The organism is Rhodococcus sp. AD45-ID (genome assembly GCF_003023755.1).
Classification (GTDB): Bacteria; Actinomycetota; Actinomycetes; order Mycobacteriales; family Mycobacteriaceae; genus Rhodococcus_F; species Rhodococcus_F globerula.
The window spans coordinates 911,817-969,487 of the sequence record NZ_PYHL01000003.1; the positions used below are offsets into that span (position 1 = coordinate 911,817).

49 protein-coding genes and 2 tRNA genes (2 of these 51 cut by a window edge) are annotated in these 57,671 nt (G+C 61.5%); 27 read left to right on the forward strand and 24 right to left on the reverse strand.

Going from position 1 to position 57,671, the window contains the following annotated elements; all coding sequences use genetic code 11:
• A protein-coding gene (pnuC, locus tag C7T36_RS28445; protein ID WP_045069291.1) for a nicotinamide riboside transporter PnuC crosses the window boundary here: on the reverse strand, window positions 1-450 show its 5' portion. Its footprint begins 201 nt before the window's first position; only the first 450 of its 651 coding nucleotides appear in the window; it begins with the start codon at window positions 448-450; the stop codon falls past the left edge of the window.
• Window positions 450-2,144, reverse strand: a complete 1,695-nt coding sequence (locus C7T36_RS28450) for a peptide chain release factor 3 (RefSeq protein WP_033234282.1) — start codon at window positions 2,142-2,144, stop codon at window positions 450-452. The genes pnuC and C7T36_RS28450 overlap by 1 nt, the downstream gene beginning before the upstream one ends.
• 191 nt (window positions 2,145-2,335) lie before the next feature.
• Between C7T36_RS28450 and C7T36_RS28455 the strand changes: the two genes are divergently transcribed.
• A complete protein-coding gene (locus tag C7T36_RS28455; protein ID WP_033234283.1) occupies window positions 2,336-3,970 on the forward strand; it encodes a fatty acyl-AMP ligase in 1,635 nt (544 codons plus the stop codon).
• A gap of 3 nt (window positions 3,971-3,973) precedes the next feature.
• Here C7T36_RS28455 and pth read toward each other — a convergent pair whose 3' ends face one another.
• From pth to C7T36_RS28480, 4 genes are all read right to left on the reverse strand, one after another.
• Window positions 3,974-4,546, reverse strand: a complete 573-nt coding sequence (gene pth / locus C7T36_RS28460) for an aminoacyl-tRNA hydrolase (protein WP_033234284.1) — start codon at window positions 4,544-4,546, stop codon at window positions 3,974-3,976.
• A gap of 108 nt (window positions 4,547-4,654) precedes the next feature.
• Window positions 4,655-5,251, reverse strand: a complete 597-nt coding sequence (locus C7T36_RS28465) for a 50S ribosomal protein L25/general stress protein Ctc (protein WP_033234285.1) — start codon at window positions 5,249-5,251, stop codon at window positions 4,655-4,657.
• A gap of 286 nt (window positions 5,252-5,537) precedes the next feature.
• Window positions 5,538-7,001 (reverse strand): FAD-dependent oxidoreductase, encoded by a 1,464-nt coding sequence (locus C7T36_RS28475; protein WP_033234286.1) that lies wholly within the window; start codon window positions 6,999-7,001, stop codon window positions 5,538-5,540.
• A gap of 87 nt (window positions 7,002-7,088) precedes the next feature.
• On the reverse strand, window positions 7,089-8,270 hold the full coding sequence (locus tag C7T36_RS28480; RefSeq protein WP_045069294.1) for an aminotransferase class V-fold PLP-dependent enzyme: 1,182 nt from the start codon (window positions 8,268-8,270) through the stop codon (window positions 7,089-7,091).
• 56 nt (window positions 8,271-8,326) lie between these two features.
• On the opposite strand from C7T36_RS28480, the gene C7T36_RS28485 reads away from it, so the two are divergent.
• From C7T36_RS28485 to C7T36_RS28510, 6 genes are all read left to right on the forward strand, one after another.
• The gene (locus tag C7T36_RS28485; RefSeq protein WP_045069297.1) at window positions 8,327-9,559 is read left to right on the forward strand and encodes an APC family permease; all 1,233 of its coding nucleotides are present in this window, start codon (window positions 8,327-8,329) and stop codon (window positions 9,557-9,559) included.
• Between the two features lie 94 nt (window positions 9,560-9,653).
• Entirely contained in the window at window positions 9,654-10,859 is a 1,206-nt protein-coding gene (egtA, locus tag C7T36_RS28490) for an ergothioneine biosynthesis glutamate--cysteine ligase EgtA (RefSeq protein ID WP_033234288.1), read from the forward strand.
• Window positions 10,859-12,166, forward strand: a complete 1,308-nt coding sequence (gene egtB / locus C7T36_RS28495; RefSeq protein WP_045069299.1) for an ergothioneine biosynthesis protein EgtB — start codon at window positions 10,859-10,861, stop codon at window positions 12,164-12,166. The genes egtA and egtB overlap by 1 nt, the downstream gene beginning before the upstream one ends.
• Before the next feature lies 1 nt (window position 12,167).
• A complete protein-coding gene (gene egtC / locus C7T36_RS28500) occupies window positions 12,168-12,932 on the forward strand; it encodes an ergothioneine biosynthesis protein EgtC (RefSeq protein WP_033234290.1) in 765 nt (254 codons plus the stop codon).
• The gene (gene egtD, locus C7T36_RS28505) at window positions 12,929-13,894 is read left to right on the forward strand and encodes an L-histidine N(alpha)-methyltransferase (protein WP_033234291.1); all 966 of its coding nucleotides are present in this window, start codon (window positions 12,929-12,931) and stop codon (window positions 13,892-13,894) included. Before egtC ends, egtD begins: the two co-directional genes overlap by 4 nt.
• A gap of 52 nt (window positions 13,895-13,946) precedes the next feature.
• Window positions 13,947-15,086, forward strand: coding sequence for a sorbosone dehydrogenase family protein (locus C7T36_RS28510; RefSeq protein ID WP_045069831.1), 1,140 nt, complete (start codon window positions 13,947-13,949; stop codon window positions 15,084-15,086).
• A gap of 24 nt (window positions 15,087-15,110) precedes the next feature.
• On the opposite strand, the gene C7T36_RS28515 is transcribed toward C7T36_RS28510, so the two are convergent.
• The 5 genes from C7T36_RS28515 to C7T36_RS28535 all read right to left on the reverse strand — a co-directional run bounded on the left by C7T36_RS28515 (window position 15,111) and on the right by C7T36_RS28535 (window position 20,268).
• Window positions 15,111-16,691 (reverse strand): SLC13 family permease, encoded by a 1,581-nt coding sequence (locus C7T36_RS28515; protein ID WP_045069302.1) that lies wholly within the window; start codon window positions 16,689-16,691, stop codon window positions 15,111-15,113.
• Between the two features lie 101 nt (window positions 16,692-16,792).
• Complete coding sequence (locus C7T36_RS28520; protein ID WP_072782650.1) at window positions 16,793-17,461, reverse strand: hypothetical protein; 669 nt, start codon at window positions 17,459-17,461, stop codon at window positions 16,793-16,795.
• A 249-nt stretch (window positions 17,462-17,710) separates the two neighbouring features.
• A complete protein-coding gene (locus tag C7T36_RS28525) occupies window positions 17,711-18,691 on the reverse strand; it encodes a ribose-phosphate diphosphokinase (protein WP_033234295.1) in 981 nt (326 codons plus the stop codon).
• Window positions 18,688-20,187, reverse strand: a complete 1,500-nt coding sequence (gene glmU, locus C7T36_RS28530; protein WP_045069304.1) for a bifunctional UDP-N-acetylglucosamine diphosphorylase/glucosamine-1-phosphate N-acetyltransferase GlmU — start codon at window positions 20,185-20,187, stop codon at window positions 18,688-18,690. Before glmU ends, C7T36_RS28525 begins: the two co-directional genes overlap by 4 nt.
• 10 nt (window positions 20,188-20,197) lie before the next feature.
• Window positions 20,198-20,268 (reverse strand) — tRNA-Gln (locus C7T36_RS28535).
• A gap of 184 nt (window positions 20,269-20,452) precedes the next feature.
• Here C7T36_RS28535 and C7T36_RS28540 point away from each other — a divergent pair.
• The 11 genes from C7T36_RS28540 (at window position 20,453) to C7T36_RS28590 (ending at window position 35,028) form a co-directional block, all read left to right on the forward strand.
• Window positions 20,453-21,085, forward strand: a complete 633-nt coding sequence (locus C7T36_RS28540) for a TetR/AcrR family transcriptional regulator (RefSeq protein ID WP_033234408.1) — start codon at window positions 20,453-20,455, stop codon at window positions 21,083-21,085.
• A 188-nt stretch (window positions 21,086-21,273) separates the two neighbouring features.
• Entirely contained in the window at window positions 21,274-21,915 is a 642-nt protein-coding gene (locus C7T36_RS28545) for a ScbR family autoregulator-binding transcription factor (RefSeq protein ID WP_033234297.1), read from the forward strand.
• Between the two features lie 335 nt (window positions 21,916-22,250).
• Window positions 22,251-22,724: a holo-ACP synthase gene (locus C7T36_RS28550; RefSeq protein WP_084702941.1), complete on the forward strand. Its 474-nt coding sequence runs from the start codon at window positions 22,251-22,253 to the stop codon at window positions 22,722-22,724.
• Window positions 22,721-22,963, forward strand: a complete 243-nt coding sequence (locus tag C7T36_RS28555) for an acyl carrier protein (RefSeq protein ID WP_033234563.1) — start codon at window positions 22,721-22,723, stop codon at window positions 22,961-22,963. The genes C7T36_RS28550 and C7T36_RS28555 overlap by 4 nt, the downstream gene beginning before the upstream one ends.
• Window positions 22,960-24,150, forward strand: a complete 1,191-nt coding sequence (locus C7T36_RS28560; protein WP_045069307.1) for an acyl-CoA dehydrogenase family protein — start codon at window positions 22,960-22,962, stop codon at window positions 24,148-24,150. Before C7T36_RS28555 ends, C7T36_RS28560 begins: the two co-directional genes overlap by 4 nt.
• Window positions 24,147-25,103: an amino acid--[acyl-carrier-protein] ligase gene (locus C7T36_RS28565; RefSeq protein ID WP_045069309.1), complete on the forward strand. Its 957-nt coding sequence runs from the start codon at window positions 24,147-24,149 to the stop codon at window positions 25,101-25,103. Before C7T36_RS28560 ends, C7T36_RS28565 begins: the two co-directional genes overlap by 4 nt.
• Window positions 25,103-26,089 (forward strand): DUF1839 family protein, encoded by a 987-nt coding sequence (locus C7T36_RS28570; protein ID WP_033234562.1) that lies wholly within the window; start codon window positions 25,103-25,105, stop codon window positions 26,087-26,089. Before C7T36_RS28565 ends, C7T36_RS28570 begins: the two co-directional genes overlap by 1 nt.
• Window positions 26,089-28,632, forward strand: a complete 2,544-nt coding sequence (locus C7T36_RS28575; protein ID WP_045069311.1) for a glycosyl hydrolase — start codon at window positions 26,089-26,091, stop codon at window positions 28,630-28,632. The genes C7T36_RS28570 and C7T36_RS28575 overlap by 1 nt, the downstream gene beginning before the upstream one ends.
• A 103-nt stretch (window positions 28,633-28,735) precedes the next feature.
• Window positions 28,736-32,362: a transcription-repair coupling factor gene (mfd, locus tag C7T36_RS28580; protein WP_045069314.1), complete on the forward strand. Its 3,627-nt coding sequence runs from the start codon at window positions 28,736-28,738 to the stop codon at window positions 32,360-32,362.
• Between the two features lie 7 nt (window positions 32,363-32,369).
• Window positions 32,370-33,194: a MazG family protein gene (locus C7T36_RS28585; protein ID WP_052683594.1), complete on the forward strand. Its 825-nt coding sequence runs from the start codon at window positions 32,370-32,372 to the stop codon at window positions 33,192-33,194.
• Window positions 33,195-33,546: 352 nt separating this feature from the next.
• Window positions 33,547-35,028 (forward strand): sugar transferase, encoded by a 1,482-nt coding sequence (locus C7T36_RS28590; RefSeq protein WP_045069845.1) that lies wholly within the window; start codon window positions 33,547-33,549, stop codon window positions 35,026-35,028.
• Window positions 35,029-35,035: 7 nt separating this feature from the next.
• On the opposite strand, the gene C7T36_RS28595 is transcribed toward C7T36_RS28590, so the two are convergent.
• Entirely contained in the window at window positions 35,036-35,596 is a 561-nt protein-coding gene (locus tag C7T36_RS28595; RefSeq protein WP_033234561.1) for a YdcF family protein, read from the reverse strand.
• A gap of 308 nt (window positions 35,597-35,904) precedes the next feature.
• Here C7T36_RS28595 and C7T36_RS28600 point away from each other — a divergent pair, with 308 nt between their 5' ends.
• A complete protein-coding gene (locus C7T36_RS28600) occupies window positions 35,905-37,650 on the forward strand; it encodes a hypothetical protein (protein ID WP_146153471.1) in 1,746 nt (581 codons plus the stop codon).
• An 18-nt stretch (window positions 37,651-37,668) separates the two neighbouring features.
• Here the strand turns inward: C7T36_RS28600 and C7T36_RS28605 are convergent, their stop codons facing one another.
• The 7 genes from C7T36_RS28605 to C7T36_RS28635 all read right to left on the reverse strand — a co-directional run bounded on the left by C7T36_RS28605 (window position 37,669) and on the right by C7T36_RS28635 (window position 46,887).
• Window positions 37,669-38,772, reverse strand: coding sequence for a cellulase family glycosylhydrolase (locus tag C7T36_RS28605; RefSeq protein WP_033234559.1), 1,104 nt, complete (start codon window positions 38,770-38,772; stop codon window positions 37,669-37,671).
• 220 nt (window positions 38,773-38,992) lie between these two features.
• On the reverse strand, window positions 38,993-40,078 hold the full coding sequence (locus tag C7T36_RS28610) for a cellulase family glycosylhydrolase (protein ID WP_045069316.1): 1,086 nt from the start codon (window positions 40,076-40,078) through the stop codon (window positions 38,993-38,995).
• On the reverse strand, window positions 40,071-41,153 hold the full coding sequence (locus C7T36_RS28615; RefSeq protein WP_045069317.1) for a glycosyltransferase family 4 protein: 1,083 nt from the start codon (window positions 41,151-41,153) through the stop codon (window positions 40,071-40,073). The genes C7T36_RS28610 and C7T36_RS28615 overlap by 8 nt, the downstream gene beginning before the upstream one ends.
• Entirely contained in the window at window positions 41,150-42,739 is a 1,590-nt protein-coding gene (locus C7T36_RS28620; RefSeq protein WP_084702981.1) for a flippase, read from the reverse strand. Before C7T36_RS28620 ends, C7T36_RS28615 begins: the two co-directional genes overlap by 4 nt.
• A gap of 10 nt (window positions 42,740-42,749) precedes the next feature.
• On the reverse strand, window positions 42,750-43,772 hold the full coding sequence (locus C7T36_RS28625) for a glycosyltransferase family 1 protein (RefSeq protein ID WP_239654781.1): 1,023 nt from the start codon (window positions 43,770-43,772) through the stop codon (window positions 42,750-42,752).
• Window positions 43,718-45,106, reverse strand: coding sequence for an O-antigen ligase (locus C7T36_RS30690; protein ID WP_045069855.1), 1,389 nt, complete (start codon window positions 45,104-45,106; stop codon window positions 43,718-43,720). Before C7T36_RS30690 ends, C7T36_RS28625 begins: the two co-directional genes overlap by 55 nt.
• A gap of 11 nt (window positions 45,107-45,117) precedes the next feature.
• The gene (locus tag C7T36_RS28635) at window positions 45,118-46,887 is read right to left on the reverse strand and encodes an alpha/beta hydrolase family protein (RefSeq protein WP_162487761.1); all 1,770 of its coding nucleotides are present in this window, start codon (window positions 46,885-46,887) and stop codon (window positions 45,118-45,120) included.
• Window positions 46,888-47,068: 181 nt separating this feature from the next.
• On the opposite strand from C7T36_RS28635, the gene C7T36_RS28640 reads away from it, so the two are divergent.
• Window positions 47,069-48,205: a glycosyltransferase gene (locus tag C7T36_RS28640; RefSeq protein WP_033234555.1), complete on the forward strand. Its 1,137-nt coding sequence runs from the start codon at window positions 47,069-47,071 to the stop codon at window positions 48,203-48,205.
• Here the strand turns inward: C7T36_RS28640 and efeB are convergent.
• From efeB to efeU, 3 genes are read right to left on the reverse strand one after another with little or no spacing between them, the layout of a single operon-like run.
• Window positions 48,178-49,458 (reverse strand): iron uptake transporter deferrochelatase/peroxidase subunit, encoded by a 1,281-nt coding sequence (gene efeB, locus C7T36_RS28645; RefSeq protein WP_045069318.1) that lies wholly within the window; start codon window positions 49,456-49,458, stop codon window positions 48,178-48,180. The genes C7T36_RS28640 and efeB overlap by 28 nt on opposite strands.
• Entirely contained in the window at window positions 49,458-50,588 is a 1,131-nt protein-coding gene (gene efeO / locus C7T36_RS28650) for an iron uptake system protein EfeO (protein WP_045069320.1), read from the reverse strand. Before efeO ends, efeB begins: the two co-directional genes overlap by 1 nt.
• 15 nt (window positions 50,589-50,603) lie before the next feature.
• A complete protein-coding gene (gene efeU / locus C7T36_RS28655; RefSeq protein ID WP_045069322.1) occupies window positions 50,604-51,503 on the reverse strand; it encodes an iron uptake transporter permease EfeU in 900 nt (299 codons plus the stop codon).
• Between the two features lie 244 nt (window positions 51,504-51,747).
• On the opposite strand from efeU, the gene C7T36_RS28660 reads away from it, so the two are divergent.
• The 7 genes from C7T36_RS28660 (at window position 51,748) to C7T36_RS28690 (ending at window position 56,791) form a co-directional block, all read left to right on the forward strand.
• Window positions 51,748-52,458, forward strand: a complete 711-nt coding sequence (locus C7T36_RS28660) for a lytic transglycosylase domain-containing protein (RefSeq protein ID WP_371851326.1) — start codon at window positions 51,748-51,750, stop codon at window positions 52,456-52,458.
• Window positions 52,459-52,654: 196 nt separating this feature from the next.
• Window positions 52,655-53,941, forward strand: coding sequence for a phosphopyruvate hydratase (gene eno, locus C7T36_RS28665; protein WP_033234550.1), 1,287 nt, complete (start codon window positions 52,655-52,657; stop codon window positions 53,939-53,941).
• A 22-nt stretch (window positions 53,942-53,963) separates the two neighbouring features.
• The gene (locus C7T36_RS28670) at window positions 53,964-54,632 is read left to right on the forward strand and encodes a septum formation initiator family protein (RefSeq protein ID WP_033234549.1); all 669 of its coding nucleotides are present in this window, start codon (window positions 53,964-53,966) and stop codon (window positions 54,630-54,632) included.
• Entirely contained in the window at window positions 54,629-55,174 is a 546-nt protein-coding gene (locus C7T36_RS28675) for a DUF501 domain-containing protein (RefSeq protein ID WP_045069327.1), read from the forward strand. Before C7T36_RS28670 ends, C7T36_RS28675 begins: the two co-directional genes overlap by 4 nt.
• Window positions 55,171-56,133, forward strand: a complete 963-nt coding sequence (locus C7T36_RS28680; RefSeq protein WP_045069330.1) for a Ppx/GppA phosphatase family protein — start codon at window positions 55,171-55,173, stop codon at window positions 56,131-56,133. Before C7T36_RS28675 ends, C7T36_RS28680 begins: the two co-directional genes overlap by 4 nt.
• Window positions 56,134-56,233: 100 nt before the next feature.
• Window positions 56,234-56,310 (forward strand) — tRNA-Leu (locus C7T36_RS28685).
• A gap of 136 nt (window positions 56,311-56,446) precedes the next feature.
• Window positions 56,447-56,791, forward strand: a complete 345-nt coding sequence (locus C7T36_RS28690) for a TraR/DksA C4-type zinc finger protein (protein WP_092807355.1) — start codon at window positions 56,447-56,449, stop codon at window positions 56,789-56,791.
• A gap of 141 nt (window positions 56,792-56,932) precedes the next feature.
• On the opposite strand, the gene C7T36_RS28695 is transcribed toward C7T36_RS28690, so the two are convergent.
• Both C7T36_RS28695 and C7T36_RS28700 read right to left on the reverse strand, forming a co-directional pair.
• The gene (locus C7T36_RS28695; protein WP_045069332.1) at window positions 56,933-57,280 is read right to left on the reverse strand and encodes a DUF3703 domain-containing protein; all 348 of its coding nucleotides are present in this window, start codon (window positions 57,278-57,280) and stop codon (window positions 56,933-56,935) included.
• 62 nt (window positions 57,281-57,342) lie between these two features.
• Window positions 57,343-57,671, reverse strand: the 3' portion of a protein-coding gene (locus tag C7T36_RS28700; RefSeq protein WP_033234545.1) for a hypothetical protein. 190 nt of this gene lie beyond the right edge of the window; the window shows 329 of its 519 coding nt (coding positions 191-519); its start codon lies off the right edge, out of view; the stop codon is at window positions 57,343-57,345.

The following is a 57,671-nucleotide window of genomic DNA, read 5'->3' on the forward strand; positions in this document are numbered from 1 at the left end:
CGACCCGGTGAAGATCCAGGCTTCTGCCCACGCGCCGTACGAGCCGAGGACCGTGAAGACCCAGGCGAAAATCACTGTGCCACTTGCCATGACAGCGACCATGGCCAGACGTTGGCGCGCGCTCGCCCAGTGTGGCAACACTGCGTCGCCGGAACTGCGTGCACCGCGCCGCCACTGCATCCACCCATAGATGCTGACGGTGATGAACAGCAACTGGCGGCCGGCTTGGCCGTAGAGATTGAGTTCCTGCGGCGTATGGAACAGCGCACCCATGAACACGGTGAACAGCAAGGCATTTCCGGCGATACCGACAGGCCATGCCCACACTGAACGCCGGGCCCCGGCAATTGCCGAGCCGATGCCGAAGGTGTTCCCGATGATCTCCCGCCACAAGATCGTGGCGCTGCCGATGTGAAGTTCGGCGTCGAACAGCGCCTCGATCAGGCTCATCAGTCTGCAGCGGCGACGAGTGGTTCGAGCGTCAGATCGGGGAGTTCCTTCTGGATGTACTGCAGGCGCCACTTGTCGCTGACCAAGGCGAGCAGGACACCGTCCGAGCGCGTGAAGACCTCTACGCCGCGCTGACGGTTCAGCTCGACCTCGGATGCGGCGTCGGTGCGTCGTGCCAGTGCGTAGCCGAGCGGTTCCATCTTGGCTTCGACGTTGAATTCCGCCTTCATCCGAGCAGCGACGACCTCGAACTGCATGGGGCCGACAGCCGCCATGACGGGCGACGCGTCGCCACGGATGTCGTTGCGGAGAATCTGCACGACGCCCTCGGAATCGAGTTGGTCGACGGCACGGCGGAACTGCTTGTACTTTCCGGCGCTCTCGGCGCGCAGGATCGAGAAGTGTTCCGGCGCGAAGGACGGGATCGGCGGGAACTCGGTCTTCTTTTCGGTGTACAGCGTGTGGCCGGGTGCGAGTGCGGTGGCGTTGACCAGGCCGACGACGTCGCCGGGGAACGCGGACTCGACGGTGGAACGTTCACGGCCGAATACCGTCTGCGCGTACTTGGTCGTGAAGGGCTTGCCGGTTTGGGCGTGCGTGACAACCATTCCGCGCTCGAAGACGCCCGAGACGATGCGCATGAACGCCAAGCGGTCACGGTGCGCGGTGTCCATGCCGGCCTGAACCTTGAAGATCACTGCACTGAACGGATCGGTGACCTCGCGCGGCTTGCCGTTGATGTCGTCGCGGGCACGCGGCGGCGGCGCCAACTCGACCAGGGTGTCGAGGATCTGGCGGACACCGAAGTTGAGCATGGCGGACGCGAAGATCACCGGGGACGTCTGCCCGGCAAGGAACATTTCCTGATCGTGGTCCTGGCCGGTAGCCGAGAGCAGTTCACTCTCCTCGGCCGCGGTTTCCCACTCGGAGCCTTCCTTGGCGAGGGCGGCGTCGGCGTCCATGATTTCTTCGGGAGCGATTTTTGCGCCACCGGCGGTGCGGGTGAACCGGACGTATTCGCGAGCTTCGCCGTCCTCGCCGCGTCGCAGCAGGCCGCGGAAGTCTCCGGCGATGCCGACGGGCCAGTACAGGGGAGTAGGTGTGAGGCCGATGCGCTCACTGATCTCGTCCAGCAATTCGAGCGGGGTCTGGCCGGGACGGTCCCACTTGTTGATGACCGTGATGACGGGGATGCCGCGGTGACGACACACCTGGAACAGCTTGAGCGTCTGCGGTTCGAGGCCCTTGGCGGCGTCGATGAGCATGACAGCCGCGTCGACGGCAGTCAGGACGCGGTACGTGTCCTCGGAGAAGTCGGAGTGGCCGGGGGTGTCGACGAGATTGATGACGTTGATCTGATCGTCGGGGGTCTCGGACGAGTGGTAGTTGAACTGCAGCGCGGTGGAACTGACGGAGATGCCGCGGGCTTTCTCCATTTCCATCCAGTCCGAGACCGTCGACTTGCGTCCGGCCTTGCCGTGGACCGCGCCGGCTTCGGAGATCTTTTTTGCGTGCAGGGCCAACGCTTCGGTGAGCGTCGACTTACCGGCGTCGGGGTGTGAGATGACGGCAAAGGTGCGACGACGTGCAGCTTCGGCCGCGAGGCCCTTCGTGCTGACCGGAGCGGATGTGGCACCGGTGTCGGACTGGACAGTCGAGTCGGTGGGGACAGTCGAGTCGGACGGGGTAGTCAACGAAGAACCTCTCGCAGTGGGAGTAGTGGGCGTAGCGCGATGAAGCACGGGTGCGGACGCACAACAGAGAAAGGATACTCGCCCACGAATTTGCGGTAACACTCGGCGAACTTTGTCTGATTATCCAGATAGGTGTGCGCTGGATCACATGACGGGTTCGGCACTGTATTCAGGCGTTCTGAGGAGCAGCATTGAGCAAATTCACCGACGAGATGTACAAGAGTGCCGCTGTCAGCGATCACGGCATGGTGACGGGCGAACCGGATAGCCCGTTGCGGCAGACCTGGAGCGACATTCATCGGCAAGCGCGCCGGATGGCGGGTGGATTGGCCGACGCCGGGATCGATCACGGGGTCGCGGTCGGAATCCTGGCCGGTCAACCGGTGGACATCGCGCCGGCCTGTCAGGCGAGTTGGATGCGCGGCGCTTCCGTGACCATGCTGCACCAGCCGACACCGCGAACCGATCTGGCGGTGTGGGCGCAGGACACCCAGAAGGTGATCGACATGATCGCCGCGCGGGCGGTCATTGTCGGGAGCCCGTTCGACGCGGCAAAACCACTCCTCGAAGCCAGCGGCATCACGGTGGTCACGATCGACGAACTGCGAACGGGTCGGGCGATCGATCCGGTCGACACCGCGGAATCGGATATCGCTCTGCAGCAGTTGACGTCAGGCTCGACCGGTTCGCCGAAAGCTGTGCAGATCACGCACGAGAACTTTCACGTCAACGCGTATGCGATGGTCAATCGCATCAAGTTCTCGATCGACGAGGACGTCATGGTGAGTTGGCTCCCGCTCTTCCACGACATGGGAATGGTCGGATTCCTCAGTGTTCCCATGCAATTGGGGGCCGAGGTCGTCAGCATCACGCCGTTGGACTTTCTCCGCAGCCCGATCCTGTGGGCGGAACTGATGGGAAAGTACGGTGGAACGGTCACGGCCGCACCGAATTTCGCGTACTCGCTTCTTGCTCGACGGCTGGCGCAAGCGGAGGACGGCGCTGTGGATCTCTCCACGGTCCGCTACATGTGGAACGGGGCAGAACCCGTCGACCCCGACACCTTGGACGCCCTCACCAAGGCCGGGGCACGGTTCGGATTGAACCCGACGGCGCTCGCACCGGCCTACGGCATGGCCGAGACAACTCTGGCGGTGTCCATCCCAGACCCGGGTCAAGGGGCGATCGTCGACTACGTGGATCCCGATTTTCTCGATGCGATGTCGCGGGCGGTTCCTTCGAACCGGCCCAACGCGCGGGCTCTCGCGACTCTGGGGAGACTTGTTCCGGACTTGGAGGGCCGCGTCGTCGACGGAGATGGGGAGGTGCTGCCGGCTCGAGGCGTCGGAATCATCGAGGTTCGAGGCAAGGCCGTCACACACGGGTACATCACCACCGAAGGTCGCCGATCCGCGCATGGCGCCGACGGCTGGTTCAACACCGGCGACGTCGGCTACCTCACCGAAGAGGGCCTCGTCGTGGTGTGTGGGAGGGTCAAGGACGTCATCATCATGGGCGGCCGCAATGTCTATCCCACCGATATCGAGCGGGCAGCCGCGACGGTGGTCGGGGTGCGACCCGGAAATGCGGTGGCTGTTCGGCTCGACGCCGGACGGAAGCGAGAGAGCTTTGCAGTTGCCGTCGAGACCAACGCGTTCGAGGACCCCGAGGAAGTTTCCCGTATCGAGCACGATGTGATCCGGGCGGTGTTCTCCGAAGTGGGTCTGCGGCCACGCGCCGTCGCGGTTCTGGGGCCCGGCAGTATCCCGAAAACGTCGTCGGGAAAACTGCGACGGTCCAACTCGGCAGCCCTGATCGGAAAGTGAAGGTCAGTGCAGGCGATTCTGCGCTGCTTCGAGTCCAAGTTCGAGGAGTAACTCCACTGCGTCTGCGGCTTCTTCGCAGACCAGATCGAGTTCTTTGCGCTCGGCTGCGGAGAACGGCTTGAGTACGTAGTCGGCCGGGTCCATCCGGCCGGGCGGGCGGCCGATGCCGACGCGCGTACGCAGGTAGTCCTTGGTGGAGAGTGAACTCGAGATGGAGCGCAAGCCGTTGTGGCCGCCCTCGCCGCCGCCCAGCTTGAGGCGGATGGTTCCGAAGTCGAGATCCAGCTCGTCGTGAACGACGATGATGTTCGACGGGTCAACCGAGAAGAACCGGGCCAGGCCGGCCACGGCACCACCGGAGAGGTTCATGTACGAGCGCGGCTTGCCGAGGATCACGCGTCGGCCGGCCAAGCGGCCTTCGACGATCTCGGCCCCACTCTTCTTGTGCGCGTTGAACTTTCCGCCCATCCGGCCCGCCAGGGTGCCGGCAACCATGAACCCGATGTTGTGCCGGGTCTTTTCGTACTGCGGGCCGGGGTTACCGAGTCCGATCACCAGGGCTGTATCTGTGCTCATCGGAGATTTCCTTTACCGACAGGGGAGTGGACGCGCAAACGGCGCGTCACTCCGAAACTCGGAATGACGCGCCGCGCACAAGCTGTGTTCTCGAGGAGAACGCGAGGATCAGGCCTCTTCGGTTGCTGCCGCTGCCGCTGCTGCTTCTTCCGAAGCCTCGGTAGCTGCTGCGGTGACGTTGACGATCAGCACGTCTGCATCTGCCTGCAGGGTCGAGCCCTTGGGGAGTTCGAGCTGGCTTGCCAGGATCTGGGTGCCGGCCTCGAGGCCCTCGACGGAAACCTCGATCTGCTCGGGGATGTGCAGCGCGTCAGCCTCGAGGGAGATGGTGGCGGCATCCTGCGCGACCATGGTGCCTGCAGCTGCGTCACCGGTGACGACGACGGGAACGTCGATCGTGACCTTCTCGCCCTTCTTGATGACGAGGAGGTCAGCGTGCTCGATGTAGTTGCGGATGGGGTGCACGACGACCGACTTGGTCAGTGCAACCTGCTCCGTGCCGTCGATGTCGAGCGTCAGCACGGCGTTGGTGCCGTGTGCGCGGAGGATGGAAGCGAAGTCGCGAGCGACGACGTTGAGGTGCTTGGGGTCTTCACCGTGGCCGTACAGAACCGTGGGGACCAGGCCGTCGCGGCGTGCGCGGCGAGCTGCGCCCTTGCCGAATTCGGTGCGGACGACAGCGACGAGGTTGTTCTCTTCAGACATGATGAAACGGCTCCTACAACTCACGGGGTTCGTGCTCGGTTTACTGACGTGTGGTTCTGTCGGCGACAGATTCTGCCTTCGGAAAGTGGACAGGCGCGCACACGGCCAGGAGCGAAACGCTCGAGCTGAGCCGTAGCCGCGTCGATCACGGAAAACCTGCAGTTAGTGGAGCAGCTGCGATTCACCCTCGCCGAGACAACGTTCCATACAGTACCGGAACTCGCGCGTCGCCGCGAATCGCCGCACGAGTTCCGGTAGTTCCCGCTGTGTTCAGTTCACTGCTGCATCAGGAGCGGGCCGCGCTGATTCCGGCGCGACGCCCGAAGAAGCTGCCGTCGCCGAGGCTGGTTCCGCTGGCATAGCCGCCCGCGCAGACACCGGACGTGCAGCGGCCCGCAGCGAACAGTCCGGGGATCGGCTCGCCGGAGACGTGCAGAACTTCGGAATCGACGGTTGTCTTCAACCCGCCGAGTGTGAAGCCGCCGGTGCGACCGCGCAGGTCGATCGCGGCGAACGGGCCGACGATCGGCTTGACCCATTCGGGCTTCTTGCCAAGCACCGGGTCGGAGTTCGACTCGGCGTGGCGGTTGTAGAGATCGACAGTGGATTGCAGCGAGCCGACGGGAAGCCCCATTTCGGCTTCGAGTTCCTCGACCGTTTCCGCTACCCACGTCGGTTGCGCTCGCAACTGCGCACTGGACGATTCGGCGGCGATGCCTTCCTCGTATGCGGCTTCGTCGATGATGAGGAAAGCCTGATTGTCCTGCTGGAACAGCGTTGCCTGGCCGATACGGCCCGGGTAGGTGTCCTCGGGGATGTATCGCTGACCACGGCCGTTGACGAGAATGCCGCGCACCATCAACTGCGGGTCGCAGAAGAACGCAACCTCGGTGGCGTCCATATGCGCGGTGTCGGCGCCGAGTGCCTGGCCGATCTGGATCGCGCGACCGTCGTGCGCCTCGATGGAAGCGGCCGGATGGCCGAAGATACGCGGCGCGTTGGAGCGCACCATCTCGTTGTTGTAGGCAAAGCTGCCCATCGCCAGCACAACACCCTTGTTGGCGCGGATCGCGACATCCTTGCCGTAACGCTTGGCGACAACGCCGACAACGCGGGGACCGTCGACCACCAGCGTCTGGACGCGCAAATCGTATTCTGCTCGGACGCCGAGCTTTTCGGCCGTCTCGACGAGCGGCTTCATCAGCATGTAGCCGCCGCCCTGCTCGCCGGTCTTCTTCTCGGACATCTGCGGAACGTGTCCACGGGGCGCGGGATCGACCAGCGTGTTGAACGGCGCGGCGTTCTCACCGCCGGAGTACATGAGGCCGTCGTCGAAGGGCGGTTCCCAGCCGGGCTGACCCCAGAACGACTCCTTGAACGGAACGCCGGCGTCGACGAGCCAGTTGTAGTGATCGACGCTGCCTTCGCAGTAGGCATCGATCTTGGCGTCGTCGGTTCCCGGACCGAGTGCGGCTTTCATGAATGTCTTCATGTTGTCGACGGTGTCGTCGAATCCGCATGCCTTCTGCAGCGCAGTGCCGCCGCCCAGGTAGATGAAGCCGCCGGCCAGTGACGCGGCACCGCCCCAACCGCCGGTTCGCTCGAGCACGAGCACGTCGGCGCCCGCGCGGGCAGCCTCGATTGCCGCGGTGACTCCGGCGATTCCGTAGCCCGCGACAACCACGTCGGCTTCGAAGTCCCAGCTAGAGATGTCGGAAACGGAAATCGGGGAAATTGTGGCGTCGGCCATGGGCGGCGTCCTCTCGCAAAAAATGAACTGATCAGGTGAGAGTCAAGATTTGCAGCTCCGCTCGTCTCCTGCCCGCTGTGATCCCGGTCATCGGGAGACGCTCAAATCCCGTACCGCGCCGAGAAAACTGTCCAGATCATTCTCGTCGACAAAACAGTGCGGGGACGCTCTGACGACGGCGTCGAGCCCGCGCGCTGTCATGTCGAGGAGTGTCGATCCGCGGCTGCTCACCGTCACAGTGATGCTCTGCATCGCAAGTCGACTGCGGACTTCGGCGGCCGGAACCGCGTCCAAGGTGAACGAGACGATGCCGCTGAGGATGGGTCCACGATCCTGGACTGTGACACCGGACAGCGCGCCCAGACCCGCCCGAAGATAGTTCGCCCTCGATTCGATCTGCTGCGCAACGGTTTCCGTCCCCAGCACCAAGAGGTAGTCCGCCGCGGCGCCGAGTCCGAGGCGAGCCGCGACACTGGTTTCCCACAGTTCGAATCGTGTGGCATCCGGCGCGGGCACATAGGAATCGGGGTGGGTCCAGTCCGCTCCGTGCAGGTCCATCGCGGCAGGTTCGAGCGCGGTTGCCAGTCCGGGACGCACGTACAGAAACCCCGTTCCCCGTGGGCCCCGAAGCCATTTGCGACCCGTGGCGCTCAACGCGTCGACGCCGAGGGCAGCCACGTCGATGGGCAGTTGACCGACCGATTGGCACGCGTCGAGAAGGACCAGTGCGCCGTGTCGCGCGGCCAGTTCGACAACCTCACGGACCGGATTGACCAGGCCGCTGTTCGTGGGGGCGTGGACAATCGAGATGACGCGGACACGGTCGTCGAGCATCGCTTCGAGCGCGTCGAGGTCGATCCGGCCGTCGGAATCGCTCGGAATAACCTCGACCTTCGCGCCGGTCGACCGCGCCCGCCCCAGCGCGGCGATGGCGTTGCTGGCGTATTCGACACCGCAGATCAGGACGCGGTCGCCCGGGCTCAAGGGCACGGCTGCAAAAAAGTCGTTCCAGGCGCGGGTTGCGCTGTCGGTCAAGGCGATATCCGAAGGCTGGGCGCCGATCACCCGGGCCAGTGAGTGTGGAACCGCGGCCAAGGCCTCACTGCGGCGATCTGCGGCGACGTAGCCGCCGACGTCGGCTTCCAGACGCAGATGCTCGATCATCGCCGTCAATACAGGTTCTGGCGGTAGCGAGGATCCGGCGCTGTCGAGGAACGCCTTGTCGAGGCACCCAGGGGTGTCGCGGCGGATCGAGGTGAGGTCGAACATGGCACCATCCGTTCACTTCGGTGTGGTTCAAAGGCTCTGTGAACGAAGCTATACCGATGGACCGCACCCTGGGGACGTTCGACGCCGTGGTGATCGGCCTTGCCGCGATGATCGGTGCCGGAGTGTTCGTGGTGTTCGCGCCGGCAGCGGCAGCGGCCGGCACGGGATTGATGTTCGGTCTGGCGATCGCGGCATTCGTGGCGTACTGCAACGCCACGTCGTCGGCGCAACTGGCCGCGCGTTATCCGACCTCGGGCGGGACGTACGTCTACGGACGTGAGCAACTCGGGCCGTGGTGGGGGTTCATTGCGGGGTGGTCGTTTGTGATCGGGAAGATCGCGAGCTGCGGGGCGATGGCGTTGACCTTCGCGACTTACGTTGTACCCGAACCGTATCGGAAGCCCGTCGCCGTGGCGCTAGTGGTGCTGCTGGTCGCGGTGAACTATCGCGGTGTCACCAGGACCGCGCAGATGGCGCGAGTGATCGTCGCGATGTCCGTGACGGCAATCGGCGTGGGTTTGTGCGTATCGCTGTGGGGGCCGGGCGCTCATCGTGCGATGCCTGACGTTGTCTTCGGCTCCTGGTACGGGGTTCTGCAATCGGCGGGGTTACTGTTCTTCGCCTTTGCCGGGTACGCCCGCATCGCGACTCTGGGGGAGGAAGTCCGGGATCCTCGGCGCACAATTCCACGCGCAATCCTGATAGCACTGGGAGCTGCGGTAGTCATCTATGCACTGGTAGCGGTGGTTCTTCTGGTTACTCTGGGGCAGGAGAGACTTGCGGAGTCGACCCGTCCGCTCGCGGATGCCGTCGCGCTTTCCGGGTGGGGGTGGGCTGAACCGATTGTGGTCGTCGGCGCCGCCGTCGCATCCGCTGGTGCGCTGTTGGCGCTGATCGCGGGAGTGAGCAGAACCGCGATGGCGATGGGCCGGGAACGGGATCTGCCCCCGACTTTCGCAGCGATTCACCCCAAATTTTCTGTGCCACATCACGCTGAACTGGTTGTCGGAGCGATCGTGATCGCACTGGTCTCGATGGTCGATCTGCGTGGTGTGATCGGGTTTTCGTCGTTCGGGGTGCTGGTGTACTACCTAGTGGCAAATGTCAGTGCGTATACCCAAGACGGCGCGGATCGGATGTTCCCGCGCTGGCTTCAGGTTGTCGGAGCGCTGGGATGCGCGGTCCTGGCGTTCACGCTGCCTACTTCGGCAGTTGCGGCGGGGACAGGTGTTGTTCTTCTGGGTTGTGGGTACCGGTGGATACGACTGAAAAAATTTGGCGACACGTAACACGGCAAAGGGTGCAATCGGTGTGTGCGGGCTCTATCGTCGGTACAACCGCTAGAGCCCGCGAACCGCTAGACATACCCAAAGGGGAAGTCGAATGGCAACCGCAGTACTGGAAACGACGCTGGACTCACGTCCCGCCGCCGAGGCATACATCGGTGGGGTGTGCTTCAAACAGGGCCCGCCGCGACTCATCGGGACCGAGGTCGAATGGCTGACCAGGGATGCCGGTGGTGGTCGTCCGTCGCTCGAAGCGCTGGCCCACGCGCTGGGTAAACATACGCCCACCAGCATCGACCCGGAATCTCCTGGCGCCCCACTTCCGGGTGGAAGTTATGTGACCGTCGAACCGGGCGGTCAGATCGAACTTTCCTCGGCGCCGCGCACGTCAGCCCGCGAAGTATGCGACTACCTGGGTGAAGACCACCGCGTGTTGAGTGCGCTTCTGCACGATCAGTCCATCGAGATGTACGACGGTTCGGCGGATGAGCTGCGTGAACCACACCGCTTGCTGCGACTGCCCCGATACTGCGCCATGGAACATCAGTTTGCCTCTATCGGGCCGTACGGAACCCTTATGATGTGCAACACCGCCGCCGTGCAGGTGAGCGTCGATGCGGGTGGCAGCCAAGAAGCTATAGCGCGGCGGTGGCGACTCCTCGGCGACATCGGACCGGCTCTGATCGCCGCATTTGCGTGTTCGCCACAGCTGGAAGGGATTCCGCGAGGTGAGTGGGCGTCGCAACGGATGCGGACGTGGCTCGAACTTGATGCCAGGCGCACTATGCCCGTCGTCGATGCCGCCGATTATGCGCAGTGGGCCTTGAACGTCCCGCTGATGTGTGTCCGGAACAGTTCCGAAGACTGGACTGCGCCGCGGGGCGCCACGTTTGGCGACTGGATCGACGGGGCACTCGAATCCGACATAGGTCGTGCGCCCACGTCCGAGGATCTGGACTACCACCTGTCCACGATGTTTCCGCCGGTCCGTGCGGCAGGACATCTGGAGGTGAGGTACATCGACGCTCAACCCGGCGATCTGTGGCGCGTGCCGATAGCCGCGATCGATGCGCTGCTGTCCGGGCCTGCAGTGATGCAGGAAGCAAGCGATGCCGCGGCATCGACGGCGGGCCGCTGGCGTGATGCCGCGGAATACGGGCTGGTGGACGTCGAATTACGTTCGGCAGCAACATCTCTGATGTCGCTCGCAGCGTCGTATGCGCCTGATCCCGAGTTTGTTCGTCTCCTCGATCGTGCGGCCGAGCGGTGTTGTCGGGGCCTGGCACCGGTCGAGGGAACCTGATGTCGGCAGAGGTCACCAAGGAGGCGGTCGAGACCGTCCTGGATCGGGCACGAGCGCGTTCGCTGCTGCTCACCGATTGTGTCGACGACACCGAGTTGATCGCCCAGCACTCGCCGCTCATGAGTCCGCTGGTGTGGGATCTTGCCCATATCGGCAACCAGGAGGAACTGTGGCTGGTACGCGATGTGGGCGGGCGAGAACCGGTCAGGCGCGATGTCGACGACATGTACGACGCGTTCAAACACTCGCGGCCCACGCGGCCTGAGCTTCCACTTTTGGACCCGGCCGAATCGCGTCAATACATACGTACGGTTCGAGGCAAGGTGTTGGACGTTCTGGCTGACAGCAACTTCGACGGAAAACCACTCGAACGCAGCGGGTTTGCGTTCGGCATGATCGCCCAGCACGAACAGCAACACGCCGAAAGTATGCTCGCGACACACCAATTACGTTCCGGCCCTGCGGCACTCGTGGCCACACCAGCTCCCGCTGTGCGGCGCAAGCCCCTTCATGACGAGGTGGTCGTTCCCGCCGGGCCGTTTGTGATGGGTACCGATGACGAACCGTGGGCTCTCGACAACGAGAGAACCGCTCACCAGGTGTATCTGGGCCCCTATGCCATCGGCCGATTCCCGGTTACCAACGGTGAGTTCATCGAATTCATCGACGACGGCGGGTATTCCCGGCCCGAACTGTGGTCGCGGGTCGGGTGGCGTCATCGCATCGATGCCAAGCTCACTGCGCCCTTGTTCTGGGAACGCGACGGATCAACGTGGTGGCAGCGGTCTTTCGGCACCGACAAACCGGTAGCGACTCGCCGCCCGGTGGTGCATGTCAGCTACTTCGAAGCCGAAGCCTATGCAACCTGGGCCGGCAAGCGACTTCCCACCGAAGCCGAATGGGAGAAAGCGGCGCGGTGGGATCCCGAATCCGGGCGGTCCCGCCGATTCCCGTGGGGCGATGACGCACCGGACGAGACTCGCGCCAATCTCGGCCAACGGCATCTGTCTCCGGCTGATGCGGGGGCATATCCCGACGGTGCGTCGGCGTACGGCGTGCAGCAGTTGATCGGGGACGTGTGGGAATGGACGTCTTCCGGTTTCCATCCGTACCCGGGGTTTCACGCGTTTCCATACCGTGAGTACTCCGAGGTGTTCTTCGGCGGTGATTACAAGATGCTGCGCGGTGGTTCGTTCGGAACCGACAGCGTTGCGTGCCGTGGCACCTTCCGCAATTGGGATCATCCGATCCGGCGTCAGATATTCTCCGGATTTCGCTGCGCCAGAACACTGTCCGGGCACGTCTGACATGTGCCGACATCTCGGCTACCTCGGACCGCCGCGCTCTGTCCGAGATCTCCTGCAGGGCGGAACCCATTCGCTGGTGAAGCAGTCGTGGGCGCCCCGTGAGATGCGCAAGGGTGGAGTCATCAACGCCGATGGCTTCGGCGTAAGTTGGTGGACGGCCGGGCAGTTGGGGCGGTATCGAAGTAGCACCCCGATCTGGTCGGATCCCACTGTCGAGGAAACGCTTTCACATATCCGCAGCGGATCGGTTCTGGCCGCGGTGCGGTCCGCGACCGAGGGAATGGCCGTCGAAGTCGGCGCATGCGCACCCTTTGTCGACACTACCTACGCATTCAGCCACAACGGAGTCCTCACCGGGTGGCCGAGTTCGGTTGCCGCTCTTGCACAGGAGGTTCCGACTGCCGCGCTGCTGACCATGTCGGCGCCAACAGATTCGGCACTGCTGTGGGCCCTGTTGCGTCATCGCTTGCAGGACGCATCTTCGTTGACGGGCACGTCGGTGGAAGCCGCCTTGACCACCGTCATTCACGACGTCGAAGCAGTGGCGCCAGGTTCGCGTCTGAATTTCCTGCTCGGCGACGGGAACGAACTGTGGGCCAGCACCTGGGGCCATACGTTGTACGTTCTCGTCGACGAGTTGCAAGCACTGGTCGCGTCCGAACCCTTCGATGATTCACCCCAGTGGGAACAAGTTCCTGACAGGCACCTCGTCTGCGCCCGCCCCGGGCATTTGATCATCACCCCGATCCCGATGGGAGAACGATGAGCACCCCGATTCTCGAGATCTTTCTGACTCCGGACGACCTTGTCGAGCAACTACGGTCCGACGCTCGCTCCGGCCTGACCGCGCAGGCGAAGTGGCTTGCGCCGGTGTGGTTCTATGACGCCCGAGGCAGTGAACTCTTCGAGCAGATCACCGAGCTGCCCGAGTATTACCCCACCCGCACGGAACGCGCTTTGCTGGCCGAGTGCGCCGGCGAGATCGCATCGTTGACTACACCGAAGATGCTGATCGAGTTGGGTTCCGGTTCCTCGGAGAAGACGCGCCTCCTGCTGGAAGCGATGTCTGATTCACTGCATACCTATGTCCCGCAAGATGTTTCGGTGACTGCGTTGGAAGGTGCGGCCAAGGCGATCAGCGCGGAGTTTCCGGGTATCGACGTCATCGGAGTGGTCAGCGACTTCACCGGTTCGCTGCATCATCTTCCCAGCGGCGGCAGGCGGGCGGTCGCGTTTTTGGGCGGCACGCTGGGGAATCTGATTCCGGGCGAGCGCGCAGAGTTCCTCGCCGGTGTCGCCGAGGTCCTCGGCCAGAGTGAGAGCTTGATCCTCGGCGTGGGGTTGGTGACCGATCCGGCCGTGCTGGTTCCCGCATACGACGACAGCGCGGGAGTAACGGCGCAGTTCAACCTCAACGTGCTCAGCGTGTTGAACAAGCAACTCGGTGCGAACTTCCCGCTGGAAGCGTTCAGGCACGTCGCACTCTGGGATGCCGAGAACCAGTGGATCGAGATGCGGTTGGAAGCACTCCGCGATCTTTCGGTGCGAATCGAAGACTTGGATCTGGACATCACCTTCGCTGCGGGCGAGCAATTGCGCACGGAAATCTCCGCGAAATTCACCGTCGACGGGATCACTGCCGAGTTGGAGGCTGCGGGCTTTCGGTTACAGAAAGTGTGGACCGACGCCGATCAACGGTTCGCGTTGTTGTGTGCGGAGCGAGCCTGACTTGGGTGCACTCGGATCCGGGCGCGCTGTCCTGATTGCAGCGACAATCGTGATGCTCACGATCCCGTTGGCACAATGCTCCGCTCAGACGGCTCCGCCGCCCGGGAACCTCGAATCTGTTGGCAGCAGTTCGGAAGTCCCCACCGAGGACACGTTGCCGGAACTCGTGGTGACCACCCTCCTCGACGGACTGGACCATCCCTGGGATGTTGTGCAGGCGCCCGACGGAACGGTTCTCACCGGGCAACGGTCCGGAGGTTTTGTCGTTCGCCGCAGCGACAACACGACCGGCCCCGTCACTGCAGACCTTTCGGATCTCTACGCTCGGTCCGAGACCGGACTCATGGGAATCGCGCTTGCCCGCGACTTCGCTCAGTCCCGCACCCTGTACACCTGCCAGGGATTCAGCGCTGGGGGAGTAACGGATATTCGAGTGATCTCGTGGACGGTCGACGCCGGATGGACTGCACTCACGCGAACCGGAACCGTGGTGTCCGGCCTCCCGGTCTCGACGGGGCGACACGGAGGTTGCCGAATACTTGCATCCGAAGACGGAACGCTGTTGATCGGCACGGGTGACAGCGCGACGCCCAGTGTTCCGCAGGATCCGAACTCGCTGGGCGGCAAGGTCTTGCACGTCAACGCGGACGGCACGCCGGCGGCGGGCAACCCCAACCCGTCGAGTCCCGTGTACACACTCGGCCACCGGAACGTTCAGGGATTGGCCGTTCAACCCGGAACCGGCAGGCTCTATTCGGTGGAGCAGGGCACCAGCGTCGACGACGAGCTGAATCTACTCACCCCCGGCGGAAACTACGGCTACCGACCGGACCGGTTGCCCGGAACATACGACGAGTCGGTGCCGATGACCGATCCGTCCCGCGTGCCGGGCGCGATCGAAGCGGTCTGGAGTTCGGGTAACTCGACCCTGGCAACTGCGAGCGCGGCATTTGCCTCGGGCCCGCAATGGGGTTCGTGGGACGGCAGCGTCGTCATCGGCGGACTCAAGAGCAAGAAACTGATCTTCGTGCGACTGAGCGACGACGGCCGCAGCGTCGACGCCCAGACGTACGGGTTGGAAGATCAGTACGGACGCCTGCGTTCGGTCACGCCAACGGCCAACGGATCTCTTCTTGTCACCACGGACAACGGCGAGAACGACCGGGTGCTGCTCGTGACGCCGTCTCCGTAGCCGAATTACCAGCCGTAATAGGTGTCAGAAGTTCCAGATCAGCGGGATCAGAACCGTCGCAACCACGAGGAACCACACGAGCATCGGGAGTCCGAGCTTCCAGTAGTCGCCGAACTTGTAGCCGCCAGGGCCCATAACCATCATGTTGGCGGGGGTTGCGACGGGAGTCAGGAACGACGCGGCGGCCGCGACGGTCACGGTCATCAGGAGCGGCACCACCGAGATGTTCAGCTCGGAGGCGACGGAAATTGCGATCGGCGTGATGATCAATGCCGTCGCGGTGTTGCTGATGAGCTGGCCGAGCGTTGCGGTGACGAGGAACAGTCCGGCAACAACGACGTACGGGCTGGCGCCGCCGATGACGTCGACAAAACCGTGGGCGAGTTTCTCGGCAGCGCCGGTCTGTTGAATTGCCGTGGAAAGCGGGATCATTCCACCGACCAGGATGAGGGTGGTCCACGAGATCGAGCGGTGGGCCTGTTCGACGCTGATCACGCGCAGCAGGACCATCGCGCAGGCGGCAAGAAGACCCGCGACGGCGGACGGGACCAATCCGAACGTCAGCATGATCACCATGGCGGCGACAACGACCAGCGACATGATCGCGCGGGTTCCGAGCGGCGCGGCCTGCTTACGGATCAAGGCAGGCGGGTCGACAACAAGGACGTTCGGGTCCACGGACGTGTGAGTGTCCAGGTCGTCCCAACTGCCCTGCAGCAAGAGTGTGTCGCCGGCAGCGAGCCTGATACCGCCAGGCCCACAGGGCTCGCCGGCTCGCGCTGCGGCCAGAACCACCAGATCGCCACTGTCGGTAAGCATGCCGGGGAAAACCTTGTCGCCGATGATCTCCGAACGAGGCGGAACGATCACCTCGACAACACCGTCGTCCTTGGTGATCAGCGGCGCGTCGGATTGATCGCAACCGCCCGCGACGGCGTATTGCTGTGCGAGTGTTTTGGCGTGCCGGCTCAGGTCCGGTGACATCGACGTCCCGGCGCGGTGGGGCAACACGCGAGGACCGAGAAAGACTGCGATCGCAATGGTTCCGAGAACCAGTGGCGCGCCGATCAAGGTGAAGTCGAAGAAGCCGAATGCGCCGACACCGGCGTCGGCGGCGGCGTCGGAGACGATGATGTTGACCGGTGTGCCGGTGAGCGTGAGCATCGAACCGGCATGCGCGGCAAAGGCGAGCGGGAGCAGCAGTTGCGATGTGGACCGGCCGAGTCGGACCGCGAGGACGACCACCATCGGGATCAATGCGGCTACCGCACCGTTCACACTGATCAATGCTGTCAGTGCGGCGACCAGCAACATGATTGCGCTCACCAACCGAACGCGTGAATCGCCTACCTTCGTCAGAAGTTTCTCGCCCGCCCACGTCGTGACTCCTGTGGCGTCGAGCGCTTCGCTGACGACAAAGAGTGCGGCGATGAATATGACTGTGGGATCACCGAATCCGGCCAGTGCCTGTTCCACCGAGATCACCCCGGTTGCGGCCAGCGCCAGTGCGGTTCCGATCGCGATGATGCCGACCGGAATTCTGCCTATGACAAACAGAGCCACAACCACGGCAAGCACGACAAAGGTGATGGTGATGTCATTCACGATTCGTAAAGCTACCTCCCACCACGGCTACCGCCCTGCATCGCATACAGAACGACCCCGTCTCGGAAGGAGGCGGGGTCGAAGGGACGGACGCGGTGGAATTAGTTGGAGGCGGCGATGCGCGCCTTCTCGAGAGCAGCGAGTGTGCGGAGCACGGTTGCCTTCTGCTTGTTGAGATCGCTCAGGCGAGCACGAGCAGGCAGACCCTGGGCAAGTTCGGCGACCTTGATCTGCTCGTCGATGGAACCGAGCTGATCGAGAAGCCCCAGAACGCGCGTCTGCAGCGTGTTGATGTCGACGGTGTCCGTCTTCACCGGAGCGGCAACGCGAGTCGCAGTGCCCGTGCTGGAGGGGCGAGAAGCGCGTGCCGGTGACGTGTCGGCAACAACGGTGGCCGCGCGCGGGCGGATGGCCTTGCGGACAGCGGCAGCGTCGGGGAGAACGTCCATGCGGATTTCGTTGAGGACGCGGCGAGCTTCGCGTGCCGTGACGCGGTATTCACGCTCTTCGTCGTCGTCGGACTGCAGCGTTCCGCCGAGCGGACGCAGGCCGTACATGCCGAGGAATCGCTTGGCGTCGTCGATGATGCCTTCGTTTTCGCGGCACCGTTCGCAGCGCGGTTCGTTGCGGAACATTTCTACGGAGTTGTCGTCACCACACCAGACACAGGATCCTGGGCGCCACCGCCGGACCGTCGGAGCTGAAGAATTCGGTGAATGAGATTCGGGCCGGGATGCCGAACGAGATTCCAGGGTTTGCGCGTCGATCACGACGAGCCACATTAGGCGAAGATTGCGGGCAGGTGAACACCAGCTCGGCGTCGACCTGGGATTCTCTCCGGAGGCGTGACCAAGATCATGCCGATTGTCCGATTCTCGGGTATTTGTGTGTCGCACAAATGGTTTCGTGAAGACCTCTCGGTCTGGTTCAACAGATGAGCGTCCCCGTGAAACACGAAGGGCGCGTACCCGTGACCGTCTGGTCACAGATACGCGCCCGCCCCGCGGTAACGCGAAAGACTATGCGCTGCCGTTGAACAGTGAAGTCACAGAACCGTTCTCGAAAACTTCCTTGATGGTCCGTGCGAGCAGAGGTGCAATCGACAGAATCGTCAGCGTCGGGAACTGCTTCGACTCGGGGATCGGCAGCGTGTTGGTCGTGATGACCTCCTTGGCGCCGCAGGCAGCCAGGCGCTCGGCTGCCGGATCCGAGAAGATGCCGTGGGTGGTGGCAATGATGACGTCGACAGCACCGGCGTCCTTGAGTACCTTGACTGCGCCGGCGATGGTGCCGCCGGTGTCGATCATGTCGTCGATCAGCACGCAGGTGAGGCCGTTGACGTCACCGACGACGCGGTTGGACTTGACCTGGTTCGGGACCAGCGGATCACGCGTCTTGTGCACGAACGCCAGCGGCGCGCCGTCGAGGGCATCTGCCCACTTCTCGGCAACCTTGACGCGGCCGGCATCAGGGGAGACGACGCAGATGTTGTCGGTGCCGTAGTTGTCGCGCACGTACTCGGCGAGCTGGCCCTGAGCGTGCATGTGGTCGACCGGACCGTCGAAGAAACCCTGAATCTGATCGGTGTGGAGGTCGACCGTGATGATCCGGTCGGCGCCTGCGGTCTTGAGCAGGTCCGCGATCAAGCGAGCGGAGATCGGCTCGCGTCCGCGGTGCTTCTTGTCCTGGCGGGCGTACGGGTAGAACGGCAGCACCGCGGTGATGCGCTTTGCAGATCCACGCTTGAGGGCGTCGATCATGATGAGCTGTTCCATCACCCACGTGTTCAGCGGCGCCGGATGGCTCTGCAGCACAAACGCATCCGATCCACGCACGGACTCTTCGAAGCGAACGAAGATCTCACCGTTCGCGAAATCGCGGGCAGTCTGCGGGGTGACTCGGATGTCGAGTTCCTTCGCAACCTGCTCAGCCAACTCGGGATGCGCACGACCCGAGAACAACATCAAGTTCTTCTGGTTGTCGATCCAATTCGCAGTCACTGGTTCATGCCATCCTTTTGTACTTGCTGATCTGTGCGCTCTGATTCCGAAGCCGTTGCTGCATCGGCCGCAGGAGTACCGGGTCGATTTTTCTCGACCCAACCCTCGATGTTGCGTTGCTTACCGCCCGAGACCGCAAGAGCCCCAGCCGGAACGTCGAATCGCAAGACGGTGCCGGCGCCGGTGTACGCGCCGTCCCCGACGTGAACCGGAGCGACGAACATGGTGTCCGAGCCGGTTCGCACGTGCGACCCCACCACAGTACGGCGCTTGGTCACCCCGTCGTAATTGACGAAGACGCTCGACGCTCCGATGTTGCTGTGATGGCCGATGGTGGCGTCGCCGACGTAGGTAAGATGCGGAACCTTCGAGTGTTCGCCGATCTCGGCGTTCTTGGTCTCCACGTACGCACCGAGTTTGCCGTGAGCGCCCAGGGAAGTGGCCGGACGTAGGTACGCGAAGGGGCCGACAGTGGCGTCGTCGCCGATTGTCGACTCGCTTGCGTGCGAGCGGACGACAACGGCCCTTGCACCGACAGTGACATCGGTCAGAGTGGTATCCGGGCCGATCACAGCGTCTTCGCCCACTGACGTGGTGCCGGCCAACTGCACGCCGGGAAGCAGCGTCACATCTTGCTCGAGAGTGACGTCGCAATCGATCCACGTACTTGACGGATCGACAACGGTGACGCCCGCCCGCATCCACTTCTCGAGGATTCGACGATTCTTCTCACGTGCCAACGTCGACAGCTGCACGCGATCGTTTGCACCGGCGACCAGAACCGAATCAGCGATGTGCTGAGCGCGGACTCGCTTTCCGGCGCGACGGGCGATCATGATCACATCGGTGAGATAGAACTCGTGCTGAGCATTGTTGGAGTCGAGGGACGACAACGCATCGCGAAGCGTCTCGACATCGAATGCGTAGACGCCGGAATTGACCTCGGTGATCGAACGCTGCGAGTCCGTCGCTTCTTTTTCTTCGACGATCGCGTTGACTTCACCGTCGGTGGTGCGCAGGATCCGGCCGTACCCGGTGGGGTCGGACGCCGTGGATGTCAGGACTGTCACCGCGGCTGCCGGCGCGCTGATGTGGCGCTCGAGTAGGTCCGCGATGGTGGTGCCGTCCAGGAGCGGGACGTCGGCGGCAGTCACGAGTACCGTGCCGCGGAAATCTGCAGGCAGCCCTTCGAGTCCACAACTGACCGCGTGGCCCGTGCCCTTCTGCTCGTCCTGAACGGCGATGGTGATCGCGCGATCCAAGTCGGTGGCGACGGATGCCACAGCTTCGGATACCCGTTCGCGATCGTGGCCGACGACGGTCACCAAATGCGTCGGATTCAACGACGCGGCAGCGTGGAGGGAGTGCGCGAGCATGGTGCGGCCGGCAAGAGTGTGGAGCACCTTGGGGGTCTTGGACTTCATCCGAGTGCCTGCACCCGCTGCGAGAACGATCACGGCGGTTTGCACTTGTTTGAGCTCCCTCTTGTCGATCATCAACTACCGGCTCCGCCGCCAGGACTCGAACCTGAACTATCTGAACCAAAATCAGAGGTGCTGCCATTACACCACGGCGGATTGCCACGCTCTCCGAACCTTGCGGCGGATTACGCGCAAGAATAATCGCATGCCGACCCGGTCTAGGTCGAACCGCTCCTCCGTTTTCGGGTCGAGCAGTGCCGATAGGCTTGCTGAGAGCGGTGCGGTGACAACCGTCCGCCGTGTGGGGAGAGAGGCAATGATGGCGACGGTTCCCAATCCGATGGGCAGTGATCGCGCACCTGAACGGGCAGCTCGGGTGCGGATGACGGGAACACAGCGTCGTCAGCAGTTGATCGAGATCGCCAGGGCACTTTTTGCCGAACGTGGATACGAAGCAACTTCGGTCGAGGAAATCGCGCAGCGGGCGAATGTCTCGAAGCCTGTCGTCTACGAGCACTTCGGCGGTAAAGAGGGCTTGTACGCCGTGGTCGTGGATCGCGAGATGTCGCGACTGTTGGAGATGATCACGTCGTCGTTGTCGCAGAACCGCTCGAGAGTTCGAGTCGAGCGAGTAGCGCTGGCGTTGCTCACATACGTCGAGGAACACACAGACGGCTTCAGGATCTTGGTTCGTGATTCGTCCGTCGTGGCGCCGAGCGGCACCTATTCCAGTCTCCTCAACGACGCCATCAGTCAGGTGGGATACCTGTTGGCCGGAGACTTCTCGCGGCGCGGATTCGACCCGGGACTTGCAACGATGTACGCGCAGGCACTGGTTGGGATGGTGTCGACCACAGCCACGTGGTGGCTCGACGAGCGCACTCCGTCCAAGGAAGTTGTGGCCGCGCACCTCGTGAATCTGTGTTGGAACGGCCTCACCAATCTCGAGGCCGATCCGCAATTAGAGGGTTAACGCAGGCGTGCCTGTCGCCGAAGTATGGAGCGCAGTCTAAGCTGTGTTGGCTGTATCACGATCGTTCGATGGGCAAATGTGGTTTGTTTGCGTGGGGTGTTCTTTGTTGCAAAGCGCCTTCCATTTTGACGCTGTGAACGGGTAATGGTGAGGATTCGTTCGATGTGTGGTGACTGGAGGCCGGATCGATGGTGAGGCAGGAGCGGGCGGAAGCCACTCGTGATTCGGTACTGCGCGGTGCAGCGGGGGTTTTCCTGCGTCTGGGATATGCAAACGCCAGTCTGAGCGAGATCATCGCCGAATCGCAGGTGACCAAAGGGGCGCTGTACTTCCACTTCGGTTCCAAGGAAGAGCTCGCCCGCGCGGTAATCGACGAAGGGTCTGCTCGTTTCGACGCCAAGTCGGAATTGTGGCTGGATCGCCGGACACCGGCACTGGAATCGCTGATCGGTGTCTCGTCGGTGGCAGTCGATACTGCAGCACACGACGTACTTGTTCGTGCCACGTTCCGTTTGCTGGTCGAAATCGGTGACTACCGTGGATCGGGTCCGGCAACGTTCGACGTCTGGCTCGATATTTTCCGGGAACTCGCCACCAGAGCTGCCGATGAAGGTGACCTCAAATCCGACGTCGACTCTTCGGACATTGCGCGCTTCTTGTTGCAAATGGTGACGGGTGTCCGATTGATAGCTTCGGCTACGGGAACAATGCGCGATTTGTCTGAGTCGATGAAGACGTCCTGGAACATCATTCTTCCGGTCGTCGTTCCGGAATCGAAGGTCGAATACTTCCGCCAGTTTGCTGCTCGGCGTCTAAGTAGTGACCACTGAGTTAATCCGGTTTCGACGGTCCGAATGGCGTTCGGGTCGGTGACCTGGACAGTTGGTGGGATGTATCTCCCATTTGTGTGGATCTAATCGTGTCGCGGAAGTGGTATTGGCCTATATTGGGCTTTTGAAACAAACTCAGAGTATGTTTATCCCGTAACTAAATGTCCGATGGTCCGATCTTGCCGACCTGCTCGACGTTGCGGTATGTTCTTCCAGTAGCTGAACAATTGCTGCAACCTGTCGATCGGTCAGGGAAGCTCGATTGTTCGAGACGAAGTCGGTGTACCGGGCGGGGTAGGGGGTCGCCCGGTCCATCGATGAAAGGGGTATCGAAGATGGGTGAATCTGTACCGTCGGGGACTTCGGCAGTTTCGGCTGTTTCGTCAGCAACATTCGATGCGACCCCCCGGATCGGCTGCGACGTCGTCAATGTCGTGGATGTCAGTCGAAGTATCGAGATGTTCGGGAGCCGATACCTCGAGCGGACGTTCACCGCACGCGAGTTGGAGATCTGCAGCGGGGCTGCCAGGGATCAGCGACTCGCGGCGCGCTTTGCCGCGAAGGAAGCAGTGGTCAAGGTTCTCCGGCCCGCGGACACAGCAATTCCGTGGAATTCCATCGAGATTACGCGTGAGCTGTGGGGGGGATGTGGGGTAGAGCTTTTCGGCGAAGCAGCAAAACTTGCTGTGGCGCAGGATCTTCAGGATTTTCAAGTGTCTATTTCGCATGAGGCCGACGTCGCTATCGCCATGGTGATTGCCATGCATCGCGGCCGTTCGCAACAAACAGAAGGACTAAGTCACCGATGAGTGATCAGGCAATTCGCAAAGTGCTCATGGAGCATGGTCGGCTTGCAGTCGACGTCGGCACAATCGACATCGACGCCGATCTGTACGCGTTGGGTTTGACCTCCCATGCGAGTGTCAATGTGATGCTGGCGCTGGAAGATTCGTTCGATATCGAATTCCCGGACGAGTTGCTCCGGAAGAGCACTTTTGCCAGCGTCAGGGCGATCGAGAGTGCGTTGATCGGCCTGGGTGAAGCGTGAGCATTCCGCATCCCGACGTTATTGTCGAGCCCGCCCTCGATCGGGCACGCCGTGTCGCAGACGAAGTTGCTGCCGTGTGGGCGGCCGAGGTGGACGAAGACTCTCGATTCCCCGTCGAGGCGGTTGCTGCGATGCGCGAGCAGCGTCTGCTCTCTGTCGCCGTTCCTGCCGAGCTCGGTGGCGACGGCTTGTCCTTGCGTGAGGTTGCCACCATCGCGCGGATCATCGGATCACGCTGTGCGTCCAGCGGAATGATCTTTGCGATGCATCAGACGCAGATTTACTCCCTGGTCAAGCACGGCAACACCGAGGCGCTGCGGGCGTTCGTGGTCGAATCCGTCGAAAAGCAGTTGCTGCTCGCATCGGCAACAACGGAGTTGGGAATCGGCGGCGACGTCAGCCGAAGTTACTGCGCTGTAGAGGATCTCGGTGGCCATCTGCTGCTGATCAAGAACGCGCCGGTGATCTCGTACGGCGAGCATGCAGACGCGATTCTGGTCACCGCCCGACGTTCGCCGGAAAGTCAGCCGAACGATCAGGTTCTTGTTGTCTGTCGCAGCGGGGATCTCACACTGGAAAAGACTGCCGAATGGAACGCATTCGGGTTGCGGGGAACATGCAGCCTCGGGTACATCCTGCGGGCGACGTCCACGCCGGACATGATGATCGATACTCCGTACGCCGACATTTCCACCAACACGATGTTGCCCGTCTCGCACGTCGTGTGGAGTTCGGTGTGGCTCGGCATCGCTGACGCGGCACTCGACAAGGCGCGTAAGTACGTGCGCGCCGCGGCGCGCAAGCAGCCGGGAGTCTCGTCGCCGGCAGCGCTGCGACTGGCTGAAACAGCTTCCACTGCGCAACAATTCGCGGACCTGGTTGATGCATCCGCCAGTCGCTACGACCGCGCCGTCTGCGCTCGCGGCGAACTGGATGGGGCGACGACAACCGACAGTGTCGGGTTCTCGCTGTCGATGAACAACCTGAAGGTCGCCACATCGAGATCTGTGGTGGAGATTGTCGGTCAGACGATGTTGATCTGCGGTATCTCCGGATACCGAGAAGACAGTGAGTTCTCGCTCGGGCGGCATCTCCGTGATGCCCACGGGGCTGCCGTGATGGTGAACAACGATCGCATCATGGCTGGGTCCGCTCAAATGGCCATCGGATACCAAGGAACAATGTGACTACCGACTTCGTGAACGCCGAGACCGATTCCACCCCTTCCGAACTCGATCTTGCCAGGGCCGAGTTTCAGCGTGAATTGCTGAGTGCCGGAATTCTCATCGAGACAGATGTTCTAGGTCTTTACGGTCGTTCCGGGTTGTTCGAGGACATCATCGACGGAATCGACCGCGTGGTCGTTGCTGCGGGTCCCGGATCCGCAGCAACGCGTCTGCGCTTTCCGCCGGTGTTTCCTCGCACGAGTTTCGAGCGCACCGATTACATCGCGTCGTTCCCCAACTTGACCGGTGCCATCAACACTTTCAACGGAAGCAATCGTGATCACTCACAGTTGCTCGCAGATCGCGCCAACGGTGAATCGTGGGATCGCTATCTCGAACCGACCGAGACGATGTTGGTGTCGGCCGCGTGCCACCCCGCCTACGCTCAGTACACGGGTGAGTTGCCCGAAGGCGGAGTGCTTCTTGATATCTACGGATTCTGCTTTCGGCACGAACCGGCCATCGATCCAGCCCGTATGCAGGCGTTCCGCATGCACGAGTTCGTGACGATCGGCGACGCCGACGCCGCTGCAGCTCACCGCAAAAAGTGGATCGAACGCGGAATGGGAGTCTTGGGCGACCTCGGCCTCGATGCCACGCCGGTCATTGCCAACGATCCGTTCTTCGGAAGGGCCGGCCGGATGTTGGCGGCCAACCAACGCGATGAAAACCTGAAGACGGAGCTGACAGTTCGGTTGTACGGCGATCTCGACGAGGGTACGGCAATCGTGTCATCCAACAACCACCTCGATCACTTCGGCAAGACATTCGACATCACTACCGCCAACGGGGAGGTTGCGCACAGTTCCTGCGTCGGTTTCGGAATGGAGCGAATCGCTCTGTCTCTCTTGCGAACACACGGTCTTGACATTGCTGCCTGGCCAGGCGGCGTCCGTGGACATATGGGTTTGTGATGGCCAGACTCCTCGATATCACCCCCGATCGCTACAACTCACATGCCGTGCATCACGAGGACCGGGTGTGGGCGCAGACCAACTGTTACCTGGATCTCTGGATCGAGGTTCTGCATTCGCTCGGCCTCGACCCGGTTCCCGCCATGGCATGTGCGTTTGCGTCAAGGTTCGACGGTGCTCAGTGGACGTTCCTCAAGTTCAAAGCCGAGGATATCTTTGCGCTCTACGGGATCGACGTTGCCGAGATGAACGTCTGGCGCGCGCCACTGATACACGTCGAGGACAACCTCGAGGCAGGAATGCTGTCTACGGTGGAGGTCGACGGTTACTGGCTGCCGGACACATTGGGTACGAGTTACCATGAGACGCATACCAAGACAACAATTGTCCCCAACCGGATCGATCGAGTAGCGGGAGAACTCGAGTACTTCCACAACAGTGGATATTATGTGCTTCGGGGCGACGATTTTTCCGGGGTGTTCGATCTCGATCGTTCGAGCATCCCGCCTTTCGTTCCTTACGTCGAGCAGGTCCGTCTTTCGCCCGTTCACGAGATGAACGCGGGAAACATCGCAGAAGTAGCTCGTCGGAACGCGGCAGTTCGGCCTCCGGGAAATCCGGTACGCGAGCTGGGGCGCAGGGTCGTCGAGGATTCGGAGTGGATCCGCACAGCCGGCATGGAGGCATTCCATCTGTGGTCGTTCGGGTTGCTGAGGCAGTGCGGCGCCAGCGCTGAACTTGCCGGTGATGTCAGCGAATTTCTCGATGCGTCAGGGTTTTCCGGTACAGCGCAGGCGGCGGCGGGGTTCCGCAGTGTCGCTGCGGGCGCCAAGAGTGTGCAATTTCAGATGGCGCGTGCGGCGAGGGGGCGCGTCGTGGATCCCCGTGATCAACTCGACGAGATGGCGGTGTCCTGGACACAGTCCATGGACATCATCACCTCCATTGTCGGAGTTGATTCCCAGCGACATCTCAGGTTGGTGTGATGCCGCGGAAATACGCTACAGATCTTCTCGAGCAAGCGCAGTGGCGCTGTATCGCAACGCAACCCGGCGAAATCGTGAATCCCGCGCAGCTGTCGGGAAAGACGGGATGGCTACCGGCTACGGTGCCGGGCACGGTGGCCGGGGCGGTCCGCGAAGCCGACGGCTCCGCTGCGGCTCGCCGGGTGGCTGCCGACGCCAGTGATTGGTGGTTCGTCACGAGGGTTGCCACGGCCGGTGAGGGGTCGTGGCTGCTCCACCTCCAGGGGCTGACGGCGGGCGCGGACGTCTGGGTCGATGACACTGTCGTCTTGTCTTCTGAGTCCATGTTCGTTCCCGGTGAGGTAGTCGTAACCCGTGAGGCGGCCAAGAGTCGTGAATTCACACTCTCGATCCACTTTCATTCTCTGGCAACAGTTCTGAGTACGCGTCGGCCTCGTGGCCGATGGCGTTCGTCGTTGGTGCGTGAGCAGGGCCTGCGATGGATACGTACAACACTGCTGGGGAGTGCACCCGTATTCGCCGGTGTGCCGGTGCCGGTGGGGCCGTGGCGGGGTATTCGATTGTTGGACGTCGGCAAGGCAAGCGTCGTTTCCCGGACTCTTCACGCTACCGTCGATGGAACGTCCGGGGCCGTCGAGATCTCGGCGCGTCTCACGGGTCTGCCCCGCACTGTCACGGCAGTGCCGGTGACCGTCGGAAACGTTCGTGGTTCCCTCACAGTGACATCGCGAGACGGTGGACTTGCCGTCGTATCCGGCGTCGTCGAAATTCCTGATGTGGATCTCTGGTGGCCGCACACGCACGGTCGGCCGCATCGATACTCTGTGTCGATCGACGTTGGCAGAGATGTGCTCCACCTGGGGCACATCGGTTTTCGTAGTCTCGAGATAGATCGAACCGGCGGTGGATTTCGAGTATCGGTCAATGGGGTCGACGTGTATTGCCGGGGATCGGTGTGGGTGCCCACCGATCCCGTCTCCTTCCGCGGCGAGGCGCAAACAACGTCGGTGCTCGAGCGTTGTGCAGCGTCCGGCGTGAACATGCTGCGTATTCCCGGAACCATGGTCTACGAGAGTGATCACTTCTGGAACGAATGCTCGAGGTTGGGCATTCTCGTCTGGCAGGACGCGATGCTCGCGACGCTCGATCCGCCAGACACCGACGAGTTCTTTGCACTCTTTGCCGCCGAGGTACGTGCGTTCCTGCAACAGGTCGGTGGCAACCCGGCGCTCGCAGTTTTCTGCGGAGGAAGTGAAACCGAACAGCAACCGACCATGCTCGGTCTGGTCGATCAGCACATCTCGATCATTCATTCCCGCTTGCCTGCGATGCTCGAGGAACTCGCACCGGGACTCGAGTACGTCACTTCGTCTCCGTCCGCACCGCCCGACCGTGAAACACTGGCCACTCACGTAGGCACCGGTATCGCCCACTACTTCGGAATAGGCGGGTACCGGCGTCCACTCGACGACGTGTTGAGCGCGCGGGTGCGCTTCGCAACGGAGTGCCTGGCGTTCTCCATTCCGCCGTCGAACACTGCCGTCGAGAACGAGTTCGGCTCTGTGTCCGTAGCGGGCCACCACCCGTCGTGGAAGGCTGCTGTGCCACGGGACAACGGGTCGTCCTGGGACTTCGAGGACGTTCGTGATCACTACGTCAGAACGTTGTTCGGCGAGGATCCGAGTGAGGTTCGCTGGTCCGATCCGGAACGCTATCTCGACTTGGGGCGTGCGGCGATCTGCGAGGCCTTCGGCGCAGCACTCGGTTACTGGCGTCGAGCAGATTCCGGTTGTGACGGTGCGTTGACCTTGGCTTTGATGGATCTCGAACCTGGGCCAGGGTGGGGAGTCCTCGACTGGCATGGCACACCGAAGGCTCCGTGGTACGTGCTCCGGCGGTACTCGAAACCCGTGGCCCTTATTGTCACCGACGACGGTCTGGACGGACTCCGGCTCGACGTGATCAACGAGACCGGTGACCCGGTGGTTGCCGAAATCCGTATCCGAGCGCACAACAGGTCTGGTGTGGTCCCGGTGGATGTGGTCGCGCCCGTCAAGGTCGACGCCCACGGGAAACGGAGTCTGACGGTCGACGAGGTGGTGGGGCGATTCACCGATCTCACGCACGTCTTCAAGTTCGGGCCGCGCAACTACGACGCAGTCACCATCACTCTCGAGAACGAGGAAGGCGTGGTTATCGACGAAGTTGTGCATCTGTTGGGAAGCCCGGCCAGACCCCTGGAACGCACCGTCGGCCTCGCCGCCATTGCCCGCAGTGTCGGCGACGACTGGTTTGTCGACGTCACCTCGGAAGGTACGGCGCAATACGTGTCGCTGGACCTGCAGGGGTTCGAGCCCGAAGATTCCTGGTTTCATCTCGCACCAGGCGGTGCGCGGACGGTGAGGTTGCGTCGCACCGGTCAGGCGAAGATGGTGATCGGTCGCGTTCGAGCGCTCAATTCCCATTCCAGCGCCCCGGTCAGCCCGCCGTTGGTTGCCGATCCACCTCGGCAACCGTCGACCAAGCGGGTTCCGCGGAGGTAGGGCACGCTCGCGGATAGAATCGACTCGGCGTCACGCCACCGCTGGTGGGTGACGCTCGGGTTGTTCGTCCGCAGCTCGCCGTCACCGCCGAGGAGCGCATTCGTTGACTGCCTTGCCCGCTGCCCAGACTTCGCTTGCCGGCCTTGCCGAGGCCGCGCTCGCAGACGCGGCCTTCGCCTCGGTGACCGAGGCGATCGGTAGAGCCACCCTCGACATCGTTGCGCCGAAACCGGCGAGGCCGTTCATCGCGGCCGCGCTTGCATCGCGAACGCCAGTGCTGTTGGTGACCGCAACTGGTCGTGAAGCCGACGATCTGACGGCCGAACTCACCGAGATGATCGGCGGATCGGTTGCACAGTTCCCGTCGTGGGAAACGTTGCCTCACGAGCGGCTCTCGCCCAGCGCGGATACCGTCGGGCGGCGTATCGAGGTTCTCCGACGCCTTGCTCGTCCTGACGATTCCTCGTACGGTGCGCCGCTGCGGGTTGTGGTCACGACCGTTCGCTCTCTGGTTCAGCCGATGGCCCCCGGGCTGGGTGAGATCGAGCCGATCACACTGCGCGTCGGCACCGAGATCGACTTCGAGTCGGTTCTGGTCCGGCTGGTGGAAATGGCGTACACGCGCGTCGACATGGTCGGCAAGCGCGGCGAGTTCGCAGTGCGGGGCGGCATTCTCGACCTTTTCTCACCCACCGCGGATCACCCTGTTCGCATCGAGTTCTGGGGCGACGAAGTTTCGGAGCTGCGCTACTTCTCCGTTGCCGACCAGCGGTCGCTACCGGATATCGACGTCGACCTCGTCATCGCGCCGCCGTGCCGTGAATTGTTGTTGACCCCCGACGTTCGGGATCGGGCTGCCGCGATTGCCGTAGAGAACCAGGCCGACGCCTCGCTGGTGGAGATGCTGGACAAAATCTCGGCGGGTATTCCGGTGGAGGGCATGGAGGCGTTGCTTCCGGTGCTGAAACCTGGTGAATTGCAATTACTTTCCGATGTTCTTCCCGCCGGAACCCACATTCTGCTCTGTGACCCGGAGAAAGTGCGCACCCGCGCAACGGATTTGGTTCGCACCGGGCAGGAGTTCCTGGAAGCGTCGTGGACTGCGGCGTCTATCGGCGGCGCGGCACCCCTCGACACCTCCATCCTCGCCGGCGGCGACTCGGGGCTCGGCGCGTCTGCCTACCGGTCGCTGCGTCAGGTGCGCGAATCCGCAGAAGCGGGTGGGCGTCCGTGGTGGACCGTCAGCCCGCTGGCATCGGGGAGCGGTGAGGAACTCGAACTCCCGATTCAGCCCGCCCCGCAGGTGCGTGGGTCGGACGATCTTCTTGCCGAGCTGTTCGTCAGCCTCCGTGCGCACGTGACCACGGGTGGACGCGCGGCCGTGGTTGTTGCCGGTGCCGGCACGGCAAAACGAGTCCTCGAACGACTCGGTGAGGCCGAGGTTCCGGCCACAATGGCTGAGCCAGGTGCGGTCCCGGCACGCGGTCAGGTCTCGGTATTGCGTGGATCGTTGCACGACGGTCTGGTTCTGCACGGCGACGGCGACGTTCCGGGAATGGTTGTCGTCACCGAGGCCGACCTCACCGGCAATCGAGTTGCGGCAGTGGGCGACGGTAAGCGGTTGCCGGCCAAGCGTCGCAACCAAGTGGATCCGCTTGCACTTGCCGCAGGCGACATGGTCGTTCACGACCAGCACGGTATCGGCCGCTTTGTCGAGATGGTGGAACGCACCATCGGCGGGGCCAGGCGTGAGTACCTGGTCATCGAATACGCTGCGAGCAAGCGAGGCCATCCGGGGGACCGGTTGTTCGTGCCGATGGAATCGCTCGATCAGCTCTCCCGCTATGTCGGCGGTGAGCTGCCCGCGCTGAGCAAGCTCGGTGGATCCGATTGGGCGAACACCAAACGTAAGGCGCGCAAAGCGGTTCGTGAAATCGCGGGCGAACTCGTGCAGCTCTATGCCGCGCGTCAGGCAGCACCCGGCCATGCATTCGGCCCCGACACTCCGTGGCAGAAGGAACTCGAGGACGCCTTTGCGTTCACCGAGACGGTCGATCAGCTGACCGTGATCAGTGAAGTCAAGGGCGACATGGAGAAAGCCGTCCCGATGGACCGCGTCGTGATCGGTGACGTCGGATACGGCAAGACCGAGATCGCTGTGCGAGCCGCCTTCAAAGCGGTACAGGACGGTAAGCAGGTGGCTGTCCTGGTTCCGACAACTCTGCTGGCGCAGCAGCACCTTCAGACGTTTACCGAACGGATGGCGTCGTTCCCGGTGAAGGTACGCGGATTGTCGCGCTTCACCGATGCCAAGGACTCCAAGGAAATCATCACTTCCATGGCCGAGGGCGAGATCGACATCGTCATCGGCACACATCGCCTGCTGCAGACCGGGGTTCGGTGGAAGGACCTCGGTTTGGTGATCGTCGACGAGGAACAGAGATTCGGTGTCGAGCACAAGGAACACATCAAATCCTTGCGGACCCACGTCGATGTTCTGACTATGTCTGCAACGCCGATCCCTCGTACGCTGGAAATGAGCATGGCCGGCATCCGCGAGATGTCTACCATTCTGACCCCGCCGGAAGAGCGTCATCCGATTCTGACGTACGTCGGGGCCTATGCAGACAAGCAGGTCGCAGCCGCCATCAGGCGTGAGCTCCTGCGCGACGGTCAGGTGTTCTACGTTCACAACCGCGTCAGCTCGATCGACAAGGCTGCCAAGCGAATCCGTGAACTGGTACCAGAAGCGCGGGTTGTGGTCGCCCACGGTCAGATGAACGAGGACACTCTCGAGAAAACGGTTCAAGGATTCTGGGAGAGAGATTTCGACGTCCTGGTGTGTACCACGATCATCGAGACGGGTCTCGATATCTCCAACGCGAATACGTTGATCGTCGAGCGCGCTGATTCACTCGGCCTCTCACAGCTCCACCAGTTGCGAGGTCGCGTCGGACGCAGCCGGGAACGCGGATACGCATACTTCCTGTATCCGCCGGAGAAGCCGTTGACCGAAACGGCATACGATCGCCTTGCCACCATTTCGCAGAACTCCGATCTCGGCGCCGGTATGGCCGTTGCCATGAAGGACCTCGAAATCCGCGGCGCCGGTAACGTCCTCGGCGCCGAGCAGTCCGGACACGTTGCCGGCGTCGGGTTCGACCTGTACGTCCGCCTGGTCGGCGAGGCGGTCGAGGCCTACCGCGCCGCCGCTGACGGGCTCCCGATCACGACCGACGAGGGCCCGAAAGAGGTTCGCATCGATCTACCCGTCGACGCACATATTCCGCCGGACTATGTCACCAGCGATCGGCTTCGTCTCGAAGGATATCGAAAGATTGCTGCCGCAACAGATTCCGAGGGCATCGCTGCCGTCGTAGAAGAACTTGTTGACCGGTACGGCCCGATACCGGAAGAAGTGCGTCGACTCGTATCGGTGGCGAAGCTGCGGCTGCTGTGCCGCGAGTACCAACTCGAGGAAGTGGCGGTAACCGGTACTCAACTCAAGATCTCGCCCATGTCGCTGCCCGATTCCAAGCAGATCAGGCTCAAGCGGATCTATCCGAGCGCGCAGTACCGGGCGACGACAGGCTTGGTGCAGCTGCCACTGCCGCGAACCGGGGGAGTGGGTTCCGATCGCCTGCGCGACGTGGAATTGCTGCAATACATTGCCGATTTCATCCTGGCGATCGACGGTCGCGCCGCGAGTGCCGTGGTGATGGAGGCATGACCCGGTCGTGACCGAGATATCGACGATAGTTCTGCTCGATCCGCTGCGGCCGCACGTTTTTCCGCTCGAGGCACTCTCTTTGTTGTCCGGACCGATCCGGATCGACGACGACGTGCCGGTGTCGGTTCGGGAGGCGCTTCCGAAGTCGACACCGGGTGCCGGAGTGATCGTGATGATGGCCGGCGACGACGCAGCGGTGTCCGCACAGGCGGAAGCCGGGGTGCACGTCATCCGGGCGGCGCCTGTTCAGGGTGATCGTGTTGTAGAGGCTGCTTCCATCATGGATCGGTTATGGAGCCGTGGCGGCTGGGAAGCGACTCAGACCCACGAGAGCCTGTCGGTCTACCTTGTGGAGGAGACGTACGAAGTGCTCGACGCCATCCGCAGCGGTGACGAGATCGACCTTCGTGAGGAGCTTGGCGATCTTCTGCTGCAGGTTCTTTTCCATTCGCGGATCGCACAAGCGCACAATGTGTTCGAGCTGGACGACGTAGCCGCCGCATTGATCGAGAAGCTGATCCATCGAAGTCCACACCTGACGAGTTCGGGGGTGGTCGATATTGCCGAGCAAGAGCGCGCCTGGGACGAGTTGAAAGCTGCCGAGAAGGCTCGGGCTTCGGCGATGGACGGAATCGCCACGTCGCAACCGCCGATCCTCCTTGCCGCGAAGGTTCGGGCGCGGGCAGAGAAAGCAGGACTAAGTGACGCCGTCGACGAGGAAGAGTTGGAGCGACTCGTTGCGCAGTGCAAGCAAGCAGATGCGGCGCTTGCCGGTGCCCTTCACTTGCTGATCGGCGCGATTCGCGCGCGCGAGGCCGACCCATCCCTCTGACGCCCGAATCCGTCTGACGCCCGAATCCGTCCGATTTGAAATGATTTGCCCGGTAATTTGTTGGCAATCGTAAAAGTAGCTCGTGTCACTCAGGTGCAGAGAAAACAAACCTGAGGTATGTTTACGTACGGAACGAGCTACTTACGGTTGTTTTTTCAAGAAATAGCTGCCTGAACGGCGGTTATGTTGGGCAAATGATCGTCGGTTCGTTTCCGCACTGTGAGATGCCAGGTACGGCAGCCGGCGGGGTGTTGCCGTGCTTGGCTCCAGGGTTGGTTACCGATCAGCGACCACCAATGCGAACCATGATGTAGCCGGTGCCGCCGCATGTAGACACGAAAGACTGATGATCATGAGCGTTCATGCTGAGGTGGGGATCCAGCCGACAACACGGCGGGCGGATGCAGAACTGCGGACCGACTGGCGGCGGGAGTACGGGCGAAGGATAGCGATCACAGATACGGTCATCGTCACCCTCGTTATCGCGCTCGCGCAGGTTGGAAGCATGTGGCCCAATCCGATCGAGTGGCTGACACCCCTCAAAGTGGTTGCATCTATTGCTCTGGGCGTGCTGTGGATGACGGTGCTTGCACGCGGACGCAGTCGGCATCAAGCGATGCTGGGCGACGGACGCGACGAGTACGAGCGGGTGGTCCTTGCCACTGGCCAGGTTTTCGGGTTGGGTGCACTCGCGGGAATCCTTCTCGGGATCGAAATCGCGCGAAGCTACCTGATGATTGCATTGCCGCTCGGACTGGTGGCCCTGATTCTTGGTCGATACCTGTGGCGCCGCCGCATTCAGGGGAAGCGCTCAGCGGGTCTGTGCCGCAACTCGGTCCTGCTGGTCGGTGGTCACGCGTCCGTGGTTGCGACTACCCGATCTTTCGTTCGAGAGTCGGGAGCCGGCTACGACGTTGTGGGCGTGTGCATTCCACGACGCTCGACGGCCCTCGACGATCACATTGTCGTAGACGGCGCTCGTGTGCCGGTGCTCGGCAATGAATTCGAAGTAATCGAGGCAATGCGGGCGAGCAATGCCGACACCGTGATCGTGACGGGAACCGAGGACCTCGGTCAGGTCGGAATTCGGAAGTTGATGTGGGACTTGGAAGCTGAAGGAATCGACCTCGTTGTTTCTCCAGTCATAGCCGACGTCTCTATGGCCCGCTTGATGATCCGGCCGGTCGCGGGAATCCCGTTGATGCATGTGGCGCGTCCACGATACGAAGGCGCGAACGGTTGGGCGTCAGGGACGTTCGACAAGGCCTTCTCGGCTGTGATGCTTCTGCTTGTTGCACCGGTGATGGTTGCCGCTGCACTTGCTGTGAAGATCACGTCGAAAGGCACGGTATTCTACAAGGCCGAACGGATCGGCCTGAACGGAAAACCGTTCCCCATGTACAAGTTTCGAACGATGGTAGCGGGTGCCGATCAACAGGTTGTCGATCTGATGGGTGACAACGAGGGCGCCGGCGGAGTGTTGTTCAAGATGCGTGAGGATCCGCGAATCACACCCATCGGCAAAATTCTCCGTAGGTTGAGTATCGACGAGCTTCCGCAGTTCTTCAACGTCATACGTGGTGAGATGAGTGTGGTCGGTCCGCGTCCGCCGTTGCGACGCGAAGTCGAGATGTACGACGACGAAGTGTCGCGGCGTCTGTTCGTGAAGCCAGGCATCACCGGTCTGTGGCAGGTCAGCGGTCGGAGCGATCTGTCGTGGGAAGAATCGGTTCGACTCGATTCTTCGTACGTGGAGAACTGGTCTGTGGTGCAGGATCTTTCGATCATCGCTCGCACGGTCTCAGCGGTAGTCCGGAGTGACGGGGCTTACTAGCAACAACTTACCGAGCTGCGCTGAAACGGGAGTCTGCGCAACCGGCCCGCAGATTTCTGAGATACCCCGCTGTTTGGTAGACGTAATTGTAGGCCCACGTGCCGATGGAGAGGTCAGGACGACTCGCGACCATCAGTAGTTCCCCCGAATAGCACTGGGAAATAATGAATCGTGCGCGCGAAATATGAGGAACAAAGGTCACAGCGATGACGGTTGTCCAACCGTTCAGGCGCGCAAGCCGCTCGATTTCGAGACCTTCCCCTTCGGTTGTCGAGGGGGAAGGCACAAAGCAATCGACCGGAAAATCGAATGATCCGTTACAGATCGATTGCATCTTCTTGTCGTTGTCGCTGTAGGGATTGGAGAAGATAATTCGTGGTGCGTATCCGCGTCGCACGAGTTCGAGTCCCACTTCTTCGCGGCCGTCGTGGGCGCCACCTAGTACTACGACGGCGTCGGCAGATTGCGGTTCGTCAACCTTCGGGGACACGTAGAGTGGCCACCCTGCGATGGTTGTCAGGGCGAGCGCGGACACCGAGATGGCTACGATTTTCGAGGCTTTCGACATTTTTCTGATAGCCCGACAATACCTGCATCGATGCGCGCGATATTGATGGATGTGAACCCCTCGGGGCATATGCCGGATTTACGGCATTGTGGATTACGTAGGGGCAAAACAGGTCTCGGACCGTGTCGCTGAGCGGACCAGGCGACCTCGTCGGCGCCGGAATTGTCGAGTATTGCCGTGGTGTCGTCGAAACTTCGATGCCTGCTGGGTAACTGATTACCGCACTTCGGGTATGTTTGTGGTTATTCAGCAAACTTGCGGTTTCCTTTGTTGATCTTGAACTGTAGGGCCGAATTGGAGGTTTCGACGTGTCAGATGTGCGGGCCAGGGACGCAGCGATTCGTCGCGAGTTGGGCGTGCCACCGACATTTGATCTGGTAGCGCACGTTCGGAATCTCTCTCGGGTAATGCTGCCTGCGTTAGTAATTGCGTTGATCGCCGGTGGTGCGATGTATCTCGTTCGGGGGAGTGAGTCACCGGTCTATGAATCGGACATCGTCGCGGAAGTGCAAGCGGGTTCCCAGGTTGTCGTCAGTGATGCAAATCTTGGACAACTGGTCGCGCCATACACCGCTCTCGCCTCTGATAGCGCGGTAGTTGCCAGCATTCAGAGTCGGATGGACAACGGTTGGACGGCGTCTGACGTTTCGAGTCACATCGCGGTTACTCCCGGCACCTCGCCGGCCCTGGTGTTGGTGAAGGCGACTGGATCCAGTCAGGAGGAGGCGGACCGTCTCGCCCGCACCGTAGTCGAGATACTGAGCGATGCGCAGTCTCAACGCAACGCCGAAACTCTTGCTCTGCGCACCAAAGCATTGACTGACGACATTGCGCGGCTCAACTCGCAACTCGCGGCTGCGCGTCAAGAGAGCATCGACAACGACGAGACACCGATAGCCGATCCGACGACCTCGGCCGATCTTGATGCAAGGCTTGAACAGCTCAGGCAACTGCGTGCCTCCGACTCGACAGCGGATCGGTTGCAGCTGTTGTCGGCACCGACGGGGACCGGTCTACCGGTAGCGCCGAAACCGTTTGCAGAAGCAGCAGTTGTGTTCCTGGTTGTCTTGATACTGGTGGCAGAAATTCTTGTAGCTTGCCGTGGACGGTTCAGTTCTCGGGTTACCGATGCGTGGGCTCGGCGTGCCTCCAGAAAGTTTGGTGCATCATTGCTCGTGCAGCACACATCGGGCGCCGATATTCCGTCGAATGTCGCTCTCACACTGAGTCAGCGCGCGAGCTTGGGTGACGACGTACTCGTGCTGGTGGGGGACGGAGTCGACACCAACTCGTGGCACGTTCCGGAAAACCTGCAATCTCGGATAGCCGTCCACCCCTTGAAATCGGAATGGTGGAGCAAGATCGATTCGAGTGGGACGGAATTCGCCATTGTGCTCGTCTCGGCTCGGAAGGCGGAACAGCAAGACATCGTTGATGCTCTCAGAGCGCTGGCAGAAGTTGACGTCACACGCTCGCTGGTGCTCGTCGGTCCAGCCGCGTCTGAACCGTTCATCGAACTGATTACGTTGTCACGATTTCGGGGCAGAGGCGACACATCACCTTCAGTGAGTCCACGGCCTGTGGTCAAGGAATCGGTTGCGACGATATTGGCGGTGCCGGACACCTCGCCTTACGCGCAGACTCCGGCAAGTGGCCCGACACCAGTGGCGTCGGCGGAGGCTGTATCCCTTGCAACACCAGCGCCTGTGCGCCAAGCACATTCAGTTGATTTGATCAAATCTGCCGATCGCAGTGAGCGTGGGAAGTTGATCGATGCGCAGACCGTGACGATCGAACGAAATCGCTTACCCTCGTCTGCCGGCAAGAAAGCCCGAACCGCTCGCGCAGAAACGGCAGTTCAGCGAACCGATCAGGACGGGGTAAGTGCCTCCGACGGAGTTGATGGCGCACCCATTGGCGACGACATCAACTCCGAGGCGCCCACCGAGCGAATTGTATTGGTCACCAATAAGAACGGTGATACTCGCGCTGAGCAGTCCGTGAGGCGCGTGGGCTCAGTGCACCAGGAAGGTACGGACGGGGAGCCGGATTGACAGAGAGGATATCGGGATTCAGATCTTGGGGGCGCTGCAACCCCCGATTGCCTTCTTGACTGCGTCCAGGGCAGGTTTCGGCGTGTAGTTGATCGTCACCAGACCGAAATTCTGCTCGATGTCTCGGGAATTGGTTCCGCGATCACGCATGCTGTAGATGAATATGCGTTCGATGTAACCGAGTGCCTGTGCCTGCGCAAATCCGTCGGAGATGATGCTGGCTTGTAGTTGCGGAGTGACAGCAGTTGATCCCGATCCGGTAGGAGCGCCGAATTCTGTTGCCCAGACCTTCTTTCCCGTGTCGCCATTCTTCACCATGATGTCGCGCATCAAACGAATCCGGTAGAAAGTATTCCAACTCGAGGTGGATGCGTCGGACGGCAAGGCAGGCCAACTGTACGGGTGGATGGAGAACACATCGAAGTACGATTTAGCGCCGGCGCTGTAGAGGGCGTTCAGATAGGTGACCGGTGATATGTCGGAGCCGTTGTCGACCGCGGGCGCTAATCCTCCGTTGAGGATCTTGGCCCCGGGTTGGACCGCCCGGATACTGGTTGACGCAGCCTTCAGTATCGCTGCGTAGGTGTTGACGTTGGGCTTCGGGCGGAAGAACTGTGTGAGGTTCGGCTCGTTCCAGATCTCCCAAGTGCTGATCCTCGTTGAATAGCGTTGCGCTGCTTGTTGAGCGAACTTGGCAAATGTCGCGGTGTCAGAGGGATAACCATGAGTGTCGGTTGCTCCGGCCACACGTGCCCATGCCGGCGTGTAGGTAACGATGCCGACGAGACTCAATCCTTGTAGTCTCGCTCGATCGACAACACGATCAGTTGCTGCCCAATTCTGTTGACCCTTGGTCGGTTCGACGGCAGACCAGTCGATGTCGAAGCGCAGCCATGTCGTGCCTGCGTTCTTCATGGCACTCAACTCGGTGTCCAGATCGGCTTGTGAGAGCCAATTCAGTGGCGCTCCGCCTGCGATACCCAACCCGACAGAACTGCAGGTTGCGGGCGGGGCACTTGTCGTTGTTGTTGTTACCGGCTTGGGTGCACAGGCGCTTAACGATCCGATCGTCAGTAGCAGTGCACATACGAGTGGTAATCGAAGTCGACGCACGTCGACCACCTTCCTTCCACGGGAATGCGAAATCGGAGCATCTGGCAGAGCGAATTATCCGTATTTCACGGATTAATCCGACAAGCATCAGAATTGCATGAATTCATCCAGTGGTTGGCAGGCGGCAGGTCTTTTCTTCAGTACTTGTGCCTGCTTGTGAAGTCGATGGAAATGCGCCGGTTGGTATTGTCCGTTTTTTGCCGACTGCAGATTAGCATGGCGAAATATTTCAGATACAGCCTCCGGTTTTGTTGGCAGCTACCAGAACGTCCATTGCAGGCTTCGGATCGGAATTCACGTCCAGAAGCCCGAAATTTTGTTCGCGATCGCTTGTGTCGGAACCACGGTCCTGGAGGCTGTACACAAATACCTTCGCGATGAATCCCAGTGCGCGAGCTTCGTTCAGTCCGTCCTGGAGAATTTCGGCTTGGACGGCCTCGGTGACAGCGTCCGGGCCGTCCCCGGTCGGGGAACCGAATTCCGTTGCCCAGATCGACTTTGTCGTGTCGCCGTTCTCGATCATGGTGTCGCGCATAAGTCTCATTCGATAAAACGAATTCCAGCTTTGTGTCAGCGAATCGGAGGGGAGCGCGGGGAAACTGTACGGGTGCATCCCGACGACGTCGAACTGCGGTCCAGCCCCGGCCTCGTACAGGTCGGTGAGAAACGTCGTGGGGCTGATATCGGTGCCGTTGTCCGTCGCCGGTGACAGCCCGCCGGAGACGATTGTCGCGTTCGGTTGGGACTCTCTGATCGAGGTACTTGCCGCCGTGAGCAGTTCGGCGTACGAGGTCACATCGGGCACCGGATTGTAGAAGGCCCGCAGATTAGGTTCGTTCCAGATTTCCCACGAAGACACAGAATCCGCGTAACGTTCCGCCGCGAGGCCGGCGAAGGTGGCAAAAGTATTCGGGTCAGCGGGGCGGGTATGGCTGTCGGATTCGGCGACGGAAGGATCACGTGCCCACTCCGGCGTGTAGGTGATCAGGCCGAGCACCTCGAGTCCTGAATCTATCGCTGTGTCGACCAGTCTGTCGGTCCCGGACCAGTCGAAGGTTCCCTGAGTGGATTCGATATACGACCAGTCGAAATCGAATCTGATCCAATGCGCGCCGGATGATCGAATGTCTTCGACAACCTGCTGCATTTCCGATTGGTCCAATGACGTGTAACCGGATCCGAGTGCGATGCCGGTGTTGTCTGTTGGAGGAGCCTTCGCACATGGTTGCCCTAACGCGGGAACTGAAGAGTGCACGACAATGCCCATGCCCACGAGAACGATCGCGGCTGCTGATAGTCGAATCAATTTAGTCATGGACGAGTTCCTCGAGTAGTGCCGGAAGATTCTTTTGTATGTCGTACCGGTCGACAACCTTTTCTCGTCCGGCATGAGCGAACGCCGATCGCGCATTGTCATCGCCTAGAAGCCTGGTGATTTCTGCGGCCAGGCGAGTCGGGTCGTCGACCGGGACGAGTGAACCGGCGCCACCCGCCAATAACTCGCTGGTTCCACCGTGATCTGTTCCGATGACTGCAATTCCGACGCTCATCGCTTCGAGAACCACCAAGGGGCTGGCTTCAGGCGACGTGCTGGCCGAGATGGCGAGGTCCCAATTCCTCAGAGTGGACAGTGAATCGACATATCCGAGGAATTTCACGCGGCCCAGCAGGTCCGGCTCGTTAGACCGTTGTTGCAGTGCTTCGGCGTACGGTTCGTCTCCAGGAAACGGGACGCCGCCGATCTCGAGATGGACATCGGGCGTTCGGGCAACGGCGTCCAGCAGAACGGTATGTCCCTTCCACGGAGTGATGGATCCGATGATTCCCACGATGCGCCCGGCGGGGGACTGAATTTTCGCGGCTTCGGCAGGAACCGCAACGCCGAGTCTCGCGACACTCGTGGGAATACCGAGTGCGCGTACCGGTATTGCGGTTGGTCCGGACACGGCAACCGCGCGTCGGATCGATGGCCTCGCGATCCGGACGACGATGTTCTGTTTGGTGTTGGACAGAGTGTCGTGGATGAGCCAGGTCGCGCCGCCCCTCACACGGCCGAGCCTGATTGCGGGCAAGGCAAACAGTGAGTTGACAATAACTTTGGCGTTCTCGGCCAGCGCGCGGGCGGCAACGACGCGTCCGGCGATCCGCCAGTTCTTGGCCACTGTGGCGATACCGAGAATTCGACGGACGCCGCCCTCTCCCCTGAGCCCGAGGGCCGGTAGTTCGACAACTTCACAGATACCGGTGACGCGTTCGCGTAGTGGGCCGTTCGGGCAGGCCAATATCACCGTGGACCCGCGGTCTCGTGCAAGCGTCATCACTTGGATCATGACGAGTTCGGCTCCGGATACTTCACCGGTATGGCTGACGAAGATCAACGTTCGAGTCATGCGGTTTCTCCACCGGGTTTGATGAGTGACAACAAGGGCTTCCCGCCGGAAATCGGGAGTACTACGAAGATCCCGATGACAACGACAGGTGCGACGATGGCGACGATCGGCCACGGAATGCCGAAACGTTCGACACCGAGGGTTCCCGTGATCGCGGCCAATGCGCCCACGAGGGACGTTGCGATGAACGGGACTGCCGGAAACAGTTTGCGCACTGGAAGTGTCCGAAAAATGACCGTCCACATCGCAACGAACAGAAGGATTTCGGTCAGCACCGTTGCCAGTGCGGCGCCGTTGAACGACAACCGGGGGATCAGGACGAAGTTGAGAACGACATTGACGCCCAGACCGCCGAGAGCGACCCATGGGTACGTCCGATGCCGTCCACTGGCAACCAGCATCATCAGGCCGAGTTGTGTCAGCATCGAGAAACATGCGCCAAGCACCAGCAGTCGTGTCGAAGTGCCTGCAACGGTGAATCTCTCGCCGTACAACAGTGAGAGAACCTCTGCCGCTGCCGGCCAGAAAGCAGCAATGGATGCGCCACCGAGGACAGTCAGGACAATGAACGCTTCTCGGCTTCGTTCCCGGAATGCGTCGAGTTTGTCGGGCCACGACGCCACCAGGAGTGTCGTCACGGGCGTGACGATGGTGATCGCGACGATCTGTAGGAGATCCGCGAACTTGTATCCGATGCTGTACAACCCGACAGACTCGAAAGAATCGAGTTGTCCGAGCATGAGTACATCGACGCGGGAAAGTAGTGTGATGAAAGCAAATCCGATGCTCAGCGGTATTGCCTCGACCAGCATGTCCTTCCATCGACGAAATTGAGCACGCGACGCCGGGAGCGGACCGGCGATTCCTTGGCGAACACCTCGAATCTTGATTGCGGCGGCGACCACTTCGTTGATCAACGCCGGAATTACGAAGACGATCAGGATCGGTTGCCATAGAACCGCTGCGATGGTCGCGATCAGTTGAGCAAGTTGCCCGGCTCCTTCGGCGACTGCCACGTATGTCATCTTGAGGCGGCTTTGATACATAACGGACAGTGCGTGACTCGGCGTCGCGACAACAACGACGAGACCGGCAACGGCTGTCGCTTCGACGACTTCCGCCGGATAACTCAACAACCAGACGTAGCCAACAGCGAGGATGTACCCCAGTAGTCCCAGGACGACGCGCAGCGAAATAAAGGCTGTCGTGACCAGCGATATTTCCCAAGGATTGCTTTCGACCAGTTTCGCAAGGACGACTCGACCGACTCCGAGATCGGTGATGACGGACAACAATCCGAGCAGACCGAAGATCAACGAGAACTGTCCGAATTGCTCGGGGCTTATGGCGCGAGCGATCAGGACGGAGCCGATCCAGCCCATTGTTGCTACAGCGACCCTGCTCCCCAGCATGATGACGGTGCTGCGGCGGGCTGCGTTCGCGGTCAATTCGGGCGTCGACGGTTCGTAGATCTTGGTTTCTCGTTCGCGCCGTTCCTGTTCGAACGTCTCGAGTGCAGCTCTTTTCAGTTCTGCGAATTCTCGCTGCGATACGTACTCGCGGTCCGTTTCGCGGCGTTTTGTCATGAAGCGCAATTCAGACACTCAATCCAGCGGATCGGTATGCGCCGACGGTGAGTTCGGCAGTTCGCGCCCAGGTGAGTCGTGATGCGACCTGGGGTGCGGCGGTCCGTAGAGCCAAGTTGCATTCTGGATCGTCGATCGCTGAGCGCAGAGCACGGACCCACGAGTTCTTGTCATGGGTCTTCACCAGTATCGCGGCTTCGCCGGCAAAATCGGGAAGTCCGCCGACGGCGCTGGCGACTACCGCACTGCCGCAGGCCATGGCTTCGAGTGGTGGTAGCCCAAAACCTTCGTAGTGTGAGGCGTAGGCAACGACTGTGGCCGCGGAATACAGCGCGGGAAGATCCTCTGTTGCAACGTATCCGAGTCCTATCGCAGAACGGGGTGCGGAAGGTCCGCGCGAGCCGGAACCCGCGAGCACGAATGGAATGGAAAGTTCTGAGCAGGCCTCGGCAACAAGCGCGACGTCCTTACGAGGTTCGATCGTTCCGACCTGAAGCACGAACTTCTCGGGCAAATTCAGTCGAACGCGGACGTCTGCGACTGCAGTCGGGGTGGGAACCACAGCCCACGGTGCGGGGGCCAACGGGGTGACCACCGCCGCTCGCCCACTGAAAGATTTGATTCGTTCGGCGGTGAAGTCGGACACCGCGATGAGCACGTCCGCTTTGCGTAGGGCTCGTGAGAGTAGTTGCCGTTCACCGGCCGCCCGGAACTTGCTGAATGCCCATGGAACATCGAATACCGACATGTCGTGAAACGTCGAGACCGTAACGCCCGCTTGCCTGATCGGTAGATCCACGTCGAGGCTGTGGTACAAAGCTGACCCGGCAATAGGAACCATGGCCCAGGCAGCCCTACGGGCGCCGGCGACGACCGGTCGCTCGATCGCGCTGAGCGACGACGGAATTTCGGCGACGGCGTCGCTCTGGATTGCCGCGCTCAACTTCACCGACCCGTCGACCTGCAGGGCGATTTCTTTCAGGATTTCACGAGCGTAGGTTTGTACGCCTCCTCCGCCGGGGCGCAGGGCCATTGCTCCGAAGGTGATCTCCGAACGGACGTCATGTGTTCGTCTGAGTGGTGTTGACTCAATGCGCATCCCACAGTTCCAATCAGTAACCAGAAATAGAGGTCGAGAGGGAAAATCTCGAAGTAAGTGGCAAACACCGATGCACAGGCCGCGGCGATGACGGAAGCACTGACACCCAAGGCGAACGCGCTGTCCTGGCCCCGAAGTACCCGAGAACTTCGGAGCGCGGTGACCGTCGCCGAGATCAGGAGTAGGACAAATATCCACACCCCGATCGGGCCGAGTTCGACCGCAACTTTCATGTAGTAGTTGTCGGGTTGATACGGAATCAATCCCAGCGTGGTGGCTGCCTTGATAGTCAGCGTGTCCAGCATCGGGTGAGCTGTTTCAGCGGCTTTCGCCGCGGCAGATCCGGTGGCGCCAAGTCCCTGTCCGAGCGGATGGACGTAGAGCGAACTGATCGTGGACGACCATCCATTGCCACGTTCCGAGAGGCTGTACGACGAGAACAACGGAGCGACGATCGACGACGGCGCGAGCAATAGCGCAACCGGAACTGCCACGGCAACGCCGGCGAAGACGACTAGTAATGAGCGGTAGCGGTAGATCGCCAAGCAGAAGAGACCCACAGCAAAAGCGATGTAGCTGGCGCGCACGATCGAAACGCCCATCCCGGCAATCATGATCGGAGTTGAGGCGAGAAAGATGATGTTCCGCAAGCGCTTCGGATCAGCAAGGCTGACAGAAATACCGACAATCAGGCTGAGGCTGACGAACAGCGCAAACGCGAATGGTCCGGTGAACGTGCTGAAACTGCGCAGCAGAGAACCGGTAATTCTGATTTGTTCGGTGTAGCTGTAGCCGAGTTCGACCAGATACTCCGGCCCGACGAGTTGCTGGAGCAGGCCGATCACCGAGGTGAGAATGCCCATCCCCATCAGAATCGTGACGAGATGGTCTCGGTCCGATCGGGTGAAGGGCGCTCTCCAGAGGATTACCGGGATCAGAGCGTAAAAGTACGTGATCTTGATCGAACCCACCCCGCCGATTCCGGACAGGATGAGGGCAGACGCCGACCCGAGTACAACCCAGGCAAGGGCGGCTGGCCACCACGGCATCGACGGGTGCACGACACGGTGACGATTCGGACTCACAAAAGTGCTCAGCAGCGTGAGCAAAATGAGCCCTTCCTTCCAACCTGCCAACGATTGCCCACTCGGGATGATCGCCAGTAGCCCGTGAAGGGGCGCAAAAAGTGCGAGGACGAGCAGTCCACGCTGCGGCCGACGATAGAGGGCAAGCGCCACCGGGGCTGCCGCCACCACGCCGAACGCCATGATCACAGGGTTCACACGGTTGACCGCTTCGGTGGAGGGCTGTAGCTCGGTTGTAGTGCGGCGCTGCCGAATTGCTTTGCCACCACCGACATCGATTCTCTGCGAATGATGCTGCGAAGGTCACGATGGTACGACGGGTGATCGCCGACCTCTGCCATGACAGCGTCGAACGCATACCCACGTCGAGTCATTCGCGCAATGCCCTCGTCTCCTCGCTGCTGACGGAACCACTCGGCGTCAGCAGGTGAGAGAATTACTTTCGTCGGGACGCCACGACTGTGCAATGCGTCCAGCAAGACTTCGGGAACTTGAGTTATACCCCTGTGCCCCAGCAGCTTCCATGCGAAATACGGAAGACGTGATTGAAGCTGTGCCTTGATCACCGCACGTAAGGGAGGTTTGGTGGTGTCGGTGCCCGAAGTGATCTTCGGAGATTCGGGCAGTACCGCATCGGTGAGTGACCGCTTCCTGCGCGTCGACCACAAGATGGTATTCACAAGAATTGTCGACCGAGCACCAAGCGTCAGGGCCACCGACGCCGCCGTCCATCCACCCGAGCACAATCCCGCGAGTATGACGTTTTCAGGTGCAGCGCCGAGCGCGGCGACAGCTGTCAGCGCGTCTTCGTCTGCGGTCCTTGAATACACAGACGTTGGATTGTTTGCATCGATATGTCCGGTGTCGCCGACTCCACGTCGGTCGAACCGTAAGCTGGTAACGGAGTGCTCGGCGGCATCGCGTGCAATGTGTACCCAAGATCGGCCGGGTCCGATGCGGTGCTCGATCGCAGTTGTGAAGAAAACCATGCCGCGCTCGGGTTTTCCGAAAGAGGCAGCCGAGGCGTCGACGGAGGTATGCGCGACCGAGGTTGCGGGATGGGTCCGGATTGCGAACAGTTGATCCGCGCCGACTCGTTCGAGCGACTCGTAGACGTCGTCACCCGTCGGCGTCACCGCTACTCGCGCAGTGAGTTCGATTGTGGGGCTGACGGTATGCGTCGTTGCCGGTGCATGACGGTCGATCCATCCGGCGATCTCGTCGATGTGGCGGTATGGGATATCGACGTAGAAGCTTGGCGGCGAAGTGAATGCCTCGTGATTCTCCAGTGTCAGCACATCGGGCTGTAGTTCGGAGGTCAAGCGGGTGATCGCGCCGCTGCCCTTCATCGAGGACCGGACGGCAAGGAGGGTCTGCGGGTTTCCCGGGAATGGGTATTTCAATTGGGTCTGGGTGAGTCCGTCGGCGCATTCTGGTGCCAGTGCGCCACCCATGATCGATACGCGCGGGTCGGTGGGGTCGTCTTCTCCGACGCTGATGGAGTAGAACGCTCGTTGCTCCCGGATGAAGCTGCGTCCGTTGACAACCGGATCCCATAGGACCACCGAATTGATTGTCCCGCAGCCTTCGAGAGCTGAAGCGGCCAATAGTGCGCCGAGTCGTAAACCGACGATGCTGACGGATTGAGCACCGCACTGACGTACGAAGTCAACTGCGCTGACGATGCTGCTGCGCCATCGATCCATCGCGTCGGGTGCATCCTCATTGCCCGACGAATCACCGACACCCTCGTAGTCGAAGCGAAACGCGACTATTCCTCGGGCAGCCAGTTCGTCTGCCAGAAGTCGCATTCCGCGGTAGGTATCGATGTGCTCCTTGCCGATGGGTGAACACAGCACGACTGCTTCGCGCGCAATACCCGATGTCGGAACATGGACGAATCCGAGCAGTGGTGCCTCCGCCGGGCCGAACCATGTGGCCAATTGAGTCTCGATGGTGATCACTCCGTGTTGTTGGCTGCCGAATTTGAATATTGACGTGCTGTTGCCGACCTCACCGTGAGGAGGGCGGCCGTCGATTGAGGTTGCCTGTATGTTGCTAGTAAACATACCATCGGTTTGTTTGATCGCGCTTTTACGGGCGCAAAGTATCAAATCGTACAATTGACGCGTACTGGAGTCCGAAATGGCTGGTGTTCTGGTCCATGAATGGATCGAACGTTCTGGGGGAGCGGAGAAGGTTCTCGACGAGTTTGTCAATTGCTATCCGGATGCGGATGTCTACTGTCTCTGGAACGACGCTCCGGATCGATATCCGGCGACAAATGTCCGCGAGAGCGTGTTGGCTGGAACGCCTCTACGCGGTAGGAAAGCGATGGCACTTCCGGCGATGCCGTTCACGTGGCGTGGTCTCGAAAATCGTGACTACGATTTCGCTTTGATCAGTTCTCATCTATTTGCTCACCACGCAACATTCGCCGGAGCGTCCCCGGAATTACGTAAATTCGTTTATGTTCACACGCCTGCCCGTTATGTGTGGAATCCGGAACTCGACGAGCGTGGTAATTCACTCTCGGCGCGGATGGCGTCGCCGATGCTGCGGCGAATTGATCGTAAGCGCGCCTCCGAAGGCGCGTCTTTTGCGGCCAACAGTGAGTTTGTCAGCAAACGAATAGAACGCGCTTGGGGTGTGAGTTCCAAGGTTATTCATCCGCCGGTTGATGTCGATCGAATTGTCGCTGTTGACGACTGGAGGTTGAAATTGTCACCGGAAGAACTTCAGTTACTTTTCAGCATGCCCCCTGTGTTCGTTTTGGGTGCATCTAGATTCATTCCGTACAAGCGGCTTGACTGGGTGATCCGTGCCGCAGAGAAAGCCGGCGTTGCGGCTGTTATTGCCGGGTCGGGGCCGGAGGAGGAGCGACTTCGTTCAATGGCTTCCGAAGCCTCGGTGCCGGTGCGGATTATTCATCGACCGTCGGACGCTTTGCTGTTCGCTTTGTACCAGCGCGCGCTTGCGTACGTGTTTCCGCCTATCGAGGACTTCGGGATCATGCCGGTGGAGGCCATGGCAGCCGGCGCCCGACTGATTACGAACAGCATGGGAGGTGCTGCGGAGACTGTGACGCATGGCGTCGACGGGCTGCATTTTCACGATGACCGGTGGGAGTCGATTGCAGAGTGCATTCAGGAGATCGACCGCGTGAGTATTGTCAGGTCGAACACGTATGGCAAGTACTCGGTGCGGCGCTTCCATGAGGAGATAGCGATGTGGACGGGCGTCGAATCGGCCGCCTATGTGAAAAGTTTAGATCCCCAATAACTTTCACCTGAAAGCCCGCCGGGGCAGGCGAAGACGGCAGAACCGACGTGCTGGATGTATTCGTTCAGCGCGTCGTGCCGGGAGAGGTTTTGCTGCATCGGAACAAACTGCTCGACAGGGTTCCGGCAGTACGCAACAAAGAACAAGCCGGCGTCGAGGTGACCGAGCCCGTCGGAACCATCGGTGAAGTTGTATCCGCGCCGCAGGATTTGGATTCCGCCCAGTTCTTCGGAAGACGCCAGACGGACATGTGCGTCTTCGGGTATGACGAAGTCGTGGCCTTCCTTCGAGTCCAGATCGAGTTCGTCGAACTCGTCCTTTCCGCCGAGCGGAGCGCCACTGCGCTTCGACCTGCCGATGACGGCTTCCTGTTCCTTGAGGACTGTGCGATCCCATTGCTCGATCAGCATCCGGATGCGGCGGGCGACCAGAAATGATCCCCCCGCCATCCATTCCTGATCGTCGGCGCCGTCGACCCAGACGTGTTCGCTCAGTAGCGCTGGATCCTCCGCCTTGATGTTGGCGGTTCCGTCCTTGAACCCGAACAGGTTTCGCGGAGTTTGTTGTGTCGTGGACGTCGAGGATGTTCGTCCGAATCCTAGTTGCGACCATTTGACCGACGCCGTTCCGAAGGCCACGCGCGCGAGGTTGCGGATGGCATGAACCGCGACCTGGGGATCGTTGGCGCACGCCTGGATTGCGATGTCGCCGCCACTGCGCGCCGGATCGAGGTTGTCGGCCCGGAAATGCGGAAGGTCCAGTAGCGCAGCAGGCTTCTTGTCAGCCAGTCCGAAACGGTCGTCGAACAGTGACGGTCCGAAACCGATAGTGAGAGTCAGTTGTGAGGCAACAAGGTCGAGTGCCTCGCCGGTATCGCTCGGCGGTGCATACGGGCCGTCACCGGTTGCACCGTCCTCGGTTGCTTCCTCACCCTTTGTCATTCGCTCGGCCATAGTGGTCCAGGTCTGCAACAAAGCGATCAGTTCGTCGCGGGACGTCGTCGTCACGTCGAACGCGACGAAGTGCATACGATCCTGGGCGGGCGTTGTGATGCCGGCCTGATGGTCACCACGAAAAGCCACCACGTCGGAGTTGTCGGTGCTGGAACTGTTGTCAGCGGTGACCCGTCCGACAACAGCACCGGCACCAGCGAGGGCAACACCGGCTCCCACGGCGCCGAACAGTTTGCGCCGTGAGAGTCCTTGCGGTGTCGGATTTTCCGGGCTAGGTGTGCCCTCTGGTGTATCAGTCATTACTGCCCCGCAACTACTTCCTGAACCTGGCTGACCTCTGCGGACAGAGCGTCGATCTTACGTGAAAGTTCCTGGCGCTGAGCTTCGGTGACGGTGTCGTAGAAGACAAATCCGTCGCCGACCCGGAACTGCGCGAGCGCTGCGTCGAGGTCGGCAAATCGATCCGAGATGCGCTGGGCAAGTTCGGGATTGCGTTCCTGCAGAATCGGGTTCAGTGCGGCGATCGCAGCCTGGGAGCCGTCGACGTTGGCCTGGAAGTCCCACAGGTCGGTGTGCGAGAAGATGTCTTCTTCGCCGGTGATCTTGGATGTCGAGATCTCGTCGAGCAGTCCCTGTGCATCGCCGGCGATCTTGGTGGGATCGACCGAGTAGTCTTCGGCGTTTACCTGATCAGCCAGATACTGGATATCGACGAGCAGCTGATCTGCGACGGCATTGGTGTCGGGCTGCAGACCGGTGACCCACAGATCTTTCTCGAGGCGGTGGAAGCCGGTCCAGACCTGGCCGGGCTCCAGGTCTGCCTCACGCAAGTCGAGCTTGGGATCGAGCTCACCGAAGCTCTCGGCCTCGGGCTCGATGCGTTCGTAGTACGTGCGAGTGATCGGGAACAGCGCCTTTGCCTGCTCGATGTCGCCCGACTGAACGGCTGCGACGAACTGAGCGGCGGTGTCCTGTAGTGCCACGATCTGGCTGCGGATGTATCGGCGGTACCCGTCTGCTGCTTCTGCGAGCTGGCCACTCTCGTCGGTGGCTGCCTGCGAATCGCCGGTGACGACAAAGTCCTGTCGGATACCGGTTCCGACCATTCCGGGCTTGCACGCAAGCTGATACGTCGCTGCCTCGGGGAGTGAGACGATGAGCTGACGCGTCAGACCGGGCCCGATGTTCTCGACCTCGCCCATCGCGCGGTCACCCTCGGCGAAGACGTAGAACTCGGTGACCTTCGTGCCGTTGTTGGTGACCTGGAACGTCGACTTGCCCGTCGTACCCGTGGTGGCACTGACGTCGCACGAATCATCGGTGGCAGTGACGATGACGTCGCCGTCGCTTGCCGTCGACTTCTCGGTGCACGCGGCAAGTGAGAAGGGGAGTACCGCGGCTGTCGCGAGCACGAGAGTGGATTTGCGCATCGTTGGAAGTGCCTTTCAGGATTCTGTCGGTTCGGACGAAGTGGTCGGCGATGCAGCGATGGCAGGTGCCGGTGACGATTGCGGACGCAGGAAGAGCGCCAGCACGACGACGAGATACACGACCCACGCGGTCGCTTGCAGAACCGTCGGGTCAGGGCGGAAGTTGAAGATGCCGGCCAGGACAGTGCCGTACCACGTGGACGGGTCGTAGCCCGGGGTGAGGTTGAAGGCGATGTTTTCGGCTCCTGGCAGGACGTTCCCGATCTGCAGGGCGCGGATGCCGTACGAGAGGATTCCGGCGGCCACGACGATGAGGAAGATCGCGGTGTAGCGGAAGAACGTCGTGAGATTCAGACGTAGCGCCCCGAAGTACATGGCGACGGTCAGGATGGCGGCCAGGAGAATGCCGAGCAGCAATCCGATGAGTGGCCAGGAACTGCCTGCCGTGTTCTCGGCGTACCCGACCATCAGCAGTGCCGTCTCGACGCCTTCGCGGCCGACAGCAAAGAATGCGAGCGTCAGGATTGCGATCGGTCCGGCGACGAGGGCCTTTTCCATTCCGGCCTTGAGGTCGCCGGAGATGGTCTTGGCCGCGGTTCGCATCCACAACACCATCGCAGTCACGATCACCACGGCGATCAGTGACGCAATTCCGGCGATGACTTCCGCGGTAAGGCCGTCGACGGTGGATGTGCCGTAGTGGATGACAAGGAAAATGATCGCGACCATCGCCACGGCGGCAAAAACGCCGAGCCACACCCACTTCAGTGCGTCCCGCCGCTGTGCCTTGACGAGGTACGCGGCCAGGATCATGACAACGATGCCGGCTTCGAGGCCTTCGCGGAGACCGATCAGGCCACTGCCGAATAGCTGCGTGGCAACTGACGGACTGCTCGACGCTGCGAGTACCGACACGGGCACGGATGCTCCTTAACTGGAGGAAGCTCGGCAGCTTCACGGAATCGGCCAAAAGTAGGACAGCCTTAACTCCGATGAAGATACTCCACCTTGCGGCTGCTATCCACACCCTGACCAGGCCTTTTGATTCTCTTTACTATCAAATTCGGGTGTTCAGTCGACTCGTGTGGATGATGGAGGGGTGTACCGAACCACTGCCAAGACCTCGAGACCCCGACGCGTCGTGCGCGTCGTCGCCGCGATAGCTGCCGGAACGGTGCTTGCCGGAGTGGGTATTGCAGCGTGTGGATCCGATGAACCGAAGATCGCGATTCCCGAAGGAATCCCGCCGGGCGTTGGCTTGCCGACACCGCCGATCGACATCAATGCACCCGGCCGCAGCGCAGATCAACTCGGTGATTGGGCCGCCGGACTGAGCAGTGACGTCGGAATCGGTACGACTGCGCTCACGGCCTACGGGTACGCCGCCGCCGTGATGGCTGAGACGTTGCCCGGTTGCGGGATCGGGTGGACGACACTCGCCGGGATCGGGAGCGTCGAAAGCCGTCACGGAACGTACGACGGCTCAGCGGTAGACGCCGTGGGTCAAGTCAGTCCGATCATTCGCGGCATACCACTCGACGGCGGGCCGGGCGTAGCCGAGATTCCCGACACCGACGGCGGCACCATGGACGGAGATTCTGTCCACGATCGCGCGATGGGACCGATGCAGTTCATCCCGGAAACCTGGTTGAAGTGGGGCGTCGACGCCAACGGTGACGGTCGTATCGATCCCGACAATATCGATGACGCCGCCCTCACCGCGGCGCGGTATCTGTGTGCCCGCGGGGGAGACCTGACCACAGCCGCAGGGTGGCAGCAGGCTCTGATGGCGTACAACCTCTCCGGGGACTACCTCGCGCTCGTGCGTGATCGGGCTTCGGCATACTCGGTGGGAACGCGGCCGGCATGAGTGCTCATGACCGCAGTTCAGGCCGGTGTGTGCGCGTCGATAAAGAAGCCTTCGCGCGCTGCGGTTAGGCTGTGTGCTGGCACTACGGGGGCCCCGGCACGATCGTGGTCCAATGCCCATGCACGCAGTGTGTGTCCCAATGTCCACGCACGCGGAGTGCGCCCCAATGCGAAGCCCATCGAAGGAGAACCACACAGTGGCCAGTATTGAGCAGGTCGGAGCTCGCGAGATCCTTGATTCCCGTGGCAACCCCACGGTTGAAGTTGAGGTTTTGCTCGACGACGGAAGTTTCGCCCGGGCCGCAGTGCCCTCCGGCGCATCCACCGGTGAGCACGAAGCCGTCGAGTTGCGCGATGGTGGCGCTCGCTACGGCGGAAAGGGTGTCGAGAAGGCAGTCGAGGCAGTTCTCGGCGAGATCGCGCCCGCAATCATCGGCATCGACGCCACCGAACAGCGCACCGTCGACCAGGCGCTGCTCGACGCAGACGGCACCCCGGACAAGTCTCGCCTCGGCGCCAACGCACTCCTCGGCGCTTCGCTGGCAGTTGCCCGCGCCGCAGCGGAGTCCTCGGGCCTCGAGCTGTTCCGCTACGTCGGTGGCCCCAACGCCCACGTCCTGCCCGTCCCGATGATGAACATCCTCAACGGTGGCGCTCACGCCGACACCGGCGTCGACGTCCAGGAGTTCATGGTTGCTCCGATCGGTGCACCGAGCTTCAAGGAATCCCTGCGCTGGGGTGCCGAGGTTTACCACTCCCTCAAGTCCGTCCTGAAGGAAAAGGGTCTGTCCACGGGCCTCGGAGACGAAGGCGGCTTCGCGCCTGACGTTGCCGGCACCAAGGAAGCTCTCGACCTCATCACGATCGCCGTGAACAAGACCGGCCTCAAGCTGGGTACCGATGTCGCGCTCGCGCTCGACGTTGCGGCCACCGAGTTCTACACCGACGGCACCGGCTACAAGTTCGAGGGCAAGAATCGCACGGCAGCCGAGATGGCAGCGTTCTACGCCGAGCTCATCGACGCTTACCCGCTCGTCTCCATCGAGGATCCGCTCGACGAAGACGACTGGGACGGCTGGGTTGCACTCACCGACCAGATCGGCAACAAGGTTCAGCTCGTCGGCGACGACCTGTTCGTCACCAACCCCGAGCGCCTCGAAGAGGGCATCGTCAAGGGCGCGGCAAACGCACTGCTGGTCAAGGTCAACCAGATCGGCACCCTGACCGAGACCCTCGACGCAGTCGACCTCGCTCACCGCAACGGCTACAAGACGATGATGAGCCACCGGTCCGGCGAGACCGAGGACACCACCATCGCGGACCTCGCAGTTGCCGTCGGCAGCGGCCAGATCAAGACGGGTGCGCCGGCTCGTAGCGAGCGCGTCGCCAAGTACAACCAGTTGCTGCGCATCGAGGAGAACCTCGGTGATGCCGCTCGTTACGCCGGCGAGGTTGCATTCCCGCGCTTCGCATTCGAGGCCTGAGCAACACATTTAGGTATCAGCAGTGTCTGCACAACGCGGTAAACCACGATCCCCCGGCGGAAGTCCGGGGGGTCGTGGTTCCGGGCGCGCGGACACTGCTCGTCGCACCAAACCCGGCAGCACCCGCCGGGCACGCGGCACGGAAGCCGAGTCGGCGGAAGCAGCGTCGACCGGGGCAAAGGCAACGTCGGCCTCGACGCGTAAGTTCTGGTCGAGACTGCCCAGTTCCGACAACACAGTCTTCGGGCTCTCGACCAGCCGGGCTGTCATTCTCGCGATGGTTGTTCTGATGCTCGCGTTGACGTTGGCGGTGCCGTTGCGCACGTACATTTCTCAGCGTTCCGATGCCGCTCAGATCGCTGCCGAACGACGGGTACTCCAGGAGGAAGTTGACGCGCTCCGGCAGCAGAATGCGCGTTTCGATGATCCCGCATATGTCGAAGCGCTTGCGCGGGAACGCCTTCGGTACGTCAAGCCTGGCGAGACGCCGTTCCAGGTACAACTTCCCGGTGACTATCAAGAACCCGAGAAGAAGCAAGTTGAAGAAGCCCCGCTGACAGGTCCGTGGTATCGCGATCTGTGGCAAACGATTTCGGAGCCACCAGTGGTTCCCGAGACGAAGGCAACGCCGGCGCCGATGCCGGTGATGCCGACAGAGCAGTCAGAAGAACAAGGAGTACCCACCGGGTGAGCAATCCGTCCGAAAATTCCCCTCACGTCGCGCAGGCAGATCTTGACGCCGTCGCAGCTCAGTTGGGCCGTGAGCCGCGCGGAGTGCTCGAGATTGCATACCGCAGTCCCGACGGCACACCAGGCGTGGTCAAGACAGCTCCCAAACTTCCTGACGGCACACCTTTTCCGACGCTCTACTACTTGACAGACCCCAGGCTGACCGCAGAGGCCAGCCGTCAGGAATCTGCCGGTGTGATGCGTGAGATGACCGAGCGCCTGACGCAGGATCCCGAGTTGGCTGCCGCGTACCGCCGCGCCTACGAGTCGTATCTTGCCGAGCGCGACGCCATCGAATCCCTCGGTACCGACTTCGCCGGTGGCGGGATGCCGGATCGCGTCAAGTGCCTGCACGTTCTGATGGCGCATTCACTGGCCAAGGGGCCTGGCGTCAACCCGCTCGGTGACGAGTCGGTGGCTCTGGCAGGGAAGGGCAAGCTGCGCGGCACCGCCATCCCCGCTGATTGGCCGGGCATCGACGACGCGGTAGATCCCGAGAAGTGAAGGGTCGCGTTGCCGCAGTCGATTGCGGCACCAATTCGATCCGCCTACTGATCGCGGACGTCGGTGCAGACGGGCGATTGGTTGACGTCCGCCGCGAAATGCGGGTTGTCCGTCTCGGTCAAGGTGTTGACGCAACAGGAACTTTGGCTCCCGAAGCCATCGAACGCACCCGTGTCGCATTGGTCGAGTACGCGGGCATGATCGCGGAAGCCGGAGCAAGCGCCGTTCGGATGGTTGCCACATCTGCGACGCGCGATGCTGCCAACCGCGACGACTTCTTCGCGATGACGCAGGAAGTTCTGGGCGGCGTGATTCCCGGTGCGGGAGCCGAGGTGATCTCCGGCGACGAGGAAGCGCGACTCTCGTTCAGTGGTGCTGTGGGAGAGCTTGATCCGTCCGAAGGCCCCTTTGTTGTGGTCGATCTCGGCGGCGGTTCCACCGAGTTGGTTCTCGGCGACTCTGCTGGTGTTCAGGCTGCGTATTCCACCGATATCGGCTGTGTGCGGGTGACCGAGCGGTGCCTGCATTCCGATCCTCCGACCACTGAACAGGTCTCCGATGCAACAGAATTCGCGTCCGCGAAGCTTGCGGAAGCATTTGCGGTTGTTCCCATCGAGAAGGCTCGGACTTTTGTGGGTGTCGCGGGAACCATGACGACGCTCTCGGCAATCGCGCAGGATCTGCCGGACTACGACGCAGACAAGGTGCACCTGTCCCGAATCTCGTTCGGCCAGTTGATCGACGTGTGCGAGCGCCTCACCGCGATGCCGCGCGCCGAACGAGCGAAATTCGGGCCCATGCATCCCGGACGCGTCGACGTGATCGGCGGGGGAGCGATCGTCACCACCATCCTCGCGCGGGCATTCGAGGACAAAGCGGGAATTACCGAGTTGGTCGTCAGCGAGCACGACATCCTCGACGGTATTGCCATGTCGATTCCGCTGCCCGCATCCCAATAGTGCTGATGGGCATCACGATCGGTGGGTCTGATTACGATGCCTGAGAGCGCACGATAGTGTGATCCCTGTTGTTGTCGGGAAACCGGCAACAGCAGGGAAGGCCCCCATAGCCCAATTGGCAGAGGCAACGGACTTAAAATCCGTCAAGTGTCGGTTCAAGTCCGACTGGGGGCACCAAAAAGACCAGCTCACCGCACAATTCGAAGCCTCGGATGTTCATCCGACTTCGCTTCGGTACGCAGAGGGTACGCAGCTCTCCGACCAGCCGATCGCACGCATTGTGCGCGGTGCTTGGGCAGCGTTGAATACTATGATGCAGGATTTCCACGCGACCATCGGCCTGGAACGGCGGCGGGCAGAGCACCGCTTGGCATCACTCCGCGAAGGACTCGAATCCATAATCGAAGGTTCCCGCTGGACTACCGACGACGATGAACACGATCCCGAAGGGTCGACCATCGCGTTCGAGCGGGCCAAAATCGCGTCTCTCATTGCCGATACCGAAGCCGAATTGCGGGATTTGGAAGCGGCGACAACCCGCCTCCGGTCAGGTGAATACGGAATTTGTGAGGTCTGCCAGGAGCCGATTGCAGACGCCAGACTGGAGGCGCTACCCACTGCGCGGCAGTGCATCGAGTGTGTGCGACGGAGTCGATGACAGTTCTGTGCGTGTATCCGGCATCGAGAAGACTGTCCTGCGCCCCTGTAGCACGGATCGATGTCGAGCAGTCGCGATGGTCCGCACAGTTCCCGCCCGCCATTCCAGTTCGAGTCGCCACCGAATCCGGTGGTGGGTCGGTTAAGCCGAATTGGTGAGAAGGTTCGCCAGCTGATCCGGTATCGGCATCGGTGTCGTGAGCCCAGCAGCAGTGCGCCCAGTGTTGCCGGAGGGGTAGCGGCCCAGGACCGAACCGGGTGCCGCAACCACGATCCGCACGAGCTGTCCGCGCGCTTCGCGCCAATCGCGTTGCCGCAGTGCCAGTGTGAGCATTGCAACGTGATTACGCGTATGCGGCCAGGGGTACGGCTGAGCCAGGATGTGCGCCTGTTCGAGGTGAATCCATTTCTGCGCGTCCTCGCTGGTAGTTCCGACGTCGTACATTTCGGCGTTATACGCGGCGCGAATACGCTCGGGCATCCTTGTCATAGCGGGTTCCTTCGTTCGGATTCGACTGTGTGGTGTTCGCGCCGCGTATGCAATCAGATGCTCTAGCTGCCGAACTGGCTCAAGACGCCGTTGAGCAGGCCCTGCAGCAGGGCCGCCGGGTCAAGCGAACCGGTGGCCGGCGGAGTGGTGCTGGTGACCGTGACGCGGACCGATGCGATCGGATCCTGGTAGTCGGTGTCGCCGTCTTCCTTGCACTTGGTGCGGACCTGGTACTCGCCGTCGGGGAAGACTGCAGAGGTGCCGATGCCGGAGGCGTTGGTCAGTACCTGACCGGCGACCATGGTGTCGCCCACGACGAGGTAGCTCGAGCCGACCTTGGTGGTCGAGTCGAGGATGGTGGCGTCGGCGCGGTAAACGGTGCCCTCACATT

What these genes read in the sequence shown, in the direction of transcription:
- pth (WP_033234284.1), bottom strand. Translation starts at nt 4,546, where the DNA reads ATGAGCACAGATACAGCCCTGGTGATCGGACTCGGTAACCCCGGCCCG.
- C7T36_RS28465 (WP_033234285.1), bottom strand. Translation starts at nt 5,251, where the DNA reads ATGTCTGAAGAGAACAACCTCGTCGCTGTCGTCCGCACCGAATTCGGC.
- C7T36_RS28475 (WP_033234286.1), bottom strand. Translation starts at nt 7,001, where the DNA reads ATGGCCGACGCCACAATTTCCCCGATTTCCGTTTCCGACATCTCTAGC.
- C7T36_RS28480 (WP_045069294.1), bottom strand. Translation starts at nt 8,270, where the DNA reads ATGTTCGACCTCACCTCGATCCGCCGCGACACCCCTGGGTGCCTCGAC.
- C7T36_RS28485 (WP_045069297.1), top strand. Translation starts at nt 8,327, where the DNA reads ATGGACCGCACCCTGGGGACGTTCGACGCCGTGGTGATCGGCCTTGCC.
- egtA (WP_033234288.1), top strand. Translation starts at nt 9,654, where the DNA reads ATGGCAACCGCAGTACTGGAAACGACGCTGGACTCACGTCCCGCCGCC.
- egtB (WP_045069299.1), top strand. Translation starts at nt 10,859, where the DNA reads ATGTCGGCAGAGGTCACCAAGGAGGCGGTCGAGACCGTCCTGGATCGG.
- egtC (WP_033234290.1), top strand. Translation starts at nt 12,168, where the DNA reads ATGTGCCGACATCTCGGCTACCTCGGACCGCCGCGCTCTGTCCGAGAT.
- egtD (WP_033234291.1), top strand. Translation starts at nt 12,929, where the DNA reads ATGAGCACCCCGATTCTCGAGATCTTTCTGACTCCGGACGACCTTGTC.
- C7T36_RS28510 (WP_045069831.1), top strand. Translation starts at nt 13,947, where the DNA reads ATGCTCACGATCCCGTTGGCACAATGCTCCGCTCAGACGGCTCCGCCG.
- glmU (WP_045069304.1), bottom strand. Translation starts at nt 20,187, where the DNA reads ATGATCGACAAGAGGGAGCTCAAACAAGTGCAAACCGCCGTGATCGTT.
- C7T36_RS28540 (WP_033234408.1), top strand. Translation starts at nt 20,453, where the DNA reads ATGGGCAGTGATCGCGCACCTGAACGGGCAGCTCGGGTGCGGATGACG.
- C7T36_RS28545 (WP_033234297.1), top strand. Translation starts at nt 21,274, where the DNA reads ATGGTGAGGCAGGAGCGGGCGGAAGCCACTCGTGATTCGGTACTGCGC.
- C7T36_RS28550 (WP_084702941.1), top strand. Translation starts at nt 22,251, where the DNA reads ATGGGTGAATCTGTACCGTCGGGGACTTCGGCAGTTTCGGCTGTTTCG.
- C7T36_RS28555 (WP_033234563.1), top strand. Translation starts at nt 22,721, where the DNA reads ATGAGTGATCAGGCAATTCGCAAAGTGCTCATGGAGCATGGTCGGCTT.
- C7T36_RS28570 (WP_033234562.1), top strand. Translation starts at nt 25,103, where the DNA reads ATGGCCAGACTCCTCGATATCACCCCCGATCGCTACAACTCACATGCC.
- C7T36_RS28575 (WP_045069311.1), top strand. Translation starts at nt 26,089, where the DNA reads ATGCCGCGGAAATACGCTACAGATCTTCTCGAGCAAGCGCAGTGGCGC.
- C7T36_RS28590 (WP_045069845.1), top strand. Translation starts at nt 33,547, where the DNA reads ATGAGCGTTCATGCTGAGGTGGGGATCCAGCCGACAACACGGCGGGCG.
- C7T36_RS28595 (WP_033234561.1), bottom strand. Translation starts at nt 35,596, where the DNA reads ATGTCGAAAGCCTCGAAAATCGTAGCCATCTCGGTGTCCGCGCTCGCC.
- C7T36_RS28610 (WP_045069316.1), bottom strand. Translation starts at nt 40,078, where the DNA reads ATGACTAAATTGATTCGACTATCAGCAGCCGCGATCGTTCTCGTGGGC.
- C7T36_RS28615 (WP_045069317.1), bottom strand. Translation starts at nt 41,153, where the DNA reads ATGACTCGAACGTTGATCTTCGTCAGCCATACCGGTGAAGTATCCGGA.
- C7T36_RS28620 (WP_084702981.1), bottom strand. Translation starts at nt 42,739, where the DNA reads ATGACAAAACGCCGCGAAACGGACCGCGAGTACGTATCGCAGCGAGAA.
- C7T36_RS28625 (WP_239654781.1), bottom strand. Translation starts at nt 43,772, where the DNA reads ATGGCCCTGCGCCCCGGCGGAGGAGGCGTACAAACCTACGCTCGTGAA.
- C7T36_RS30690 (WP_045069855.1), bottom strand. Translation starts at nt 45,106, where the DNA reads ATGGCGTTCGGCGTGGTGGCGGCAGCCCCGGTGGCGCTTGCCCTCTAT.
- C7T36_RS28640 (WP_033234555.1), top strand. Translation starts at nt 47,069, where the DNA reads ATGGCTGGTGTTCTGGTCCATGAATGGATCGAACGTTCTGGGGGAGCG.
- efeB (WP_045069318.1), bottom strand. Translation starts at nt 49,458, where the DNA reads ATGACTGATACACCAGAGGGCACACCTAGCCCGGAAAATCCGACACCG.
- efeO (WP_045069320.1), bottom strand. Translation starts at nt 50,588, where the DNA reads ATGCGCAAATCCACTCTCGTGCTCGCGACAGCCGCGGTACTCCCCTTC.
- C7T36_RS28690 (WP_092807355.1), top strand. Translation starts at nt 56,447, where the DNA reads ATGCAGGATTTCCACGCGACCATCGGCCTGGAACGGCGGCGGGCAGAG.
- C7T36_RS28695 (WP_045069332.1), bottom strand. Translation starts at nt 57,280, where the DNA reads ATGACAAGGATGCCCGAGCGTATTCGCGCCGCGTATAACGCCGAAATG.